Origin of the sequence: Streptosporangium minutum, from assembly GCF_002149035.1 — a bacterium.
Classification (GTDB): domain Bacteria; phylum Actinomycetota; class Actinomycetes; order Streptosporangiales; family Streptosporangiaceae; genus Streptosporangium; species Streptosporangium minutum.
On the sequence record NZ_NGFP01000041.1, the window covers coordinates 1 to 46,326 of the forward strand.

Below are 46,326 nucleotides of genomic sequence, written 5' to 3' on the forward strand. Positions count from 1 at the left end.
GGCGCGGCCCGCCGCCGCCCGCAGCCAGCCGACCAGGTGAGAGATGGTGCCGAGCGGCGGGGCGAGCAGCAGCTCGCCCGGTTCGCGGCCGCGGCCGTTCCAGCGGAGGATCTGCGCGATCTGGTGTGCCAGCCCCGGGTCCCGCCCGAGAGTCATCGGGACGACGACCGCCGGGCGCCGGGTGAGGGCGTGCAGATCCCGCCCGACGGCGGTGACCGTCGCGCCGGGCAGCCCGCCGAGCGCCCGGCCGTACCGGCTCTCGTGCCCGCCGACGAGCACCGTCTCCCGCTCCACCGGTGGCCGTCGCGCCGTCGCCGGCTCCCATCCCCTCCGCGGTGGCCGCGCCCGCTGCAGCGCCGGCATCCTCAGGCGCCGACGGGGTCGTGACAGGAGACGAGCTTGGAGCCGTCCGGGAAGGTCGCCTCGACCTGCATGAGCGGCAGCATCTCCCGGACGCCGTCCATGACGTCGGCCGGTCCGACGACCTTCTTGCCGAGTTCCATGCAGTCGGCGACCGACTTGCCCTCGCGGGCGGCCTCCAGTACGGCCGCGCTGACGAGTGCCACCGTCTCGCTGTAGTTGAGCTTCAGGCCGCGCTCCTTGCGCTTGGCCGCCAGGTCGGCCACGACATAGATCAGTAGCTTGTCCAGTTCTCGCGGTGCGAGATTCATAAGAAATCCCCTTTTTGTGTTATTGGCTTTTCTGCCCGGCCGAGCCGGCCGGCGGATTTCCGTCCGGCGCGCTCACCCGGCGCGCCTGAGCCAGGCGAATGCCGGGACCGCCGCGAGGAAGGCCCAGGCCACCAGGACGAACGGCCACGTCAGGGTGTGGCCGCCGAACGGGGTGAAGAAGGTCGTCAGGGCCGCGGTCAGGCCGGTGGCCGCGATCGCCCCGACGACCGCGTAGACGCCGCCGGCCGGGGACAGCACGACGAAGATCCCGGCGAGCGCCATCCCCACCAGGACGGCGTTGTAGCCGTACAGGCCGGCGGCGATGTCGGCGGCGGGCGCGCCCAGCACCCAGGCGACCGCCATCCCGATCAGGCTGGAGACCACCGCGGCGACGGCGGCGATCCAGCTGCCCACCACCAGCCCGACCAGGAAGATGAGCCCGACGTACCACTTGTTCTGGAAGAAGACCTGGCCGATGCCGTTGAACATGCCCTGCCAGATGTCGCTCCAGGTGAGCGCCGTGCGGCCGGTCGCCGCGGACGGGAGCGCGGGGCCGATCTTGCCCTGTCTGACGCGCTCGAAGGAGGGGGCCGCCAGCAGCATCACGCTGGTGACGATGCAGAACGGCGCGGTGAAGGTCGGCAGGTTGAACGGTTTGAGCAGGGTGACCAGCGCGGAGGTGACCACGCTGCCCGCCACGCACCCCACGACGACCAGGAGCGTGGTCATCCAGCTCATCCCGAAGTAGAGGACGAACGCGACGCCGATGAGGGTGCCGCTGAACCCTTCGAGGCCCATCTCGACCCGGTCGCGCGCGGCGCCGAAGGCGTAGGCGGTGAGCGTGGCCACCGCCGAGCCCAGCACCCCGTAGACGGCGTAGCGCCAGTTGCCGGCGGCCAGGGCGACGATGAAGACGAGCCCGGTCCAGGGGCTGGCCATGAAGTCGACCTGCCCGATCCCGCGGACCACCGAGATGAGCATGGTGAGGGGTTTCAGGTCTCGCGGGTGCGGAGCGGTCGCCGCCGGAGTCGTCGATGTCACGTCGGCCTTCCCGAAACTCTCCTCGTTCGGCGTTCTCCTCTTTCGGCGGTTACCGGCCGAGCGGAGCCATCCCGGCCTGTCATTCCCGGGGCCGGTCCGCAGACCACCGGACAGAAGTGCTTTTAATCGTGCCAGTACCTATTTTTTACCTATCTCCACCTGCACTGTTTTATTAGCGTCAAAATCCCAGAATTCGGTGTTTCACCATGGATACTTCCGATCATTAACCGACAGATCGGAAGCGGCCATAAGCGAGGTTCGACGATGCCTACCGGATTGAATACCGGCGATTCCGCCTGGGTGCTGGTGAGCACCGCCATGGTGCTGCTGATGACGCCGGGGCTCGCCTTCTTCTACGGCGGCATGGTCCGTTCGAAGAACGTCTTCAGCATGCTCTTCATGAGCTTCGTCTCGATCAGCCTGGTGACCGTCCTGTGGTTCGCCTACGGCTACGGGCTCGTCTTCGGCCCGGACGCGGGCGGGATCGGCCTGATCGGCTTCGGCGACTTCCGCTTCGCGAACGTCAGGCCCACCGACCTGACGGGGTCGGTCCCGACCTACGCCTACGCGCTCTTCCAGCTCACCTTCGCCATCATCACCGTCGCGCTGATCAGCGGCTCGGTGGCCGGGCGCATCCGCGTGGGGCCGTGGATGACCTTCTCCGTGTTCTGGGTCACCCTGGTCTACTTCCCGATCGCGCACTGGGTCTTCGACAGCGCCGGCTGGATCCACCGGATGGGCACGCTCGACTTCGCCGGCGGGCTGGTGGTCGAGCTCAACTCGGGCGTGGCGGGCCTGGCCCTGGCCGTGGCCCTGGGCCCCGGCATCCGGTACCGGCGCGGCGAGCCGCCCCAGCCCAGCAACATCCCGTTGGTCATGCTCGGCCTGGCCCTGCTGTGGTTCGGCTGGTTCGGCTTCAACGGCGGATCGGCGCTGAACGACGGCCCGACCGCGGTGACGGCGTTCCTGAGCACCATGATCGCGGGCTGTGTGGGCATGCTGACCTGGATGTTCCTGGAGTGGCTCCGTGCCCGCAGGCTCAGCAAGCTGGGCTCGGCCACCGGGGCCGTCGCCGGGCTGGTCGCCATCACGCCCTCGTGCGCCTACGTGAACGTCGAAGGCGCCCTGGTGATCGGCGTCGTGGCCGCCGCCCTCTGCTCCCTCGCCGTCGAGTGGAAGTTCGTCCTCGGCTACGACGACACCCTGGACGTGGTCGGCGTGCACGGCATGGGCGGCATCGTGGGCACGCTGCTGATCGGGTTCTTCTCGACCGGCGTGGTCGGCACCGCCGGCCTGTTCTACGGCGGGAGCGGCGCGCTGCTCGGCAAGCAGGCACTGTCCATCGTGGTGGTGGCCGTCTACAGCTTCGTGGTCACCTTCGTGATCGGCAAGCTCGTCGACAGGTTCTGCCGCCTGAAGGAGACCGAGGCCGAGCAGCTGGCCGGCTCAGATCTGCAGTTCGGCACGGGCTAGACCGCGGGGATGAGCGTCCCGGCGGACGGATGGCTCAGCCGTACCCTCCGTCCGAAGAAGGTCCCGGTGCCCTGGGCCGCGGCGGTGCGGGCGGGCGCGGTCGTCTCGGCCGGGGTGGCGGTCGGCGTCGCCACGAGGAGACCCGAGACGGGGATGCTCCTGGCCGTCGGCGCGCTCGCCGCCGCGATGCGGGATCGATACCCCTCCTACCGGCTCCGCCTGGTCCACATCACGGTCGCGGTGCTCGGCGGCGCGGTGGGGACGGCGATCGGCGTGGCGTTCCACGACCGGGGCTGGTGGACCGTGGCGGCGCTCGTCGGGGCGGCGCTCGTGTCCGGCGCGATCAGCGCGATCGGCCTGGCTCTGTCGTCCGCCGGGATGAACCTCCTGCTGATGGCGTCGGTGTGGTCGGCGCTCCCGCTGCGCGAGCCCTGGTGGTGGCCGCCACTGCTCTACCTGGCGGGCGGGGCCGCCGTGCTTGTGCTCGCGCTGGCCGCGTGGCCGGTGCGCGCCGGTACGGCGGAGCGCGCCGCCGTCGCCCGGGTGTACCGCGAGATCGCCGCCGTGATGGACGGCGGAGACGCCGGGCGTGCCTGGACGGTCCTGCCCCCGGCCGTGAGCGACGCCTACGACGTGCTGGCCGGACACCGCCTGTCGGCCCCCGGCCGCGATGCCGAGAGCGTCTGGCTGATGGGCGTGCTCAACGCCGCGCAACCGCTGCTGGAGGCGGTCATGACGATGCTCCGGCGCGGTGACGCCTTCCCGCCGGACGCGAGCGGGTCGGTGACGGCCCTGGCCGACGCCGTCGCCTCGGGAGCGCGCGGGATCCCCCCGCCGGACCTGCGGTCGGAGACGGCCGACGAGAAGATCTTCGCCCACGCCCTGGCGTACGCGGTGTCCTGCCTGCGCGGCGACGCGGAGCCGCCGGCCGCCCAGCTCGGGCGGCGCCGGAGGCAGCGCCTCTCCGCCGTACTGACCTCGCCGGACACCCTGAGCTACGCCCTGCGGCTCGCCCTGTGCATGGGCATCGCCACCGTGCTGGTCTCCGTGGTCGCGGTGCCGCACTCCTACTGGGTGCCCATGACCGTGACGCTCGTCCTCAAGCCCGACTTCGGCTCGGTGTTCGGCCGCGCCGTGCTCCGCGCCCTCGGCACGCTGGCCGGCGTGGCCGTGGGCGGCGTCCTGCTCCTGCTCGTCCCGCTGGGCCTGCCGATGCTCCCCGTGGTCTTCGCGCTCGGCATGGGCGCCCGGATCGGCATCGACCGGAGCTACGCCATGATGAGCACCGCCATCACCCCGCTCGTGCTGATCCTGGTCGAGTCGGCCGCGCCGGCCCCGCTGGGCAAGGTGCTGCCGGCACGCCTGTACGACACGCTCATCGGCTGCGCGATCGTGCTGACCGCGGGATACGCGCTCTGGCCGGGGAGCTGGCGGGTGCGGGTGCGCGACAGGCTGGCCGGCACCGTGACGGCCGTCGCCGACTACCTGGAGGCGGCGTTCGGGCCCGGACGGCGGCGGAAACGGCACAAGCTGTACCAGCGCTTCAGCGACCTGCACAAGAGCATGCAGCAGGGACTGAGCGAGCCGCCCCCGGCCGGACCCTGGACCGCGGCCTGGTGGCCGGAGGTCGTGGCCCTGCAGCGGGTCAGCGAGGCGGTCATCGAAGCGGCCGTCCAGGCCCGGTCGGGGGCCGCCGTCCCCTCCTCCGCCGACGTGACGGCCACGGTCGCGGGCCTGCGGAGGCTGGCGGCGGCCATGCAGGAGTGGCCCGCCCCGGCCTCCCCGGGCCCGCTCCCCGGATCGGGGCCGCTGGCCGGTGTGGCGCAGGAGATCCGGACCGCCTGGTCGGCGCTGCCCGCGGGCGACCGGCCACGTGATCCCGGCGCCCGTCCGGCAGGCTGACCGGTGCCCGGCTGAMCGTACGGCAGGCGGACCGGCTGGGGGGCACCGTGTTCCGCCCGGTGCCCGTGCCGCTAGATGGCCCGGCCCAGGGCCGCGCCGATGAACGCCGCCACCAGGCCGAACACGACGTTGAGCCCCATGTTGGCCACCGCGAGGCGGCGTTCGCCCTTCTCCGCCAGGCGCAGGGTGTCGTTGGCCAGGGTGCTGTAGGTGCTGAGCGCGCCGCAGAAGCCGGTGCCGGCCAGGAGCAGCAGCCATTCGGGCAGCCGCCCGGCGACCGTCCCCACCACGATCAGGCCGAGCAGGAACGAGGCCGACACGTTCGCGACGAAGATGGCCCACGGGAAGCGCGAGGGGATCCGGATCCCGAGGAGGTCGCGGAGCGAGGCCCCGACGGCGCCGCCCAGCAGCACCAGGATCGCGGCGATCACATCACCCTCCTCGCGACGGCCGTCCCGACGAATACGGCGATCATCGCCAGCACGGGGGTGAGCACGAGATGGGTGACGGCCACGCCGGTGTCGCCGGAGTGGAACTTGTCCTCCACGTTCACCGCGTAGGAGGAGAAGGTGGTGAACCCGCCGAGGAAGCCGGTCGACAGGAACGGCCCGACGAGCGGATGGCCGGGATGCCGCTCGATCCAGACCGTCAGCAGGCCGATCAGCAGGCAGCCGGTCACACTGACGACCAGGAGCGTCCACTGCAGTGCGTGCGGCGGGTTCGGGAAGGCCGCGTGTATCAGGTGGCGGGCCAGAGCCCCCAGCGCTCCACCGCAGGCCACCGCGGCAAGCGCGGGTCTGGAGATCTTCATTGCGTCAGGCTAACCCCGGCATACGCCTCTGACCTGGACAGACACACGCAACATCAGATCAGGGCCGCGGCGGGCACGGTCCCGGAGCCCCCCCGTCCGATCAGGCCGGCCGGGGCCGGGCGCCGTCGGCGGCGCCTGCCCGTCCGGCCGGGCCCGGCGAGGCCTGGCGCCGTCAGCGGCGCCTGCCGGACTCCTTGGCCGCACGGGCGGCCTCGGCCTTGGCGCTCGCGGCGTATCTGTCGACGTACTCCTGATCGGCGAGCTCCATCAGCGCGTACATGATCTCGTCGGTGACAGCGCGCAGGACGAGGCGGTCGTCCTCCATCCCGTAGTAGCGGGAGAAGTCCAGCGGCTTGCCGAACCTCACCCCTGGGCGGATGCCCAGCTTGGGGAGGGGACGGCCGGGGGGCATCATCTCGAAGGTGTTGACCATCGCCCACGGGACGACCGGCGCGCGCGACTCCAGCGCCAGCCGGGCCACGCCGGTCTTGCCCTTGTAGAGGCGGCCGTCGGGCGAGCGGGTGCCCTCGGGATAGATGGCGAGCACCTGGCCCTCGCCGAGGATGCGCTTGCCTGTGCGGAGCGCCCCCTCGCTGGCCTTGCCACCCGAACGGTCGATCGGGACGGTGCCCACGCCGCTGAAGAAGGCCCGGCTGAGGGCGCCCTTGAGGCCGCGGCCGGTGAAGTAGTCGGACTTGCCGAGAGAGATCACCTTGCGCGGCAGGAAGAGCGCCCCGAAGAAATGGTCGGCGAATGACAGGTGGTTGCCCGCCAGGATTACCGGCCCCTCCTTGGGCACGTTCTCCACCCCCTCCGCCCACGGACGGAAGACGAGATGGAGGAAGGGCCAGAGGATGGCCTTCACCACCCAGTAGAACACGTGAGGCTCCTTCGATTGACAGGCGGGACCTGGAGTTATCTTCGCACCTCCAGTGCCGGCCAACTACACCGCGAAACCACTCAAATCGACCTCTCGCAAAATACGCCCCACTCGTGCGACGATCGGGCGAACCTTACAAGGAGCTGCGATGCCAGTCATGCCCGGCGCAGAGCCGTACCACCATAAAGGTGGTCAGATCGGCGTCTTGCTCTGCCATGGATTCACCGGCTCGCCCCAGTCGCTGCGCCCGTGGGGCGAGCACCTGGCCGCGGCCGGCCTGACCGTGGCGCTGCCCCGGCTGCCCGGCCACGGCACCACCTGGCAGGAGATGAACCGCACCCGCTGGGAGGACTGGTACGCCGAGCTGGACAGGACCCTGGCGGACCTGCGCGGCCAGTGCGCCGAGATCTTCGTGATGGGTCTGTCCATGGGTGGCTGCATGGCACTGCGGCTGGCCCAGGTCCACGGCGCGGGGATCAGGGGGCTGGTGATCGTCAACCCGTCGGTGACCAGCGACGTGCCGCTGCTCCGGCTGGCGCCGCTGCTCGGGCTGGTGGTCCCCTCGGTGCCGGGCGTGGCGGGCGACATCAAGAAGGAGGGGGCGACCGAGCTAGGCTACACACGCACTCCGGTCAGGGCCGCGGCCAGCCTTACCCGGCTGTGGGCACTGACCCAGGCTGAGCTGGGCAAGGTCACCCAGCCGGTGCTGGTCTTCCACAGCTCGCAGGACCATGTGGTGAAACCGGCCAGTGTGCGTATTCTGCGTGAGAGGCTGAGCGGGGGGAATCTTAATGTGGTGGAGCTCAACGACAGCTACCACGTCGCGACGCTCGACAACGACGCTGATCGGATCTTCTCGGGGAGCCTGGAGTTCGTCCACGCGAACACCTCGCTACCCTTGCAGAGAGACTGATCGCGAGTGGGGGATGCGCGGTTTCCGGGAGGAAGTGGCCCGCCGATGAGTAACGAGCCCAGCTAAGTGACACCTCAAAGCGATGAGGACGAGGTCTGGCGTCAGATCGTCGCGTCCTTCAACGACACCGCCGTACGCGACTCGGCCGACCAGCCGTGGCCCGACAGCGAGAACCTGCCCTCCGAACCTCCCCGGCGCGTGGTCAAACAGTCGGACGAGGACGAGCGCCCGCCGGCGGAGGACCTCTCCGACGCCGACACCGATACCGATACCGGCACCGAGCAGGCGGATCCCGACGACGAGGGTCACTACGTGCCCCCGCCGCCGCCTCCGCTGCCCAAGACGGACACCACCACCAAGATCGCTTGGCTGGCCCTCTTCGGCGGCCCGGCCTACCTGCTGCTCAGCGCCGCCCTGAACTGGCAGTTGCAGGGCTGGATGCTGTTCACCGCGGTCGCGGCGTTCATCGGTGGTTTTGTGGCGCTCGTGGTGCGGATGGGCGACGGCCCGCCAAACGACTCAGGCTGGGACGACGGCGCGGTCATCTGACGACTCAGGCCGGGACGGCGGCGCGGTCGTCTGACGGCTACGGCTTGGCGCGCTCCGAGGTGCCCAGCCGCTCGATCACGTCGGTGTAGCGGCCGTCGGCGTCCACCACGTGGCCCACGGTGACCACGGTGCCGGCGCCCGGCAGGTAGGCCACCGACTGGAGCCTGATGGTCCGGGGGGCGACGGCGGCCGCGCCGCGGAGCGGCCTGACCGTGCGGCCGTCGTAGCGGAGCAGGAAGGCCTCGCCGGGCCGCTCCAGGTCCACCCCGGAGATCCAGAAACGGCCCTTGCGGTCACCGGTCACGCCGTACAGGCGCACGTCGCCGCCGGGCGGGGTCAGCCGGGACCACTTCTTGCCGTTCCAGGACAGGATCAGCGGGCCGGCCCTGCCGGAGTCGTCGTAGACGCCGCCGACGGCCAGCGCCCGCTTCGGCCCGTCGAGGTGGATGTCGCGCAGGTAGCCGCCGGGGATGTCCGGGACGTGGAAGGTCTTCCAGCGCCCGCCGGACAGCCTCGTGATCAGCGGCCTGCGGCCGGTGTCACCCACCGCCCACCCGTCGCTCCTGCCGGCCAGGGCCACGCCGTACAGCGTGCCCTTCTCTTCGAGCTGGGTGAGCTTCCACTTGCCGCCCCCGGTCCCGGTGACGACGAGCGGGTGCTTGTCCCGGCGGCCGACCGCGACCATCCGGCTGGGGGCCGCCGCCACCCCCCCCAGCCAGTCGCCGACGCGCAGGCTGTCGACGGTGACCCGGTCGAAGGCCGCCCCGTCTCCCCTCGCCAGGTACGGCAGGCCGTCATGGCCCTCGCCGACGGCCCACAGCTCGGTCGGGGAGGCGGCCGCGACCGAGCGCAGGAGCCCCGCGCCGGTGGGATCGTTGCGGATGCCGACCTCGGTCCAGGTCACGCCGTCCCAGTGGGTGATCGCGCCCCGGCTCTGCCAGATGTCCCAGACGCTCTGCTGGCCCACCGCCCAGACACTGGTGGCCGAGACCCCGGCCACGTCGGACAGCGACCCGTCACTGCTCAGCCGCGCGCTGGTCGGCGCCTGCCAGGCCTCCGCCGCTGGCGGGCTGGCGGGCTCGGCGTGGGCGGCGGGCAGACGCGGAGACAGCAGGAGCAGGCCTCCCGCGCAGAGCGCCAGCGCACGCCGCGGAAGGCGACGGGTCATGCTCAAATGGTAAGGGCCGTGCCCGGCCCGCGTGCCCGCTCCCCCCTGTTGCCCTCCCGCGGGCGCGGGCGGCCCAGCTCGGCCACCACCGGCAGATGGTCGGTGGCGGCCACCAGATCGGCGGGATCGGCCTCGGCCACGCCGCAGGAGAGGACCGGGAGCCCCGCCGCCGCGAAGATCGCGTCGATGCGCCTCCCGGGTCTCCGCGCCGGGAAGGTGAGCCCGTCACCGCGCGGCGAGACCGGGTAGCAGTCGGTCAGGTGTCCGGCCAGGTGCCGCCAGGCCGGCTCGTGGGACTGCTCGTTGATGTCCCCGGCGAGCACCGGCAGCGCGCCGAACCGGCCGGCGGCGGCCCGCAGCAGGGCCAGCGCCTCCGTCGCGTGGCACAGCCGGGCGCCCCTGTGGAGGTCCAGGTGGACGGAGCCGACGGCCACCCGCCGCCCCTCGGCCTCCAGCACCGCGATCGCGACCGCGCGCTGCTCCAGACCGGGGAACCATCTGAGCAGGTGCCCCTCGCCGTGCAGCAGCCGCACGCCCGGGCCGACCAGCACGGCCACCCCGCCCAGGCGGCGGCCCGCCGCCACGGTCAGCCCACCGGAGGCGGCCAGCCGCCCGCGCCTGCGGCGCCAGCGCAGGAAGCGGGGGGCCTCCTGCACGCAGAGCACGTCGGGGCGGATCGCGCTGATCACCCGTCCCAGCGCGGCGGCGTCGTCTTTCATGGAACGCACGTTGTAGCTGGCGACCCTGAGCACCACAGCCACCTCACTCGACGGAGCGTCCTGAAGCATGACGAGATGCGCTGTGAAGGCGGCCCGGCGGGCCCCGGCGTGCCAGGGCCCGCGGGTCAGCGCCTGCGCGCGAGGTCCGCCGCGCCGACCAGACCGGCCGACGCGCCCAGCTCGGCCAGGCGGATGTCGGCCAGGGGACGGTGTCCCCGGCCGGTCAGGTTGCGGGCGAAGGCCTCACGGACCTGGTCGATCCAGAGGTCGGCGGCGCGGGAGACGCCGCCGCCGAGGACGAAGCACCCGGGGTCGAGGACCGCGGCGAGGTCGCACAGGCCCTGGGCGAGCCACTCGGCCATCGCGGAGAACGCCGCCAGGGCGGCCGGGTCTCCCTGCTTGGCCGCCTCGGTGACCTCATGGCCCTCGATGTGCTCGGGGGTGCCGCCGGAGATCTTCAGCAGCACGGCGGCGCGTGCCGGGTCGGCCTCGGCGATCGCCCTGGCCTCGGCGACCAGGGCGTTGCCGCTGGCGTACTGCTCCCAGCAACCGAGGTTGCCGCACCCGCACAGGCGACCCTCCGGCACCACCTGCATGTGGCCGAGCTCGGCGCCCATGCCCCAGCGGCCACGGTAGAGGGCGCCGTCCAGCACGACCCCGCCGCCGATGCCGGTACCGACGGTCACGCAGACCAGATGGCTCTCGCCGCGCCCGGCGCCGAACTTGGCCTCGCCCCACGCCATCGCGTTGGCGTCGTTCTCCACCACGACGGGCAGACCGACGAGGTCGGAGACCTTCTTCTGCAGCGGCTCCTCGCGCCAGGCGAGGTTGGGCGCGAAGCGCACGACGGACCGGGTCTCGTCGACGAACCCGGCGGCGCCGAGGCCGACGGCCTCGATCTCCCGGCCCTTGGAGAGTTCCCGGACCGCCTCGGCGATCGTCTCCGCGACCTGTTCGGGGCTGGTGGCCGGGGTGGGCCGCAGAAGGTGCTCGACGATGCGGCCGTCCTCGTCCACGACGCCCGCCGCGACCTTGGTACCGCCGATGTCAACGCCGATGGTCAGCGCCATTGTCCACCCTTTCCCCCTGGGCTCACCCCAGGTCGATGTGCTCCACGGGGGTCTCTTCTCTGCCGCGCTCCCGTGCCCGCTGCGCGGGCGTGGGCTTGTTGAGCCCGTCGACCGCCGACCTGAACGCGGCGAACAGCTCGCTGCCCGCCTGCATCAGGTGGTCGGCGACCGCTCCGCCGGACTCGCGCTGAGCGGCCATCGCACGGCAGACGGGGCAGGCCCGGCAGATGTACTCGTCATGCTCGGAGACCGCCTCCTCCCACACGTCACGGCTGCCGCCACGGCTTCCGCCGGTGGAGAAAGCACTGCCGAACCCGGTCATCGTGCCCTTGATCAGGTTCTTCCGCAGCTCTCTGGCCGCTCTCTGCTGGAACGTGTCGAAGAGTTTGAACGCCTCCTCGGTCGCGTTTCCCAGCGGATCCCGGTCGTTCTCGGTCCTGCCGGTCTTGTCGGTCTTCTCAGTCATCAGGCCCTCCCGATTGGAACCGTACCCGGAGAAGGCCGTCACGGAGCACCGCCTCCCGCACGGATCTGCGGGCCAGGGCCGCGGGCAGGGCCAGGACCCGGCGGTAGGAGCCCGCGTTGACGATCAGCTCGTCGCCCTTGCGGGCCAGGTCCACCTCGCCCTTCTCGGCGAACGGCAGGGCCAGGAGCAGCTCGCCCTCGGGGGTGATCCGCAGCGGCGGGTCCACGGTGGGCGGGGCGAAGGGGTCGGACTCGCCGTACATGGCCTCGGCGACCCGGATGAGGGCGGCGGGGCCGACGGGCTCGGCGTCCAGGTAGGGCACGGTGTGGACGGGCAGCGGGGCGAAGGACTGCTCGACTTCGGCCAGGTGCCCGGCCTGGGCCTCCACCCACCGCTGCCGCCACGGGTCGGCGCCCTCGGCGGGGAAGACCCGGTTGGCGATCACCGCGTCGACGCGGTAGCCGTACAGGCTGAGGGAGGTGAGCGTGCGGCGGGCCTCGGCCAGGACGACGGCCTCGGGGGTGAGCACCAGCCGGACGCTGGCGTCGGGCCCGGTGAGCAGCTCGCGGACCTCCAGCAGGCCCCGGTGGAGCCGCTCCCCCGCGCCGACCACGTGGTCCTCGGGCACGCTGACCTGCGCCACCCGGCGGATGAGCGGGGAGAGCGTGCGCAGGAGCCGCCTGCCGACCGGCAGCAGCCGGTTGACGTGCCAGTCGAGGGCCTCGGGCAGGGCGAGCAGCCGGAGCGTCTCGGCGGTGGGCGCGCAGTCGATGACGATGACGTCCCAGCGGCCGCTGCGGGCCTGCTCACGCAGCTCCAGCAGGGCGATGACCTCCTCGGCGCCCGGCAGGACGGTGATCTCCTCGGCGGTGACCTCGTCCAGGCCCAGCTCGGCGAAGAAGCCCCTGGCGTAGTCGCGCAGGTCGCCCCACTGGCGCTCCAGCGCCTTCTGGGTGTCCACCTGGTGCAGGTGGAGGCCGGGCGAGACCTCCGTGGGCTCGGCCCCGGCGGTCGCGCCGAGCGTGTCGGCGAGCGAGTGCGCGGTGTCGGTGGAGACCACCAGCGTCTTATGCCCCGACCTGGCCGCGAGGGTGGCGGTGGCGGCCGCCGCGGTCGTCTTGCCGACGCCGCCCTTACCGGTGAACAGCAGGACCCGGCTCACGCGTCCTCCCCGCCCGGCGGCCCGGGGCTCACGCCCGAGGGCCCGGCGCGGCCCGGCTCCCTCATGAGGTCTCGACGCGCTTCTTCAGTCCCTTCAGGGCGGTGTCGATGATGACCTTCTCCGCCTTCCGCTTGATCATGCCGATCATGGGGACCTTGAGGTCCACGGCGAGCTCGTAGGTCACCTCGGTGCCGCCGCCCTCGTCGGCGAGGCGGTAACTCCCGGTGAGTCCGGAGACCATCTTCCCCGCCTCGGCGATGTGCCAGTCGACGGAGTCCTCGCCGTGCCAGGTGTAGGCGAGGGTGTATTCGTCGCTGATCACGCCCGCGTCCAGGGTGAACCGGACCGTGGCCGGACGTCCGTCCTCGCCGGCGGAGAGCACGCGCGCCGACTTCACCTGGCCCGCCCACTCCGGGTATGAGGCGAAGTCGGCGATCACCGTCATGATGGGGGACCGGCCGGCGCCGATCGTGATGCTCGAAGTGGTGCGATCAGCCATGGGGTTACCGTACTCGTTCATCGTTTCCAGGCGAACTCCCGGCTCACCACTCCAGCACGAAGGGCACTCCCCTGCCGCGGAAGTGACCCACGTTGAGGCATTCGGTCCTGCCGATCCGCGTGCGGGCGGCCAGGGGCTGGTGCACGTGGCCGAACAGGGCGTAGCGCGGCTGGGTCCGCCTGATCGCCTCCAGCGTGGCCTCGCTGCCCCGCTCGAAGCGCCGGGCGACCACGTCGTAGAGCAGTTCGGGGACGGCGGGAGGGATGTGGCAGCAGAGCACGTCCACCTCTCCCACGGCCTCCACCTTGCGCGCGAACTCCTCGTCGTCGATCTCGTTCGGCGTCCGGTACGGCGTGCGCAGCCCGCCCCCGACGAAGCCGAAGCGGAGCCCGCCGATCTCCACGCTCTGCCCGTCGAGCACGTGGTGGCCCTCCCGGAGGTATTCGGGCCAGTAACGCGGCAGGTCCACGTTGCCGTGGGTGAGGTAGGCCGGGGTCGGCATGGCGGCGAAGATCTCGCCGTACTGCCGGCGGACCGAGCGCTCGATGTGGTCGCGGGGGTCGCCGTCCAGCGAGGCCCAGAGCGCGGCCGACATCTCCCGCGCCTCGTCGAACCGCTTGGCCGTGCGGAGCGCGATGAACTGCGTGGCCCTCTCCTGCCCGAACAGCTCGGGGAAGATGCCCTGGGAGTGGTCGTCGTAGTCGATGAACAGGATCAGGTCGCCCAGGCAGACGAGCGCGTCGGCGCCCTCGCCCGCGCGCGCCAGGGCGGCGGCGTTGCCGTGCACATCACTGACGACATGAACCCGCATGCCGGACATCCTAACCATCCGCTAAATACGGACATAGGTAACAACTCGGATGCGACCTCGGGGCCGGAAGGTTGGTTCGGAGGTCCCGTGCGACGAGACTGATACCGTGAAATCGCCCCCGGCAACGCCTGGGTAACGGTATCCACCGGCGCGTGACTTATCGCGGTAACTTCCAGGCAGCCCATTGATCCGCGCGTCTTCAGGGAGTGACCCGTGCGCGAGTACAGCGTCCCCGTACTGGTGGATGTCCCCGCCTCCGCCAACCTGACCGACACTGTGTTCCAGCGCGCCGAACGGGAGCCGGGCACCGTCACCCTGCGCCGCAAGGTCGGCGACGACTGGATCGCCGTCACCGCCGGGGAGTTCCGCGACCAGGTCGCCGCGGTGGCGCGAGGACTGATCGCGGCCGGGGTCGGCGCCGGTGACCGGGTGGCCCTGATGTCGCGCACCCGCTACGAGTGGACCGTGATCGACTACGCGATCTGGGCCGCCGGCGCGGTCAGCGTGCCGATCTACGAGACCTCCTCCTCCGACCAGGTCAGATGGATCGTCTCCGACAGCGGCGCGAAGGCCGTGTTCGTGGAGCTGGAGTCGCACGAGGAGGCCGTCCGCGAGGTGCTGGCCGAGCTGCCGGACCTCAAGGACGTCTGGCGCATCGACGGCGGCGCGCTGGAGGAGCTGGCCGCGGGCGGCGCCGAGGTGTCCGACGCGACGCTGGCCGAGCGCAGGACCGGCCGCGGCACCGCCGACCTGGCCACCATCGTCTACACCTCGGGCACCACCGGCAGGCCCAAGGGCTGCGCGCTGACCCACGACAACCTGCTGTTCACCGCCAGGAACGTGGCGGCGGGCCCGCTGGACCCGCTGTTCACCGCCGACGGCCGGGCGGCCCTGCTGTTCCTGCCGCTCGCGCACGTCTTCGCCCGCATGATCCAGCTCGTGCTGATCGAGACGGGCACCGTGCTCGCGCACACCCCGAACATGAAGAACGTCGCCCCCGACCTGCAGGGTTTCAAGCCGACGTTCCTGCTGGGCGTGCCCCGGGTGTTCGAGAAGGTCTACAACGGCGCCGAGCAGAAGGCCGCCGGCGACGGCAAGAGCAAGATCTTCCACGCCGCGGCCGACACCGCCATCGCCTGGAGCCGGGCGCAGTCGGCGGGCGGCGCCGGGCTCGGCCTCAGGCTGAGGCACGCCCTGTTCGACAGGCTGGTGTACGGCAAGCTCCGCGCGGCCACCGGAGGCAGGCTGTCGGCCGCGGTGTCCGGCGGCTCGGCCCTGGGCGAGCGGCTCGCCCACTTCTTCCGGGGCGTGGGCATCGAGGTCTTCGAGGGCTGGGGCCTGACCGAGACCTCCGCGCCGTCGGCGGTCAACATGCCGGGCGCCAACAAGATCGGCACCGTCGGCAAGCCGTTCCCCGGCGTCACGATCGGCATCGGCGAGGACGGCGAGGTGCTGGTCAAGGGCCGTCACGTCTTCGGCGGCTACTGGAACGACGAGAAGGCGACCGGCGAGGTGATCGACGCCGACGGCTGGTTCCACACCGGCGACGTCGGCGAGCTCGACAAGGACGGCTACCTGCGCATCACCGGCCGCAAGAAGGAGATCCTCGTCACCGCCGCGGGCAAGAACGTCGCCCCGGCCCCGATGGAGGACCTCATCCGGGCCCACCCGCTGATCAGCCAGGCGATGGTGGTCGGCGACGACCGGCCGTTCGTCGCGGCGATCATCACCCTCGACCCCGAGGCGCTGGAGCAGTGGAAGGGGGCCAACGGCAAGGCCGGGGCCACCCTCGCCGACCTCAGCACCGACCCGGCGATCCTCGCCGAGGTGCAGAAGGCGGTGGACAGGGCCAACAGGTCGGTCTCCAAGCCCGAGCAGATCAAGAAGTTCGCGGTGCTCGACAGCGACATCAGCGAGGAGAGCGGGCATCTCACCCCGACCCTCAAGGTCAAGCGCAACATCGTGATGCGCGACTTCGCCAAGCACATCGACTCCCTGTACGGCTGACGCCGTCCCGGCCCGGCCGGTCCGGCCGGGCCCGGCGGGCGGTGCACGCGGTGCACGACGGGATCGCCGCACGACCGCCCGGACCGGCGCGTCAGACCCGGCCACGCGGGTAGTCGCGGGTCAGACGCGGGCAGTCGCGGGCAGACGCGGGTCAGGAGGGTCGCGCCGGTTCGAGCAGCCGGGCGAAGCGGGTGGCGACCCGCTCCCAGTCCCACTCCCGCGTGACCCACTCGCGTCCGCGCCGGCCCATCTCCCGGGCCCTGGCCGGATCCGTGAGCAGGTCGATGAGGGCCCCGGCCACCTCGGCCGGGGAGGTCCCGTCCACGACCAGGCCGGTCTCCCCCTGCAGCACCGCGTCGGGGGCCCCGCCCGACGAGCCCGCCACCACGGGCAGCCCGCTGGCGGAGGCCTCCAGGTAGACGATGCCGAGCCCCTCCACGTCGATGCCGCCCAGCCGGGTACGGCACGGCATGGCGAACACGTCGCCGGCGGCGAGGTAGGCGGGCAGCGCCGCCGACGGCACCGGCCCGGCGATCCTGACCGAGCCGCCCATCGGCCGGGCCAGCCGCTCCAGGGTCCTGCGGTACGGCCCGCCGCCGACGAGCAGCAGCACCCCGTCCGGCACGGCCCGCAGCACCTGGGGCCAGGCCCGCAGCAGGACGTCCTGCCCCTTGCGCGGCACCAGCCGGGACAGGCAGACCACGACCGGCCGGTCCCCCAGCCCCAGCGCCGCGCGGACCTGTCCCGCACCGGCCTCCGGCCGGAACAGGCCGGTGTCGACGCCGGGCGCGAGCCGTACCAGCTTGCCGCCGGCGATCACCGGGGCCAGCCGCTGCCTGGTGTACTCCCCCAGGTAGGTGACCACGTCGGCGTGGCGGCCGACCCTGGCCAGCAGGCGGCGGGCGAGCGGGACCTGCGCCCAGGAGGCCTCGTGGCCGTGGGTGATCATGACGATGCGCCCCGCGCCGGCGGCCCGCATCCTGGGCGCGAGCAGACCGAGCGGGGCCGCCGCCCCGAACACCACGGTGTCGCACTTGAACTCGGCGACCAGCTCCGCGGCCCGGCGGGCGACCGCGCGGGTGGGCAGCATCAGCGAGGTGGGGTGCCGCACGACCGGGTACGGCTGCCGGGCGTCGAACGCCTCGCAGCCGGGCCACCGCGGGGCGTAGACGACCACAGAGTCCGGCGGGAGGCAGGCGGCGAGACCGTGCACGAACGACTGGATGCCGCCCACCCGGGGCGGGAAGTCGTTGGTGACGATCAGCGCGCGGTTCACGGCTCCCGCATGCCGTTCAGCAGGGCCCAGGAGCGCGCCATGGCGATGCGCTGCGGGGCTGTGGGGTGGGAGACGTAGAGGACGTATTCGAAGGCGTCCGGCGACAGATCCGAGATGTTGGTGACCGACAGCCGTCTCTGCATGGACACGAACGCGGCCGGATCCCTGGTCAGGTCCAGCGCGTGCGCGTCGGCGCGAGCCTCGATGTGCCTGCTGACCAGGTTCTGCGCCGGCCCGGACAGGACCGTGGCCAGGCTCAGCAGCCCCATGACCAGGCCCACCGCCTTCGGGTCGGCCACCGAGGCGATCCCGGTGCGCCGCCGTACCGGCCGCCAGGACGCCGCGAGGTAGAGCAGGCACGCCCCGCAGGCCGCGCCCAGGGCGCCGACGAGCGTGCCGTACAGCACGTCGTCGGCCTTGGCGTGGCCCAGCTCGTGCGCGACCACCAGCTCGACCTCGTCGGCGGGGGCCCGCAGCAGCGTGTCGTAGACCACGATCCTGCGGGTCGCGCCGAAGCCGGAGACGTAGGCGTTGAGCGCGGTGGTCCGCCGGGAGGCGTCGGCGACCAGGACGTCCTCGACGGGCACGCCGTCGCGGGCCGCCATGCTGAGCAGGTCGTCGCGGAGCTGCCCGGCGGGCATCGGCGTGAAGTCGTTGAAGACCGGCTCGATCAGCACGGGGTAGGCGAAGGAGGCGGCCACGGTCAGCGCGAACGCGCCGGCCGCCGCGGGGATCCACCAGCGCCGGTAGCGGCGCGCCAGCGCGACCACCGCGAGCACCATGATCGCGTTCAGCCCGGTCCTGATGCCGATGTTCTTGACCCGGTCGGCCGTCCAGGCCGGCCAGTTCTGGGTGGAAAGGCCGAACTCGCGCAGGTAGGTCTCCGACCACATGCCCAGCGGCCAGCGGAGGATCTCCACCGCCACCGACAGGACGAGGACCCCGAGCAGCACCCGCAGCCACCACGGCCCCCTCAGCCGGCCGAGCAGCCGCGCGCCCAGCGGGGTGCTCACCAGGACCCCGGCCACCACGAGGGTCAGGCCGAGCGACAGGTAGGCGGGCGCGCTGACCGCCGCGTCGAAGGTCTCGGAGCGGGCGATCTGGTCCGGGGTGAAGTCGCGGGCCGGATCCGGCGGGACAGACGGGGCGGCGGCGGGCAGGGCCCGCCAGGGCGTGGTGAACGCCACGATCGCCAGCGTGGCCGCGCCGAGCGCGGCCAGCGCCCACCCTGCCACCCTGATGCCCGAGGGCGCCTCCACCGTGGTCGTCGTCATCGGATCCCTTCCCGCAGGCGTGTCGCAGCCCCCGGGGAGGCCGCAGGCATGCCCGTCGTGTCCCGCGCCATGGCGATCCCCCCGGAGGCCGCAGGCGTGCCCGCCGTGGTCCGCGTCACGGCGCCCCTTCCGGAGGCAGCAGGCATGCCTGTCATAGTCCGCGCCATGGCGATCCCCCCGGAGGCCGCAGGCGTGCCCGTCGTGGTCCGCGTCAACCCAGTTCCCTCCGGAGGTGGTCACGCCAGGCGGCGGTGAGCTCCGCCGGCGACAGGCCCAGCGCACTGCCGACATCGCTACCGTAGAGCCTCACCAGCGCCTTCTCACCGAAGCGCTCCGCGATGTAGCGGCAGGCGAGCCACGCCTCCTCGTAGGTCTGCGCCAGCCGCGGGGCGCCGGGGGCGAAGTCGGCGGCTCCGGGGAGGCGGGCGGGCAGGGTGCCGGCGCGCACCTCCGCGGCCAGCTCGGCGGCGGCCTCACGGACCCCGATCCCGGCGTCGCGGTATCCCACGTAGTCGGCGAACCCCTCCGACAGCCACATCGGCACCCGGCCACCGCGGGTCGCGCCGGTGGCCACGTGGGTGAGCTCGTGCGTGATCACCACGTCCCGGCCGATCGCGCTGAGCCTCGCGTAACCCGACGGCAGGACGATCACCCTGTCGGCGGTGGCCATCGCGGCCAGCCCTCCCGTGCTCCCGGCGCCCGCGAGCGCCGCCGCCTCCGCGTCGGTGGCGGGAAAGAGGATCACCGGCCGGACCGGCCCCCAGATCCGCCCGACGGTACGGCGGGCACGGTCGGCCCTCGACGCCAGATCGCGGAGATCGGCGAGCGGGACGCGGTGGCCGATCACGACGGAGTGCTCCCCGCGGACCACGGTCGCGGCCCCCGGCCAGAGGCCGCGCGTCTCCTGCGGGAGCGGCCCCGCTCCGGCGGTCAGACCGGCGCTCATCAGCGCCAGCATCCCGGTGAGCACGGCGCGGCGCCCTCTCCGGACGGACATATGAGTTGATGTTACTCGACCGGCATGGAGCGGCCCCGTCCATCCGCGGAGGATGGACGGGGCCGATTCGCCCGGTCAGCCGCCGGGACGGACCGCTCCGGCGAAGGAGGACTTGTAGTACCCCTTCAGCTTCACGATCCGGACCGTCTTGCCACTGCTCGGCGAGTGGACCATCTTGCCCTTGCCGACATACATGCCCACGTGGCCCTTGCCGTAGAAGAACATCAGGTCACCGGGGCGCAGGCTGCTCCACGAGACCTTCTTCCTGACGGCGCGGTACTGGCTGTGCGTGATCCGGGGGAGGGAGACGCCGGCCTTGCGCCACGCGTACTGGACGAGCCCGGAGCAGTCGAACGAGCCGGGGCCGGAGGCTCCCCACCGGTACGGGTCGCCGATCTGCTTCGTGGCCGCCGAGACGGCCTTGTGGGCCTTCACCTTCTGCCGTGCGACCTTGCTCGTCCGGGTCGTCTTGGCCTTCGCCGTGCTCTTGGTCTTCGCCGTGCTCTCGGCCTGGACCGCGACCACGATGTCCGACGTCGCCTGTGCCGCCGTGGATCCCAGCACGACCGCCCCGGACGAGGCGGTCAGGGTGAGCGCGGCGCCGCCGAGGGAAAGGCGGGCAAGGCGTGACAGACAGGGGTTACGCAGGGTGGTAGACAGGATTTCTCCTTGGGGCTTCCACTGATGCCTACCGGGTTAGCTGACGGATTCGGACGGGGAAGTCGCCCTACGGCATGAAATATGCCGATTCACCCCTGGCCACACCTTGAGGGCCCTTGGGTCCCCGGTTCCATGCCTCCTGGCTGCACGGATTCGGCAAGCCACCGCGATGGGGTCCAGCCCCGGAGGGGAGCGGCGGCCGATTGGATTTTCCGCGGAATGCCTGACTTTCGGGCAGGCATTCGTCGCGGCGACATGGCTTGCCACCGCGACGCCAGAAGGTACTCCGATCACCAAATTTCAGCAAAGCAATGCCAGGGGAATGGAGATCGACAAGCGCCCCTCCCGCTTCCGTAATCCCTGCGTGATAGGCGGTTCCGCTATTTCTTTATGACCCTCGTCACACTCTCGTGATCATCACCTGAAGACCGCCATTTATGTAACATTCGTCACACTAATTTCGATCTTCAAATCCTCCGGTCCGCGGACGGCCGGAGTGAGGACGTCGAGCGTCTTCGCGAGTGAGGGAACGAGCCGGAAACGGGCGGTGCGGTACTGGACGGCCACCGATGAAGCACTCGGCAGACCCGGACGAGCACTCGTACCTCAGGGTCGCGGTCGAGGGCCCATGCCGGTGAAGAGGGCGTCGAGGATCCGGTCGACATACTCATGGGTCAGTGGTTCCTGAGTGATCAGGAGCTGGAAGTACAGCGGGCCGGACAGGATCGCCATCGCCAGGTCGAGGTCGAAGCCGGGCGACAGCTGGCCCTGGTCGCGGGCCGCCTTCAGCCGGGCGACGGTCTTGTCCGCCTGCGGGGCGATGAAGCGCTCGTTGAGTGCGGCGGCGATCCGGGAATCGTGCTGGGCCTCGCCGATCAGGGCCTGGAACAAGGGGCCGAAGGACGCTCCGGCCAGCAGGTCGACGGCCGCGTAGATCTGCGCGCGCAGATCGGCGACGACGTCGCCGGTGTCGGGATAGTCCAGGCCCGGCCCGTTCAGCGACAAGAGCGAGTCGAGCAGCAGAGCCCCCTTGGATGACCATCGGCGGTAGATGGTGTGCTTGCCGGCGCCGGCGCGGGCCGCGACCGCTTCGATGCTCAGGTTGGCGTAGCCGATCTCCCGGCCCAGCTCCAGCGTGGTCCGCATGATGGCCTCGGTCCGGTCGGCGCCGCGACGATGGGGTGCGTCCGTCATGCCGCCACCTTATCGGTACGGCACGTGCCGTACTTGACAGTGAGAGCCCGCTTGAGCATCATCGCATCGGTACGGCACGTGCCGATGCGCTAAGGAGAGCGACCGCCAAGGGCGGCGTGTCCCACCTCGACACGCACGGCGCCCAGGCAACGAGACCCGCCGTTCTCCCCCACTTCTCCGGAAAGAAGACGATCATGGCCGGCAGCATCGACGACCCGGAGAAAGCGGCCCCCGCGCAGATGCAGGGGTAAGGCGGCCCACCCCCAGCGAGGGCGACGGACCGCTCAGCAGTCCTGGCACAGGACAACCGGCAGCCCGGCGCGGCCCGGTGGCTTCACCGCCATGCCGCCGAGCTCCCGTGGCGCCCCGCGTGCGGTGTCCCGCACTCCCATCCCGTCATTCGATTCACCTTCCAACACCGGAATCGAGCTGTCAGCATGCCTGTCCCGTCCCACCACACCTCATTCGCCGGCTGGCTTGGCGCCCATGCCGTCCCGCTCACCCACCTCGACCCCGAGGCGCCGCTCGATGACCTGGAGCCGCTGCGCGAGCTCATCGGCAACGCGCGCGTCGTCGCGATCGGTGAGAACTCCCACTTCATCAACGAGTTCGCGCTCATGCGCCGGCGCATCCTGCGGTTCCTGGTCGAACGCTGTGGCTTCACCGTCCTGGCCTTCGAGTACGGCTTCAGCGAAGGCTTTCCCCTTGACGCGTGGGCTCAAGGCGAGGGCACGGACGATGACCTGTCGGCCCACCTCGCCACGGCGATCCCCGTGGGGCTCGATGAGCCACTGCGCTGGATGCGCCGGCGCAACGCCACAGCCGCGGCGCCGGTCCGTTTCGCCGGGATCGACATCCCGGCGGCCGGTGGGTCCGTGCTTCCCGCCCTGGCACCGGTCGCCGACTACCTGCGCCAGGTCGATCCCGAGACCCTCCCCGCGATCCAGAAGGCGATGCGGATCGCCGAATCGTTCGCCGGCGCCTCCGCGGCCGCGGCCGCACCGGCCTGGACCCGCCTGGCCGCCGCCGAGCAGGACGCCCTCAGCGCGACCCTGATGCGTCTGCTCATCCGGTTCCGCGCCGTCGCACCGCTGTACGTCTCCCGTGGTGACCAGCACAGTTATGACATCGCCCTGCGTCGCCTCGAGGCCGCCTGCCACGCCGACTACGGCTTTCGCGCCATGGCCGGCCTGTACGCCGGCAACGGCCTGACCGCCGACACCTCGGCCCGGGACGTCTACATGGCCGGGTCGATCCTGTGGCACCTGGAGCGCCTCCACCCCGGGACCCGGATCGTGCTGGCGGCCCACAACGCCCACATCCAGAAAACGCCGGTCTCCTTCAACGGCCACCTCACCGGGCTCCCCATGGGACAGCACCTGCACAGCTCCCTGGGCGATGACTACGTCGCCCTCGCCCTGACCGGCATCACCGGACACACCGCCGACATGCGCCCCGACGAGAACGCCCGCTTCGGTTTCGCCATCGACGACACCGCGCTGGAGCCGCCCGAGCAGGGAAGCGTCGAAGCCGCCTTCGCCGACGCCGGCCTGGGGCTCAGCATCGCCGACCTCCGCCGGGCGCACCACGAGGTCCCCGGCCCCGACCGCATCCGGATCCAGAGCGCCTACCTGCACACCCCCGTCCTCGACGCGTTCGACGGCGTCCTCAGCACCCCGACCTCCACCGTGGCCGACATCGCAAGCTGAGGGACCTCGACTTGAACGCTGGGACGAGTTGTTCAGCCCCGCCGGTCGTGCCGCACGGTCGCCGGCCGAGGCAAGCATCTTCGGACATGTTGTTGACGATCAGGTCGCGCGATGACGCGACGAAAGCCTGCGAGGAGAGTGACCGGTGACGAACGCCGATGTGATCATTGTGGGGGCCGGGCCGACCGGTCTCATGCTGGCCGTTGAACTGCGTTTGGCCGGGGTGCGGCCGTTGGTGCTGGAACGGCAGCCGAAGCGCCGGGACATCCCCAAGGCCGGGGGCCTGGGCGGGCAGATCCTGGAGCTGCTGCGCTGTCGCGGGTTGCTGGAACGATTCGAAGCCGCCTGCACCGGCCCCGCTCCCGCCCCTCGCTTCCCGTTCGGCGGGGTGCACCTGGACTTCACCCAACTGGCAGACCCGCCGCTGCACGCTCTGCCGCTACCGCAGCAGCAACTCGAGCGGCTGCTCGACGACCGCGCCGCCGAACTCGGTGTCGACATCCGCCGGGGGCACGAGGTGGCCGGGGCTAGCCAGGACGACGCAGCGGTGAGGGTGGACGTGCGCGGCCCCGACGGGCCGTACCAGGTGAGCGCCCGCTACCTCGTGGGCTGCGACGGCGCGCGCAGCCGGGTCCGGGACCTGGCCGGCATCGGCTTCCCCGGCACCACCTATCCGGAGGTCAACCGGCTGGCCCAGGTCAGCTTGCCCGACACGGTGACCGTGCTCGGCAATGGCGATCTCGACGTGCCCGGCTTCGGCACGATCCGCGCGGGTTTCACCCGGACGGACCACGGCCTGTTCGGCCTCGGCTCCTCGCCTGATTCCAAGGTCGTCTCCCTCTACACCACCGAAGACGAGAGCACCGAATACGACGACGACATCCCGATGACCGTCGCCGAACTCCAGGACGGCATCCGCCGCGTGCTCGGCGTGAACCTGCCCGTGGGAGAGGCGATCCGGCTGTCGCGCTTCACCTTCAAGGCCCGGCAGGCCGAACGCTACCGCCAGGGGCGGATCCTGCTCGCCGGCGATGCGGCGCACCTGTTCCCGGCCACCGGCGTGGCACTCAACGCCGGCATGCTGGACGCGGTCAACCTGGCCTGGAAGCTGGCCGCCGACCTGCAGGGCTGGGCGCCGACCGGCCTGCTGGACACCTACCACGACGAACGTCACCTCGCCGGCGCCCGCACCATGCTGCACACCCGCGCCCAGGTGGCCCTGCGGCGCGGACACGACGCGGCCGCCGAAGCACTGCGAGACGTCTTCTCCGAACTGCTCACCGACGAACAACCGCTGCGCCGGATGGGAGCCCTGGTCGCCGGCACCGACATCCGCTACCCGATGCCAGGCATGAGCCACCACCCGCTGACCGGCACCTTCACTCCCGACCTCACCCTGCACACCGACCAGGGCGTCACCGGCGTCGCGCAACTCATGCACCCCGCCCGGCCCATCCTGCTCGACCTCGCCGACCGCCCGGACCTCCGCCGGCACGCCTGGGACTGGCGACATCGCGTCGACGTCCACACCGCCAAAACCGATGACCGACCGGCCGACGCCCTGCTGATCCGCCCGGACGGCCACATCGCCTGGGCCGCGACCCTCGACGAACCTGCCGGCACCACCGCGCCCGCGCTGCGCGAAGCGCTCTCCTCCTGGTTCGGCACACCCTGAAATCCTGGTTCGGCACACCCTGAAACGACGGCGAGATCGCCGCGCTGAGGCAGGCGTGGCCCAGCGGGGGCAACTGGTTGATCATTCACTGCATCGAGCCGGGTCAGGCCGGGTTTGTAGCCGTAGCACTCGGGCGAGGGCCCGGCGTCGGTCGCGGAAGGAGGCGGCGGGCCGGTCGCGGGCGCGGGCCGGTCGCGGGCGCGCAATGCTTCTGCAGGCGAGGTGCAAGGGGTCCGGGGTCAGATGAGTGACCGCGCGGCGGACCGGGTCCGCGCACGCCGCCACTCTCCCCGGGAGGCTCCCTTGGTCACTCAGGCCGTTCTCGTCTTTCTCGCCCTGGTCCTCGTGCTGCTCCTCGTGCTGCTCCTCGTCTCGACCTACAACGGGCTGGTCCGCAAGCGCGGCGCGGTGGACAGCGCCTGGGCCCAGGTCGACGTGCAGCTCAAGCACCGTCACGAGCTCGTCCCGGACCTGGTGGAGACCGTGAGGGGCTACGCCGCCCACGAGTGGCAGGCTCTGGAGGCGGTGCTCGCCACGCGCTCCCGGGCGGCCGGCGCCCAGAGCCGTGCCGAGCGGGCGGTCGCCGAGACCACGCTGTCCGGGGCGCTGCGGAACCTGTTCGAGGTGGCCGAGTCCCACCCCGGCCTGAAGGCCGACCAGAACTTCGCCGAGCTACGGGAGGAACTGGCCACCACCGAGAACCGGATCGCCTCCTCCCGGCAGCACCACGACGACGCCGTCCTCATCTACAACAACGTGATCCAGATGGTCCCGGCCAACATCGTGGCGGGCGTGACCGGCTTCGCGCGGCGCGAGTACTTCCGGGCACCGGATGAGGAAGGCGGCCGGGTCCGGGCGCGGTCCCGGCAATGAGATCCCCGGCCGCCGCGGCGTCGTCCCCCGGGGTGGTCACCGCTCCCGGGCCCGCGACGACCGGGGACCCGGCCACCGCGCGACCGGGACGGCCGGGAACCGGGAGAGGCCGTCAGGACAGCCGGGAGAGGCCGTCAAGACAGCCTGGAGAGACCGTCAGGGGCGGACGAGAGGGCGTCAGGGACAGCCCTCTGGAAGAGACCATCAGGGACGGACCGGAGAGGCCGTCAGGCGGACCGGAGAGGGTGTCAGGGGCGGACGGCCCCGACCAGGCGGCGGCCGTAGGCCGACAGGGGGACGACTTTGACGACGTCTCCGGTCTGCGGGGCGTGGACGATCTTGCCGTTGCCCGCGTAGAGGCTCACATGGCCCAGTCCCTCGCTGAAGATGAGGTCCCCGGCCTGGAGCTCGCTCACTGAGACCTTGCGGCTCGCGCCCCAGCTCCACTGCTCCCAGGTCGTGCGGGGAAGGCTGACGCCGCCGCTGCGCCAGGCGGCCTGGACGAGGCCGGAGCAGTCCCAGCCCCCCGGGCCCGTGCCGCCGTACTGGTAGGGCTTGCCGACCTGGGCGAAGGCGAAGGCCAGGGCGGCCCGGGCGTTGCCCGAGGCCGGGCCGTTGTACTGGATCCCGGTGCTGTTGGGATCGCCGGTCCGGAAGGTGCCGAGCTCGCGCAGCAGCTTGGTCTGGGCCTTCACCATCTTCTCGACCTTGGCCTTCTCCGCGGCCAGCTCGTCACGCGTCTTGTCGGCCTCGGCCAGTGCCTCCTTGGCCGTGTCGCGGCTCACACGCAGCAGCTTGTTCGCCTCGTCGAAGGCCTCCAGGGACAGGGCACGGGAGGCGGCCATCTGGTCGACGGCGGCCAGGCCGCTCAGCAGCGTTCCGGGATCGGGCTTGTTGATCATGCCCTCCCAGCCGCTCACCCCGCCGAGCTGGTAGCTGCTGACCGCCATCGTGACGAGCTCCTGGCGCAGCCCTGCGACCTTGGCGTTCTGGCGCGTGAGGTCGCCGTTCAGCGCCCGGTACTTCTTGCGGGCCTTCTTCAGCTTCTCGCCGGCCTGGTTGTACTTCTCGACGACCTTGTCGGCCTGGTCGTTGAGCTTCTCCAGCTTCTTCTTGGCCTGGGCGACGGTCGGCTTCGGTTCGGCGAAGGCACCGCCGACCGGTAGCAGGAACAGCGCGAGCGCCACCCCCACAGCCATCGGCATCCGCCCGAACCCACCCGGCATACCCGCCACGGCCACGACGCCGCCTCCCCCAGTGCAAAGACCTGGGCGGAATAGTACAGAACCAGTAAGGGTTAGCTCACCTTTTTGGCTGTTTTGCTCTTTACCCGCAGGCGGCGATCCCGCAGATCTTCGCGGTCATCCTGCCGGCGTCCTTCAACTGGTCGGCCCAGTCCCGCTTGACCGGCTTGGCGTACTCCCCGGCCCGAAGGTAGACCAGCACCGCGTTCCCCTTGCGGACCACCACGCTCCGGTCTCCGCCGATGCCGGCCTTCTTGCCGTAGTAGACCTGCCCGGAGACCTTCAGGGCGTCGTCTCCGAGGCCGGCCACGGCGGTGGAGGCGTAGCGGTAGCCGGAGCCGCCGTCGCTCCTCGACCCGCACGCGGACAGCGCCGCGCGGATCTGGGCCATGGCCTGCTCCGCGTCCGCCCTGGAGCCGTACAGAAGCACCTGCTCGACCTTCATGAAGTCCGGCACACCGGTGAACCTCACCGTCCGCGCGGCCACCCGGCCCGCCTTGCCGACGGCGCCCCTGCCGCACGGGTCGACCGCGAACCGCGCCTTCGGCGAGTCGCTGACCTTCCAGTTGGTCTCGGGGTCGCGGTCCTTCACGGCCGCGGCCTTCTCGTACAGCAGGAAGCCCTTGGGGATGCCCGGGGCGGCGGCGGCCGTACCGGCCACGAGGGCGGCGCAGACCAGTACGATGATCTTCTGCATCGAATCAACCTCCAGTGTGATCCGATGCACCATAAGGCCAAAAGGTTCAGCCGCGCCCGAGACGTCGCAGAAGCAGAACCGACGGGACCGGCCGCGCGCCCATCCGGCGGACCGACTCGGCCACCTCACGGTCGGAGGAGACCACCGCGACGGCACGGCCGGCGGGCTCGGCGCGGACCAGCTGACGGATCAGGTCGTCGGCGATCTGGCCGGGAGCGCTGAACATCACCCGGACTCCCCGGGGAGCCGACACCGGGACCGGGCCGTTCAGCTCGGCGCCGTCGAAGACGCAGGTCAGCTCGGTGCGCGTCTGCGCGTACAGCGCGCCGAGCCCGGTGAGCAGGCGGTTGCGCTGGTCGGCGAGGGTGAGCGTGCCGTAGCCGGTCTTGGTCACGTTGTAGCCGTCCACGATCAGGTGGATCTGCGGCAGGGCGAGCAGCTGGTCGAGAAGGACCGGGTCGTCGTCGGCGAGCGCCCTGGCGGGCACCGCCTGGACCCCCTGCCTGCCGGGCGCGACCGAGGCCACCGAGTCGGCGGGCCGGCTGATGCTGGAGGGCAGGGCGAGCTCCCTGCGCAGCCCGGCGGCGGCGTCCTGGAGGGCGTCGAGCAGCATGCGGACCTTGGTGTCCTCCACGCTCCGGCCCTCGCGGGCGGCCCGGCGGGTGGCCTCCAGCTGCCGCTCGGCATCGGCCACGCGCTCACGGAGACGGCGCAGCTCGCTCTCCCCCGCGCTTCCCGCCGACGCGGCGGCGGCCTTGACCTCCTGCGCGGCCTCCTCCACCTCGGCGGCCCGCGCGTCGGCCGCCTTGGCCCGCTCGCGGGCGTCGTGCAGCTTGCGGCGGAGGTCGGAGATCTCCGAACGGGCCGTCTTGAGCTGCTCGCGCAGCCGGTCGGACTCCTCCTTGGCGGCGCTCTTCTGCGCGGCCAGCTGCTCGCGCAGCCGGGTGAGGGTCTGCTCCTGCGCCGAACCCTCCGCCGCGGCGGCCGACTGCTCCAGGTCCGCGCGGGCGGTCTCCACCATCCCCGCCCAGCCCGGCGGCCGGGTCAGATAGGCGGCGGCGGCGACCAGGACGGGCTCGGCGGCCGGCGGCATGACGCCCTCGGCGAGGCTGGCCACCAGCTCCGGCCAGCCCGCGCTCAGCGTCTCGGCGACCAGCTCGCGGAACTTCTTGTCACTCTCCAGCTGGGCGGCGATCGGCGCACTGCCCAGTTTGGCGCGTTTACGAGGGTCGAACCTGGCGATCCCCCTGAGGGGCAGGGGCACGGCCGAGGCGGGCATCGACCCCAGGATCTGGGATGCCAGCTCCACGACGTGTAAGCGAACCTGCTCGGGTAACGGACGAGACAGGCCCTCTCCGGCTGAACTCATCACGGCCCCTACTCGGATTGGTCTTCACGTCAAGGGTACGGCTACCGCACCCTGACCCGGACATGACCGCAAATCCGGCTCCGGCCCGGCGGGCAGGTGAACTTTAGATGGACAAGCCCTTGATCGCAGGTATACGACTGTGCCCATCGACGTGTGACGCACGCCACCCCGGAGGGCGCGATGGACGAGCAGGACGGCCAGACCGGACAGATGCGCACCTCCACCCGCGACCTCGGCGAGCTGCGCGAGCGGGTGCGCTCCTGGCTCACCGGCCGCCTGGGCCGCCCCGTGACGGTGTCGCGGCTGTCGCAGCCCTCGGGCAACGGCATGTCCAGCGAGACCCTGCTCTTCGACGCCTCCTGGGACTCCCCCGAAGGCAGGCGGGAGGTCGGATGCGCCGCCCGGATGGCCCCGGCGAGCGAGGCGGTTCCGGTCTTCCCCGCCTACGACCTCGGCAAGCAGTTCGAGGTCATGCGGATGGTCAGGGAGCGCGCCGGGGTGCCCGCCCCGCGCACCCTCTGGTTCGAACCCGATCCCGGGCCGCTGGGCACGCCGTTCTTCGTGATGGAACGGCTCGCCGGCGACGTGCCGCCGGACGTGATGCCCTACACCTTCGAGGGCTGGCTGCTCGACGCCTCCCGGGCCGACAGGGACCGGCTGCAACGGCAGAGCGTCGAGATCCTGGCCAGACTGCACGACACCCCGTTCACCGCCGAGGAGCTTGAAGCAGTGGAGCCCGGCGGGTCCGGCGGGTCCGCCGCCCTGCGCAGGCACGTCGACGACCAGCGGGCCTACTACGAGTGGGCGCACGGCTCGATGCGGATCCCGGTGCTGGAGCGGGCGTTCGCCTGGCTGGAGGAGCACTGGCCCGCCGCTCCCGGACCCGCCGTGCTGAGCTGGGGCGACGCGCGCATCGGAAACGTGATGTACCGGGACTTCACCCCGGTGGCGGTGCTGGACTGGGAGATGGCCACCGTCGCCCCCCGCGAGCTGGACATCGCCTGGATGATCTTCCTGCACCAGTTCTTCCAGGAGGTCGCCCAGCTCTTCGGGCTGCCCGGCCTGCCGGATTTCATGCGGCGCGAGGACGTCTGCCGGACATACCAGGAAATCACCGGCTACAGCCCTCGCGACATGGAGTTCTACGAGATGTACGCTGCGCTCCGGCACGGCGTCATCATGGCCCGCGTCTGGCACCGGCGCATCCACTTCGGCGAGCAGCCCATGCCCGACGACCCCGACGACCTGGTCATGCACCGGGCCGCGATCGAGCGGATGCTGGACGGGAGCCACGGCTGCTGACCCCGTTCCGGTCCCCGGCGGCCGACACCGGGCCGGGGCCGGAGCTTTAAATGTCGGTCGAGGCTCCTATCGTCTTGAACCGTGGATTACGTCGTGCAGGGAACGCTGGACGAATTGGGCACACCGCTCAGCCAGATCACGTTCGTCGTGTTCGACCTGGAGACCACCGGGGTTTCGGCGGGCGAGCACGCGATCACGGAGATCGGCGCGGTCAAGGTCCGGGGCGGTGAGGTGCTGGGCGAGTTCGGCACCCTCGTCGACCCCGGGTCGCCGATCCCGCCGTTCATCTCGGTTCTGACCGGCATCACCGACACCATGGTCGCGGCGGCACCGAAGATCGAATCAGTGCTGCCCTCGTTCCTGGAGTTCGCCGAGGGCACCACCCTCGTGGCGCACAACGCGGGATTCGACCTGGGCTTCATCAAGGCGGCCTGCGCCGCTCACGGCTACCCCCCGCCCACCCATCCGGTGGTCGACACCGTCGTCCTGGCGCGCAAGCTGCTGACCCGCGACGAGGCGCCCAACTGCAAGCTGTCCACGCTGGCCCGGATCTTCAGCAAGACCGAGCCCCGCCACCGCGCGCTCGCCGACGCCCAGGCCACCGTGGACGTGCTCCACGCCCTGCTGGAGCGGGCTGGCTCGTTCGGGGTGCACACCCTGGAGGAGCTCAGGGGCTTCGTCCGCGCGCCCACCCCGGAGCAGCGCCGCAAGCGGCACCTGGCCGACGGGGTGCCGACCGGCCCCGGCGTCTACGTCTTCGAGGACGAGCGGGGCGACCCGCTCTACGTCGGCAAGAGCACCAACCTCCGCAACCGCGTGCGCAGTTACTTCACCGCGGGCGAGACCCGGCCCCGGATCCGCGAGATGATCGGCATCGTCGAGCGGGTCCGGCCGATCGCCTGCGCGACCGCGCTGGAGGCCGAGGTCAGGGAGCTCAGGCTGATCGGCTCCGCCAAACCGCGCTACAACCGCAGGTCGCGCTTCCCGGAGAAGATGATCTGGCTCAAGCTCACCGACGAGCCGTTCCCCCGTCTGTCGATCGTCCGTGAGGTCAAGGACGACGGCGCCGGCTATCTGGGCCCGTTCACCAGCACCCGCGCGGCCGAGGACGCCCGCACCGCGCTGCACGAGGCGGTCCCGCTCCGGCAGTGCACCGAGAAGATCACCTCCCGCACCAGGCGCTCCGCCTGCGCCCTCGCCGGGCTCGGCAGGTGCGGGGCGCCGTGCGAGGGCCGCCAGAGCGCCGAGGAGTACGGCCTGCACGCCGCGGCCGCACGCCAGGCGATGGAGCTGGACGTCACCCCCGTCTTCTCCGCCGTCCAGGCGCGCATGGAACGCCTGGCCCTCGAACAGCGCTACGAGGAGGCGGCGGCCGACCGCGACAGGCTCGTCTCCTACGTCCGTGCCTCCGCGCGCATGCAGCGGCTGAGCGCGCTGACCTCGATCCCCCAGATGGTCGCCGCCTCCCCCGCGGCGGGCGGCGGCTGGCAGATCCACGTCGTCCGGTACGGCAGGCTGGCCTCGGCCGGGGTGATGCCCAGGGGCGCGCATCCCACCCCGTTCGTGGACGCGCTGGTGGCCACCGCCGAGACCGTCGTGCCGGGACCGGGCCCCGTCCCCGCGGCCAGTGCCGAGGAGACCGAGTGCATCCTGCGCTGGCTGGAGTCCCCCGGGGTGCGGTTGGTGCAGGTGGAGGGCGCCTGGAGTCTGCCCGCCGGCGGCGCGGGACGGCTCAGGGCCCGCCTCGACCGCGCCTATCCTGCCTCCGAGCCGCACCGGCGGCGTGAGGGGCGCCCGATGCGCTGATAACTTCGGAGCTGCAAGCCGTACTCAACGAGGAGGAAGCTCGTGGTCACCGCGATCGTGCACATCAACGCCGAGGTGGACCGGATCCCCGAGGTCGCCCAGACGATCGCCGAGATCGACGGGGTGAGCGAGGTGTACTCCATCACCGGGGAGTACGACCTGATGGCCATGGTCCGGGTCTCCGCCTACGAGGAGATCGCCGAGGTCATCCCCGGCCGGATCAACAAGGTGGACGGGGTGCTGCGCACCGAGACGCACATCGCCTTCCGCACCTACTCCAGGCACGATCTCGACGCCGCCTTCTCGATCGGTCTCGGCGAGTCCGACTGACGCTCACGCGGGCGGGCGAGGGGCCGAACGGATCTCGCCCGCCGTGGGCAGCCGGGCCCGCACCTCGAATCCCCCCTCGGGGAGCGCCTCGGCTTCGAGGGTCCCGCCGAAGAGCGTGGCGCGCTCGCGCATGCCGAGCAGGCCGGTGGTCGCCGTGGTGGTGACCTGGCCGTCGTCGCGGACCAGTACGTCCAGGAAGCCCGGCCGCCAGCGCAGGGTGACGTGGGCCGAGTGCGCCCGGGCGCGCCTGAGGGTGTTGCTGAGCGCCTCCTGGACGATCCGGTAGGCCGACAGTTCCAGGGCGAGACCGATCTCGACGGGCCTGCCGTCCTCGATCACGTCCACCGTCAGGCCCGCGGTGCGGACCTGGCTCAGCAGGTCGGAGAGATCCGACAGCTTGGGTTGGGGTGTCCTGCTCCCCGGGGACCCCTCGGTCCTCAGCAGGCACAGTATGCGCTGGAGCTCCAGAAGCGCCTGGCGGCCCGACTCCTCGGCCAGCCGCAGGGTCTCCCGGGCCCGTCCGGGATCCTTCTCCATGATCATGCGACCGGCGCCGACGCCGAGCGTCATCATGCTGATCCCGTGGGCGACGACGTCGTGCAGTTCGTGGGCGATGCGGGTGCGTTCCTCGGTGACGGCGGCATGTGCCAGCGCGTCCTGCTGGTCGGCGAGCTTGTCCTGCTCGCGGCGGAGCCTCAGGAGCAGGAGCCGGCGTTCACGGACGAGTCCCGCGATGACCAGGGACAGGCCGAACACCACCAGAAGCACCAGGACAGGCAGTATCTGCTCGGCCGGGGGGTCAACGCACCACATGAACGCAATCTAGGACCGCCCTCGGAGAGGCTGCATCCCCTCACGGGTGGATCTTCCGTCCGCCCGTGAGGGGATGATCCGAGGTCAGCGCGGCTTCAGCGCCTGGCTGGTCTCGATCCAGCGGTCGAGGGTGGCCGCGGCGGCACCGGAGTCGAGGGCCTGGACGGCCCGGCCGTAGCCGACGGACATGGCGGCGTCGAGGTCGTCGCCCTTGCCTTCGAGGGCGACCAGCGCGGCGGCGGCGTTGAGCAGCACCGCGTCACGGACCGGGCCGGTCTTGCCGCCGACCAGGTCGCGCACGGCCTGGGCGTTGTACACCACGTCCCCGCCGCGCAGCGCGTCGGGAGCGGCCCTGGGGATGTCCAGCACGGCCGGGTCGAAGACGGCCCGGGTGGCGTTGCCCTCGCGCACCACCCAGACCGTGGAGGTGGTCGCGGTGGTGAGCTCGTCCAGCCCGTCGTCGCCCCGGAAGACCAGCGCCGACACCCCGCGCTCGGCGAACACGCCCGCGACCACGGGGAGCATGCCCGGGTCGAAGATGCCGATGGCCTGGGCCTCGGGCCTGGCCGGGTTGGTCAGCGGGCCCAGGAAGTTGAAGACCGTCGGGATCCCGAGCTCCTTGCGCGACGGGCCGGCGAAGCGCAGGGCCGGGTGGTAGAGCGGCGCGAAGCAGAAGGCGATGCCCGCCTCCAGCGCGACCTTGGCGGTGCCGGACGGGGGCAGGTCGAGCACGACCCCCAGGTGCTCCAGCACGTCGGCGGCACCGCAGGAGGAGGACGCGGAGCGGTTGCCGTGCTTGACCACCCGCGCGCCCGCGGCGGCGGCCACGATCGCGGCCATGGTCGAGACGTTGACCGTGTGCGCGCGGTCGCCGCCGGTGCCGACGACGTCGACGATGGGACCCTCCACCGACAGCGGGGTGGCCCGCTCCAGCATCGTGCGCGCCAGCCCGGTCACCTCCGCGACCGTCTCCCCCTTCGCCCGCAGGGCCACGGCGAAGCCGGCGATCTGTGCGGGCGTGGCCGAACCGGACATGATCTCGTTCATCGCCCAGGCGGTCTCGTCCGCCGTGAGGTGCTCACCGGCGAGCAGGGCCGTCAGCAGCGCGGGCCAGGTGGTGCGCGCGTCCATGGGGGTCTCCAGAAGGTTCTACCGGGCGGTCAGGCGGGTGGAGAGGCGGCGGCGCATCAGGTCGGCGACGGTGTCGGCCAGGACCACCGGGTCGATCGGCTGCGGCACGACGGCCTCGGCTCGGGACCATTCGGCCAGCCAGCGGTCGTCGCGGCGGGCGATCAGCAGGCAGATCGGCGGGCAGTCGTAGACCTCGTCCTTGGCCTGCCGCGCCACGCCCATGCCACCGGCCGGCTGCGCCTCGGCGTCGAGCACGGCGACGTCGATCTCGTCCGAGTCGAGGTGCTGGACGACCTTGGCGTGGGTGGCGCACTCCACGATCTCCACGAGGGGCACGTCGGCGGCGGGACGCCGGCCGATCGCCTGACGCACCTTCTCGCGGGTGCTCGCGTCGTCGCTGTAGACGAGGACCCTCATTTTGTCGTCGGCGCTCACGGTCGCACTCACTATCCCTTGTCGATGTATGGTCACCTGGGATGCTACCGGTCACCCGGCCCGCGGACCCAGGCCGGAGGCATCGGCGAGCGAAATGCCCCGTACGTCCACTTTGAATGGACGTTTGAGCCCCCTATTGGGGGGTCGTGCGGCGACCCGAGCCGGGGAGCCGCAATAATGCTGCCCGTGGCGACAGCATCCGCAATCTCAACGACGACGACAGCACACTCGTCCCGCAGGCCAGATCTGGTCAGCGTCGGGACGATCGTCTGGCTGTCCTCTGAGCTCATGTTCTTCGCGGCGCTGTTCGCGATGTACTTCACCATCCGGTCGGTGAGCCTCGGCCAGGGTCTGCCCTGGCCCGAGGCCCACCTGAACGTTCCGTTCTCGCTGGCCAACACGATCATCCTGGTCCTGTCGAGCGTGACCTGCCAGCTGGGCGTGTGGGCGGCCGAGAAGGGCCAGGTCGCCAAGCTGCGCTTCTGGTACATCGTCAGCTTCCTGATGGGCGCCGTGTTCGTCGGCGGCCAGCTGTACGAGTACAGCCAGCTGGTCCACGAGGGGCACACCCTGTCGCACTCCGCGTACGACTCGGTGTTCTACCTGACCACGGGCTTCCACGGCCTCCACGTGACCGGTGGACTGATCGCGTTCCTGTTCATGCTGGGACGCACGTACGCCGCGAAGCGCTTTACCCGTGAGCAGGCGACCAGCGCGATCGTCGTGTCCTACTACTGGCACTTCGTCGACGTGGTCTGGATTGGCCTTTTCGTGACCATCTACGGCATTCATTAAGGAATCGGGGATCTCAGTGAACAGGATCACCGCTAGGCGGCGGCATCCCCTCGCGAGATACGCCGTCCTGCTTCTGGCCCTCGGGCTGGTCGGAGGGTTCTACACCCTCGTGGCCCCGCCGGGCGAGCGGGCCGACGCGGCCATCGCGGCCGGCAGGGCCGACGACGTGGCGCAGGGCAAGAAACTCTTCGAGCAGAGCTGCGCGAGCTGCCACGGCCTCAACGCCGAAGGCACCGCACAGGGTCCGTCGCTCGTCGGCGTCGGCGCGGCCGCCGTGGACTTCCAGGTCAGCAGCGGCCGTATGCCCCTGGCCAACCCCGGCGCCCAGGCACCGCGCAAGCCCACGGCTCCGTGGGTCAACGACGAGACCATCAAGCAGCTCTCGGCCTACATCCAGTCTCTCGGCGGCGGCCCGACCGTCCCCACGCAGGAGCAGGTCGACCCCGCCAAGGGCGACAAGGCGAAGGGTGGCGAGCTGTTCCGCGCGAACTGCATCCAGTGCCACAACTTCGTCGGCGCGGGCGGCGCCCTGACCCAGGGCAAGTACGCCCCGCCGCTGCACGAGGCCACCCCGACGCAGATCTACGAGGCCATGATCACTGGCCCGCAGGCCATGCCGGTGTTCAACGACAGCATCATCACTCCCGAGCAGAAGCGGGACATGATCGCCTACATCGTGGGCGTGCGTGAGGAGCCCAACCCCGGCGGCGCAGGTCTCGGCCGCATCGGCCCGGTAACCGAGGGCCTGGTGGCCTGGATCGCGGGCATCAGCCTGCTCGTCCTGGCCGCCATCTGGATCACCGCGAAGAAGCGACAGGCCCACTAATGACTGACAGCAATCACGACATCGAGCAACCCGACGGACGCGTGCCCAAGCGCGTCATCGGCACCCCCTCGCCCGCCGCGGACACCGCCCTGCTCGGAACCGGGGAGCAGCACGCCGGGGACCTCGACGTCCCCGGCGTGACCCCGCAGAACGAGGCGACGGCGAAGAAGGGCGAGAAGTTCGCCGCCCTGTGCTTCACCATCGCCCTGATCGCGGGCATCGGCTTCATCGTGTCCTATGTGGCGTTCCAGGTCGGCGACATCGAGAAGACCAAGGTCTCCAACCTGGCCCTGGGCGGCGCGCTCACGGTGGCGCTGCTCGCGCTGGCCGCGGGCATCGTGGTCTGGGTCCGCATGATCATGCCGAAGTACAACCTGGTCCAGGAGCGCCACCCGATGGCCTCCGACGGTCAGGCCCGGGAGTACGTCGCCGAGACCTTCCTGCAGGGCGCGGCCGAGAGCGGCATCACCAAGAGGCCGCTGCTCCGCCGTACGCTGCTGCTGGCCGCGGCCCCGCTGGGCCTGGCCCCGCTGGTCCTGCTGCGCGACCTCGGCCCCTCCTACGCCGACTTCCCGAAGAAGCTGCGGCACACCGTCTGGGGCGAGAAGACCAAGGACGGCAAGCACCGCAAGCTCGTCGTCGAGGGGACCGGCGCGCCGATCCGCGCGGCGGACTTCAACTCCCCGGGCGGCATCCTGTCGGTGGTGCCCGAGGGTTACGAGCACGACCTGAACGCGCTGGCCAAGGCCACGCTGATCCTGATCAAATTCCGGCCGGAAGAGATCAAGTCCGGAACGAACCTGAACTGGACGCACGACGGCATCGTGGCGTACTCGAAGATCTGCACGCACGTCGGCTGCCCCGCGGCCCTGTACGAGCAGACCACGCACCACATCCTGTGCCCGTGCCACCAGTCGACCTTCGACGCCGCCGACGGCGCCAAGGTCATCTTCGGTCCGGCCGCCCGGCCTCTGCCCCAGCTGCCCATCGCCGTGGACAATGAGGGTTACCTCGTCGCCACGGCGGACTTCGCCGTTCCTCCCGGTCCCAGCTTCTGGGAGCGCGGCGACGCCGAGGCCGAGGTCCGTGAGAACGGAGGCCACGCATGAGCGCCGGAAGCGTTCCGAAGCCCATAGCGAGCACAAGCAGTTTCATCGACGACCGCATCGGCGCGGGGAACTTCCTCAAGCGCAACCTGCGGAAGGTCTTCCCCGACCACTGGTCGTTCCTGCTGGGCGAGATCGCGCTCTACTCGTTCATCGTCCTGCTGCTGACCGGCACGTTCCTGACGTTCTTCTTCAAGCCCACCATGGGTCATGTCATCTACGACGGCTCCTACGAGCCGCTCAAGGGCGTCATGATGTCCGAGGCGTACGCCTCGGCTCTGCACATCAGCTTCGACGTCCGCGGTGGTCTGCTGATGCGGCAGATGCACCACTGGGCCGCCCTGCTGTTCGTCGCCGGCATGATGGTGCACGCGCTCCGAGTGTTCTTCACCGGTGCGTACCGCAAGCCGCGTGAGCTCAACTGGCTGATCGGCGTCGGCCTGCTGACGCTCGCCCTGCTTGAGGGTCTGACCGGCTACTCCCTCCCCGACGACCTGCTCTCCGGCGCCGGTCTGCGGATCACCGAGGGCGTGGCGATCTCCCTGCCGCTGGTCGGCACCTGGATCACCTTCTTCCTCTTCGGCGGCGAATACCCCGGCGAGGACGTGGTCTCCCGGTTCTACTCGCTGCACATCCTGCTCATCCCGGGCATCCTGCTGGCGCTGATCACCGCCCACATGATCCTGATGTGGGTGCAGAAGCACACGCAGATGCCGGGCAAGGGCCGCACGAACAACAACGTGGTGGGCGCTCCGTTCTACCCGGCCTTCATGGCCAAGGCCGGCGCGTACTTCATGTTCACGTTCGGTGCGATCGCGCTGCTGGGCACCTTCGCCCAGATCAACCCGATCTGGCTGTTCGGTCCCTACACCCCGGCCGACATCTCGGCGGGTTCGCAGCCCGACTTCTACATGGGATTCCTGGAGGGCTCGCTCCGCCTGATGCCCGCCTGGGAGATCAACGTCCTGGGCTTCACGCTGCCGCTGAGCGTGCTGATCCCCGCGCTGGTCCCGATGGGCATCGTCATGACGGGTCTGGCCCTGTATCCGTTCATCGAGCAGTGGGTCACCGGGGACCGCAGCGAGCACCACATCGCCGAGCGTCCCCGCAACAACCCGCACCGCACCTCGATCGGCATCTCCGCGGTCACCTTCTACGGCATCCTGTGGCTGCTGGGCGCCAACGACGAGATCGCGGCGTTCTTCCACGTCTCGCTGAACTGGACGACCTACGTCGGCCGGGTGCTGATCTTCGTCGGTCCCGCGGTCGCCTACTTCGTCACCTACCGGATGTGCCTGGGCCTGCAGCGCAGCGACGCCGCGGTCATCGGGCACGGCGTGGAGTCCGGCGTCATCAAGCGCCTGCCCTCGGGTGAGTACATCGAGGTCCACGTTCCGCCGAACGAGGCCATCGAGGCGCACATGCGCGGCAAGACGGCGATCCCGGTGATCACCGGCACCTCCGCCGACGGCGACGGCATCCCGCCCAAGGGGATGCGTGGCCCGCTCGGCAAGCTCCGCGCCAAGCTGAGCAAGGCCTACGGCGGGGAGAAGATCCCGCTCGACGGCGAGCACCCTCACGAGGAGCACGCGGCCGTCGGCTCGGGCGAGGACGACAAGTCCCTCACCCGGCACTGACCGCTCCGCCACAGGCAGGGCCCGGACACCTCGGTGTCCGGGCCCTGTCGTCTCTCCGGACCACTCCCACCGGCCGTACGGCACCCGGGGACCCGTACGCGCCCCTCAGGGCTCTGTGGAGATCTTCGGACGCCGGCCTCGGGAGCCGTTACGCATCCCTGGAGCACCGCGAAGACCACCGGGCGCCGACCCCGGGGCCCGTACGCGCCCCTCAGGGCTCTGTGGAGGCATCCGCACGCCGTTCCGGCGGCAAGGGGCGCGACCGGGGTCGGCGGGGCCCTGTGGTGCGCCTGGGGCGCCGTCAGCGGGACTCGGTGGTGAAGTGCTTGACGCTGCTCCACTTGAGCCACTGCTTCCAGTTCTCCTGCCAGTGACCCCAGCCGTTGGTCGGCTCCAGCACCCGGGGCGATCCGGTGATGATGATCGGGTCGCCGATCAGGGTGTTGTCGATGAACCACTTGGCGTTCTCCGGGCTGACGTTGACGCAGCCGTGGCTCACGTTGGAGTTGCCCTGCGAGCCCACCGACCATGGGGCGCTGTGGATGTACTCGCCGCTGTTGGAGATCCGGACGGTGTTGTAGACGGTCATCTGGTAGTAGCCCGGCGACCCGGGCCCGATGCCGGGCGAGGTCATGACGGTGACGGGCTCGCGGGACATGGCCAGGTGGATGCCGCTGGTCGTGTAGTACTTCCAGGCGCCGCCCTGGCCCGCGCTCATGGGCATCTCGCGGATCTTCCTGCCGTCGCGCCTGACGGTCAGGTGGTGGGTGCCGGTGCTCCCCCTGGTGATCTGGGAGCGGCCGATCTTGAAGTCGATGCTCTGGTTCCGCTTGCCGTACAGGCCGGCGCCGCCGCGCACGCCCGCCAGGCGGGCCTCGACCCGGACCTTGGTGTGCGCCGGCCAGAACTCCCGGGGGCGGAAGTGCACCGTCTTGTCGTCGAACCAGTGCCATGCCCCGAAGACCGGCCTGGAGGCGTGGACCATCAGGTTCCGCTCCACCGCGACGCGGTCGGAGATGGGCTGGTCGAAAGTGATCATGACCGGCATGCCGACACCGACGGTGAGGCCCGTCATGTCCCTGTTGGGGGCGAAGGTCTCGATCGCGAAGGTCTTGTCCGCCTTGACGGTGGAGAAGGAGGTGGTCGTCTCGGTGACCTTGCCCGCCGGGTTCACCGCCGTGGCGCTGACCCGGTAGGAGGTCCCCGGGGTCGCCGTGCCCCGGCTGCGCCACTGGGTGCCGTCGGCGCTCAGCACGCCCGCCAGGGAACCGCTGCCGCCCTTGACGGTGACCTTCTTCAGAACCCCGCCCTGGGCCGCCACCAGGACGGTCGTACCCGTCGGCACCTTGCCGGCCCTGTCGACGGGGACCACGCTGACGGCCGCGTCGGCGTAGCTCATGGGGCTCGGCGTGCCCTGCACTCCGGCGCTGTTGCCGGCCGCACATGAGGTCGCCAGCACCAAGGCCAGCAGCCCGGCCCCCTGGCTCGAACCACGGATCGCCTGCCCCACGTGAACTCCCCCGTCCCGGACTCATCTACTGATTCTGTTATTACCCGGAGTAAGCGGAGCACCACGTAAGACATCACTCCTAACCTCCCAACAAACGCCAAAAAGCGGACCACGGAAATTTTCCGTGGTCCGCTTCTGGCGGAGACGTGCCGGGATCAGTGCGAGAAGTTACCCCGGTAGTACTCGAAGACGAATCCGATCATGCTCATGATGACCGCGAAGACGCCGATGAGGAAAAGCCACCAGCCGATGACCAGGCCGACCGCGGTGAGCGAGACGGCCAGGCAGACGAACAGCGGCCACCAGCTGTGCGGGCTGAAGAAGCCGAGCTCTCCGGCGCCGTCGCTGATCTCACCCTGCTTGTTGTCCTCCGGCTGCTCGCCGATGCGGCGAGCGGTGTACATCAGGTAGTAGCCGATCATGAAGGCGAAGCCCACCGAGATGGCCATCGCCGTCGTGCCGACCGGCTCCCTGGACCAGAACCAGTAGACGACGTCCACCGCGGCGAAGAAGATCCCGCAGAGGATGAACAACCAACCCTGGACCTTCATCGGTTCTCCTCCAGCTGCTCACGCGGGACCGAGGCGTAGGGGTGTCTGAGGTCGAACGCCGGGCGCTCGGACCGGATGCGCGGCAGCGAGGTGAAGTTGTGCCGCGGCGGCGGGCAGGATGTCGCCCACTCCAGCGAGTTGCCGAAGCCCCACGGGTCGTCCACGGTGACCTTCGGCGCGGTCTTGTGGGTCTTCCACACGTTGTAGAGGAACGGCAGCGTGGAGGCGCCGAGCAGGAAGGCTCCGATCGAGGAGACCATGTTCAGGTCGGTGAAGCCGTCGATCGGGCTGTAGTCGGCGTAGCGGCGCGGGAAGCCCTGCGCGCCCAGCCAGTGCTGGACCAGGAAGGTGGCGTGGAAGCCGATGAACAGCGTCCAGAAGTGCACCTTGCCCAGGGTGTCGTTGAGCATCTTGCCGGTGAACTTGGGCCACCAGAAGTAGAAGCCCGCGAACATCGCGAACACCACCGTGCCGAAGACGACGTAGTGGAAGTGGGCCACGACGAAGTAGGAGTCGGACACCTGGAAGTCCAGCGGCGGCGAGGCCAGGATGACTCCGGTCAGACCGCCGAACAGGAAGGTGACCAGGAAGCCGATCGAGAACAGCATCGGCGACTCGAAGGACAGATGCCCTCGCCACATCGTGCCGATCCAGTTGAAGAACTTCACCCCGGTCGGTACCGCGATGAGGAACGTCATGAACGAGAAGAACGGCAGCAGCACCTGGCCGGTCGGGAACATGTGGTGCGCCCACACGGTGATCGACAGACCGGCGATGGCGATGGTCGCGCCGACCAGGCCGATGTAGCCGAACAGCGGCTTGCGGCTGAAGACCGGGAGGATCTCGGTCACGATGCCGAAGAACGGCAGCGCGATGATGTAGACCTCGGGATGGCCGAAGAACCAGAACAGGTGCTGCCAGAGCAGCGCGCCACCGGTCTCCGACGCGAAGATCTGGGTGCCGAGCTTGCGGTCGGCCTCCAGGGCCAGCAGGGCCGCGGCGAGCACCGGGAAGGCCATCAGCACCAGGATCGAGGTGAGCAGGATGTTCCAGGTGAACATCGGCATCCGGAACATGGTCATGCCGGGTGCGCGCATGCAGACGATCGTGGTGATGAAGTTCACCGAGCCGAGGATCGTGCCCAGACCGCTGATGGTCAGGCCGACGATCCACAGGTCACCGCCGATGCCCGGCGAGCTGATCGCGTTCGACAGCGGGGTGTAGGCGAACCAGCCGAAGCTGGCCGCGCCGCCCGGGGTAAGGAAACCCGACAGGGCGATGGTGCTGCCGAAGGTGAACAGCCAGTAGCTGACCATGTTCAGACGCGGGAACGCCACGTCGGGCGCGCCGATCTGCAGCGGCATGAGCTCGTTGGCGAAGCCGGCGAACAGCGGCGTCGCGAACATGAGCAGCATGACCGTGCCGTGCATGGTGAACAGCTGGTTGAACTGCTCGGTACTGGTGATCTGCAGGCCCGGTTGCGCCAGCTCCGCTCGCATGATCAGCGCCATGACGCCGCCGATCAGGAAGAACACGAACGAGGTGATCAGGTAGAGATGTCCGATGATCTTGTGATCGGTGGACGACATCCACTTCGCGATGACGGAGCCCTTGCGGGCCCCCACCGGCGCGAGAGCGATGGGTTCGTTAAGTGCGGTCACTGGGCACCCGCCTGGCTAGCGATGTACTGGTCGAACTCGGCCTGCGGGACGAGCTTCACGTTGAAGAGCATCCGGCTGTGGTCCGTACCGCAGAGCTCGGCGCACCGGCCGGCGTAGACGGCGGGCTTGTCCAGCGTGTCGACCTCGAACTTGTTGTCGACACCCGGGATCACGTCGCGCTTGAAGTGGAAGGCCGGCACCCAGAAGGAGTGGATGACGTCCGGGGAGACGAGGTCGAACTCGACCTTCTGGTTCACCGGGAGCATCAGCTGCGGCCCCTGGGTGTAGTCGCTGACGGGCTTGCCGACGACTTCGACCTTCTTGCCGTTGTACTCCGTCGTGAAGCGCCAGCTCCACTGGAATCCCTCGACCTTGACCTTCACGGGCGCCTGGCCGGTCATCGCGTTGACGTAGTTCTGGTCACGCGCGGTGAAGTAGAAGAAGACGCCGACCATGATGATCGGCACCACCGTGTAGAGGATCTCGATGGGGAGGTTGTAGCGCACCTGAGGCGGCAGCTCATCCTTCGAGTTCTTCTTCTTGCGGTGGAAGGCAACGGACCACAGGATCAGGCCCCACACGACCACACCGGTGGCGAGAGCGGCGATCCAGGATCCGTTCCACAGATTCTGAACGGTCTCGGCCTGCTTGGTGATGCCGCCGGGCAAGCCGCCCCGGGACCACTCATCGGCACTACAGGCCGTCGCGGACACCAACAGCAGCGCCAGAGCGGCAGCGCGTGGCACCCGGCGGCGGGCCAACGGACGCCGTGCAGAACGGCGGGTCGGACTCACGGATCGCCTACCCCACAGATGAAGCCCAGGAGTCACTCCTGGGCGGTCGTTTATTCATGTTCACAACTTGTAGTTCACAGCTTTACGCTGGGGGACACACTAGCGCGGACCACCCCCGCCCCCCCGCGCAGCCCCCAAATGCGCCGCACTTGGTGCGACGATTGAGGCGTGGCGTACTTCGACGCGGCCTCCACCGAGCCGCTGCACCCTCAGGCACGCGAGGCGCTGATCGCGGCGCTCGACGTCGGCTGGGCCGACCCGGCGAGACTGTACGGTCCAGCCCGCCGCGCAAGGATGTTACTGGAACAGGCGCGGACGGAAATCGCCGAGGCGCTCGGCGCCCGGCCCGACGAGGTCTCGTTCACCGCCTCCGGGACCCAGGCCGTGCATCTGGGCGTGCTCGGCACCCTGCACGGGCGGCGGCGCGCCGGGCGCCGCCTGGTGACCTCGGCGGTGGAGCACTCCAGCGTGCTGCACGCCGCCGGGATCCACGAACGCGACGGCGGTTCGGTCGAGACGATCGGCGTCGGCCGTACCGGCGTGGTGGACCTGGCCGCGTTCGGCGAGGCGGTCCTCGCCGGCGGTACGGCCCTGGCCTGCCTGCAGAGCGCCAACCACGAGGTCGGCACGGTCCAGCCGGTCGCCGAGGCCGCGGCCCTGTGCGCCGAGGCCGGCGTGCCGCTGCTGGTGGACGCGGCGCAGACCGCCGGCCGGATGCCGCCGCCGGACGGCTGGTCGGTGCTGACGGCGAGCGCGCACAAGTGGGGCGGCCCCGCCGGGGTCGGCGTGCTGGTGGTCCGCAAGGGCACCCGGTGGCGCACCCCGCTGCCCGAGGACGACCGGGAGCGCCGCCGGGTCCCCGGCTTCGAGAACGTGCCGGCGATCGTCGCGGCGGCCGCCGCGCTGCGCGCCATGGCGGCCGAGTCGGCACAGGAGTCGGCCCGGCTCTCGTCGCTCGTGGACCGGATCAGGAGGGAGGTGCCCCGGCTCGTCCCCGATGTCGAGGTCATCGGCGATCCCGTCGCACGAGCCCCGCATATTGTCACCTTTTCGTGTCTTTACGTGGAAGGTGAAGCACTGCTGACAGAACTGGACAAGGCGGGATTCGCCATATCGTCTGGCAGTTCATGTACGGCGAGTACGCTTCGTCCATCGCATGTTTTGGAGGCCATGGGCGTGCTTACACACGGCAACGTCCGGGTATCGCTGCCCCAGGGCGCGTCCGGCACGGATGTCGACCGCTTCCTCGCCGTCCTGCCGGACATGGTGAGGAGGATCCGCGAGGACGCGGGCGTAAGGACGTGATCGACATTCGGGGAGTGAAGGCTTCATGACGTCCAGGCAGACCGCCGCGGAGGGGTCCACCCAGCCTCCGGCGCTGACCATCGACGCGCTGGGCAAGAAGTGCCCGATCCCCATCATCATGCTCGCCGAGCAGATCAACCAGGTCCCGCGCAACGGGATCGTCTCGGTCCTCGCCGACGACCCCGCGGCGTTCACCGACATCCCGGCCTGGTGCCGGCTGAAGTCCCACCACCATGTGGCCAGCCACGAGCTCCCCGGCGGCGGCTGGGCCATCCACGTGCGGCGTAACTACTGATTTATCCGGAAACGGGTAGGACCCCCCGAAAGTCGGCACACGTTTCGGGGGGAACGCATGAGCGGGGAGACTGCCAAGGACCTGATGAGCTCGGGAGCCCGGTGCATCGAGGCGCATGAGACGCTCGACCGGGCCGCGCAGCTGATGCGGGAGCTGGGGGTCGGCGCGCTGCCGATCTGCGGGAGCGACGACCGGCTCAAGGGGATCATCACCGACCGCGACATCGTGGTGAAGTGCGTGGCCGCGGGCAAGGACCCGTCGAAGGTCACCGCCGGGGACATGGCCACCGGTCTGGTCTGGGTGTCCGCCGACGCCACCGCGGGGGACGTCCTGGCCACGATGGAGCAGCACCAGATCAAGCGGCTTCCGGTGATCGAGGACCACCGCATCGTCGGGATGATCAGTGAGGCCGATCTGGCCAAGCATCTCCCGGACGACCAGCTCGCCGACTTCGTGCACCGCGTCTACGCGAAAGCCTGAGCTCCGGGCGCGCCGCGCTCCCCGGCGTCGCCGTGGGGTCGCGGAACGCCGGGCCTCCCCGCCCCCTCGTCACCCGGACCGCCAGGCGTCCTGCCCGCCCGGCGTCACAGCGGGCGGCGTCACGGCGGGCGGCGGTCCGGCGAGGAGCGTGGTGTACGGCGAGCCCGGTGGTCGGCCGGTGGCCTCCAGCGGGCTCGCCGTGGTGAGAACTCAGGCGTGGTGGCACTTCACGTGCTGGGCCACCTCGGCGGCGGCCTCGGCGCCGTAGGCGGCGGCGAAGCGCTCCAGGAAGACCTTCTGGCCCAGTTCGTACTCCTGACCGCCGACGCGCTCCAGCACGTGGGTGGCGGTGAGGTTGCCGACCTGGCCGCACCGCTCCAGGGACAGGCCCCAGGCCAGGGCGGACAGGAAGCCGGACCGGAAGGCGTCGCCCACGCCG

47 protein-coding genes and 1 riboswitch are annotated in these 46,326 nt (G+C 70.7%); of the genes, 18 read left to right on the forward strand and 29 right to left on the reverse strand.

Annotation, left to right across the window (positions count from 1 at the left end; genetic code table 11):
- The 3 genes from CA984_RS11720 to CA984_RS11730 form a co-directional block, all read right to left on the reverse strand.
- Window positions 1-294 (reverse strand): hypothetical protein (locus CA984_RS11720; RefSeq protein WP_207620827.1); only part of this gene is annotated, 294 nt, incomplete at its 3' end.
- Between the two features lie 71 nt (window positions 295-365).
- Window positions 366-671 (reverse strand): urease subunit gamma, encoded by a 306-nt coding sequence (gene ureA / locus CA984_RS11725; protein ID WP_012889422.1) that lies wholly within the window; start codon window positions 669-671, stop codon window positions 366-368.
- A 72-nt stretch (window positions 672-743) separates the two neighbouring features.
- Window positions 744-1,712, reverse strand: coding sequence for an urea transporter (locus CA984_RS11730; protein WP_242675891.1), 969 nt, complete (start codon window positions 1,710-1,712; stop codon window positions 744-746).
- Between the two features lie 264 nt (window positions 1,713-1,976).
- Between CA984_RS11730 and CA984_RS11735 the strand changes: the two genes are divergently transcribed.
- Window positions 1,977-3,185: an ammonium transporter gene (locus CA984_RS11735; RefSeq protein ID WP_086571192.1), complete on the forward strand. Its 1,209-nt coding sequence runs from the start codon at window positions 1,977-1,979 to the stop codon at window positions 3,183-3,185.
- A 9-nt stretch (window positions 3,186-3,194) separates the two neighbouring features.
- Window positions 3,195-5,087 (forward strand): FUSC family protein, encoded by a 1,893-nt coding sequence (locus CA984_RS11740; protein ID WP_133061635.1) that lies wholly within the window; start codon window positions 3,195-3,197, stop codon window positions 5,085-5,087.
- A 71-nt stretch (window positions 5,088-5,158) separates the two neighbouring features.
- Here CA984_RS11740 and CA984_RS11745 read toward each other — a convergent pair whose 3' ends face one another.
- The 3 genes from CA984_RS11745 to CA984_RS11755 form a co-directional block, all read right to left on the reverse strand.
- A complete protein-coding gene (locus tag CA984_RS11745) occupies window positions 5,159-5,518 on the reverse strand; it encodes a fluoride efflux transporter FluC (protein ID WP_242675892.1) in 360 nt (119 codons plus the stop codon).
- Window positions 5,515-5,898, reverse strand: a complete 384-nt coding sequence (locus CA984_RS11750) for a fluoride efflux transporter FluC (RefSeq protein WP_086571196.1) — start codon at window positions 5,896-5,898, stop codon at window positions 5,515-5,517. Before CA984_RS11750 ends, CA984_RS11745 begins: the two co-directional genes overlap by 4 nt.
- Before the next feature lie 172 nt (window positions 5,899-6,070).
- Window positions 6,071-6,778, reverse strand: coding sequence for a lysophospholipid acyltransferase family protein (locus tag CA984_RS11755; protein ID WP_086571198.1), 708 nt, complete (start codon window positions 6,776-6,778; stop codon window positions 6,071-6,073).
- Between the two features lie 148 nt (window positions 6,779-6,926).
- Here CA984_RS11755 and CA984_RS11760 point away from each other — a divergent pair, with 148 nt between their 5' ends.
- A complete protein-coding gene (locus CA984_RS11760) occupies window positions 6,927-7,691 on the forward strand; it encodes an alpha/beta hydrolase (protein WP_086571200.1) in 765 nt (254 codons plus the stop codon).
- A 66-nt stretch (window positions 7,692-7,757) separates the two neighbouring features.
- Window positions 7,758-8,240 (forward strand): hypothetical protein, encoded by a 483-nt coding sequence (locus CA984_RS11765; RefSeq protein WP_086571203.1) that lies wholly within the window; start codon window positions 7,758-7,760, stop codon window positions 8,238-8,240.
- A gap of 37 nt (window positions 8,241-8,277) precedes the next feature.
- Here the strand turns inward: CA984_RS11765 and CA984_RS11770 are convergent, their stop codons facing one another.
- The 7 genes from CA984_RS11770 to CA984_RS11800 all read right to left on the reverse strand — a co-directional run bounded on the left by CA984_RS11770 (window position 8,278) and on the right by CA984_RS11800 (window position 14,135).
- A complete protein-coding gene (locus CA984_RS11770) occupies window positions 8,278-9,408 on the reverse strand; it encodes a beta propeller repeat protein (protein ID WP_086571204.1) in 1,131 nt (376 codons plus the stop codon).
- Between the two features lie 2 nt (window positions 9,409-9,410).
- Window positions 9,411-10,160: an endonuclease/exonuclease/phosphatase family protein gene (locus CA984_RS11775; protein ID WP_341351705.1), complete on the reverse strand. Its 750-nt coding sequence runs from the start codon at window positions 10,158-10,160 to the stop codon at window positions 9,411-9,413.
- Between the two features lie 92 nt (window positions 10,161-10,252).
- The gene (locus CA984_RS11780; RefSeq protein ID WP_086571208.1) at window positions 10,253-11,197 is read right to left on the reverse strand and encodes an ROK family glucokinase; all 945 of its coding nucleotides are present in this window, start codon (window positions 11,195-11,197) and stop codon (window positions 10,253-10,255) included.
- 22 nt (window positions 11,198-11,219) lie between these two features.
- Window positions 11,220-11,663 carry a DUF5304 family protein gene (locus CA984_RS11785; RefSeq protein ID WP_086571210.1) on the reverse strand — a complete coding sequence of 148 codons (444 nt, stop codon included), beginning with the start codon at window positions 11,661-11,663 and terminating at the stop codon, window positions 11,220-11,222.
- Window positions 11,656-12,825, reverse strand: coding sequence for an ArsA family ATPase (locus CA984_RS11790; protein WP_086571212.1), 1,170 nt, complete (start codon window positions 12,823-12,825; stop codon window positions 11,656-11,658). Before CA984_RS11790 ends, CA984_RS11785 begins: the two co-directional genes overlap by 8 nt.
- A 61-nt stretch (window positions 12,826-12,886) precedes the next feature.
- Window positions 12,887-13,324 (reverse strand): SRPBCC family protein, encoded by a 438-nt coding sequence (locus CA984_RS11795; protein WP_086571264.1) that lies wholly within the window; start codon window positions 13,322-13,324, stop codon window positions 12,887-12,889.
- A gap of 43 nt (window positions 13,325-13,367) precedes the next feature.
- Window positions 13,368-14,135 (reverse strand): metallophosphoesterase family protein, encoded by a 768-nt coding sequence (locus CA984_RS11800; RefSeq protein ID WP_086571266.1) that lies wholly within the window; start codon window positions 14,133-14,135, stop codon window positions 13,368-13,370.
- Between the two features lie 213 nt (window positions 14,136-14,348).
- On the opposite strand from CA984_RS11800, the gene CA984_RS11805 reads away from it, so the two are divergent.
- A complete protein-coding gene (locus CA984_RS11805) occupies window positions 14,349-16,142 on the forward strand; it encodes an AMP-dependent synthetase/ligase (RefSeq protein WP_086571214.1) in 1,794 nt (597 codons plus the stop codon).
- 151 nt (window positions 16,143-16,293) lie between these two features.
- Here the strand turns inward: CA984_RS11805 and CA984_RS11810 are convergent, their stop codons facing one another.
- From CA984_RS11810 to CA984_RS11830, 5 genes are all read right to left on the reverse strand, one after another.
- Window positions 16,294-17,418: a glycosyltransferase family 4 protein gene (locus CA984_RS11810; protein ID WP_086571216.1), complete on the reverse strand. Its 1,125-nt coding sequence runs from the start codon at window positions 17,416-17,418 to the stop codon at window positions 16,294-16,296.
- A complete protein-coding gene (locus tag CA984_RS11815) occupies window positions 17,415-18,692 on the reverse strand; it encodes a M48 family metallopeptidase (RefSeq protein ID WP_086571218.1) in 1,278 nt (425 codons plus the stop codon). Before CA984_RS11815 ends, CA984_RS11810 begins: the two co-directional genes overlap by 4 nt.
- A 211-nt stretch (window positions 18,693-18,903) precedes the next feature.
- Entirely contained in the window at window positions 18,904-19,689 is a 786-nt protein-coding gene (locus tag CA984_RS11820; RefSeq protein WP_133061636.1) for a hypothetical protein, read from the reverse strand.
- A gap of 75 nt (window positions 19,690-19,764) precedes the next feature.
- Window positions 19,765-20,253 (reverse strand): C40 family peptidase, encoded by a 489-nt coding sequence (locus CA984_RS11825; RefSeq protein ID WP_086571221.1) that lies wholly within the window; start codon window positions 20,251-20,253, stop codon window positions 19,765-19,767.
- A 106-nt stretch (window positions 20,254-20,359) separates the two neighbouring features.
- Window positions 20,360-20,518, reverse strand: a riboswitch (cyclic di-AMP (ydaO/yuaA leader).
- Between the two features lie 437 nt (window positions 20,519-20,955).
- Window positions 20,956-21,543, reverse strand: coding sequence for a TetR/AcrR family transcriptional regulator (locus tag CA984_RS11830; protein WP_086571224.1), 588 nt, complete (start codon window positions 21,541-21,543; stop codon window positions 20,956-20,958).
- A gap of 437 nt (window positions 21,544-21,980) precedes the next feature.
- Between CA984_RS11830 and CA984_RS11835 the strand changes: the two genes are divergently transcribed.
- The 3 genes from CA984_RS11835 (at window position 21,981) to CA984_RS11845 (ending at window position 25,800) form a co-directional block, all read left to right on the forward strand.
- Entirely contained in the window at window positions 21,981-23,252 is a 1,272-nt protein-coding gene (locus tag CA984_RS11835; protein WP_086571225.1) for an erythromycin esterase family protein, read from the forward strand.
- A gap of 145 nt (window positions 23,253-23,397) precedes the next feature.
- Window positions 23,398-24,927: an FAD-dependent monooxygenase gene (locus CA984_RS11840; protein ID WP_086571227.1), complete on the forward strand. Its 1,530-nt coding sequence runs from the start codon at window positions 23,398-23,400 to the stop codon at window positions 24,925-24,927.
- A gap of 303 nt (window positions 24,928-25,230) precedes the next feature.
- Window positions 25,231-25,800, forward strand: a complete 570-nt coding sequence (locus CA984_RS11845; RefSeq protein WP_086571229.1) for a LemA family protein — start codon at window positions 25,231-25,233, stop codon at window positions 25,798-25,800.
- Between the two features lie 248 nt (window positions 25,801-26,048).
- Here CA984_RS11845 and CA984_RS11850 read toward each other — a convergent pair whose 3' ends face one another.
- The 3 genes from CA984_RS11850 to CA984_RS11860 form a co-directional block, all read right to left on the reverse strand.
- Window positions 26,049-27,005, reverse strand: coding sequence for a C40 family peptidase (locus CA984_RS11850; protein WP_242675893.1), 957 nt, complete (start codon window positions 27,003-27,005; stop codon window positions 26,049-26,051).
- A gap of 121 nt (window positions 27,006-27,126) precedes the next feature.
- A complete protein-coding gene (locus CA984_RS11855; RefSeq protein ID WP_133061637.1) occupies window positions 27,127-27,741 on the reverse strand; it encodes a hypothetical protein in 615 nt (204 codons plus the stop codon).
- A gap of 46 nt (window positions 27,742-27,787) precedes the next feature.
- On the reverse strand, window positions 27,788-29,050 hold the full coding sequence (locus CA984_RS11860) for an NYN domain-containing protein (RefSeq protein WP_242675894.1): 1,263 nt from the start codon (window positions 29,048-29,050) through the stop codon (window positions 27,788-27,790).
- Window positions 29,051-29,263: 213 nt separating this feature from the next.
- Here CA984_RS11860 and CA984_RS11865 point away from each other — a divergent pair, with 213 nt between their 5' ends.
- The 3 genes from CA984_RS11865 to CA984_RS11875 all read left to right on the forward strand — a co-directional run bounded on the left by CA984_RS11865 (window position 29,264) and on the right by CA984_RS11875 (window position 32,548).
- The gene (locus tag CA984_RS11865; RefSeq protein ID WP_242675895.1) at window positions 29,264-30,412 is read left to right on the forward strand and encodes a phosphotransferase family protein; all 1,149 of its coding nucleotides are present in this window, start codon (window positions 29,264-29,266) and stop codon (window positions 30,410-30,412) included.
- Between the two features lie 81 nt (window positions 30,413-30,493).
- A complete protein-coding gene (locus CA984_RS11870) occupies window positions 30,494-32,218 on the forward strand; it encodes a DEDD exonuclease domain-containing protein (protein ID WP_086571237.1) in 1,725 nt (574 codons plus the stop codon).
- A 42-nt stretch (window positions 32,219-32,260) separates the two neighbouring features.
- Window positions 32,261-32,548: an Lrp/AsnC family transcriptional regulator gene (locus tag CA984_RS11875; protein ID WP_031172931.1), complete on the forward strand. Its 288-nt coding sequence runs from the start codon at window positions 32,261-32,263 to the stop codon at window positions 32,546-32,548.
- Between the two features lie 3 nt (window positions 32,549-32,551).
- Here CA984_RS11875 and CA984_RS11880 read toward each other — a convergent pair whose 3' ends face one another.
- The 3 genes from CA984_RS11880 to CA984_RS11890 all read right to left on the reverse strand — a co-directional run bounded on the left by CA984_RS11880 (window position 32,552) and on the right by CA984_RS11890 (window position 34,909).
- Window positions 32,552-33,361 carry a sensor histidine kinase gene (locus CA984_RS11880; protein ID WP_086571239.1) on the reverse strand — a complete coding sequence of 270 codons (810 nt, stop codon included), beginning with the start codon at window positions 33,359-33,361 and terminating at the stop codon, window positions 32,552-32,554.
- 84 nt (window positions 33,362-33,445) lie between these two features.
- The gene (trpD, locus tag CA984_RS11885) at window positions 33,446-34,492 is read right to left on the reverse strand and encodes an anthranilate phosphoribosyltransferase (RefSeq protein ID WP_086571241.1); all 1,047 of its coding nucleotides are present in this window, start codon (window positions 34,490-34,492) and stop codon (window positions 33,446-33,448) included.
- Between the two features lie 18 nt (window positions 34,493-34,510).
- Window positions 34,511-34,909, reverse strand: a complete 399-nt coding sequence (locus tag CA984_RS11890) for a response regulator (protein ID WP_086571270.1) — start codon at window positions 34,907-34,909, stop codon at window positions 34,511-34,513.
- 195 nt (window positions 34,910-35,104) lie between these two features.
- On the opposite strand from CA984_RS11890, the gene ctaE reads away from it, so the two are divergent.
- Genes ctaE through qcrB form a run of 4 tightly spaced genes read left to right on the forward strand, consistent with a single transcriptional unit; the run spans window position 35,105 to window position 39,291 of the window.
- The gene (ctaE, locus tag CA984_RS11895) at window positions 35,105-35,722 is read left to right on the forward strand and encodes an aa3-type cytochrome oxidase subunit III (RefSeq protein WP_012889388.1); all 618 of its coding nucleotides are present in this window, start codon (window positions 35,105-35,107) and stop codon (window positions 35,720-35,722) included.
- A 16-nt stretch (window positions 35,723-35,738) separates the two neighbouring features.
- Complete coding sequence (gene qcrC / locus CA984_RS11900) at window positions 35,739-36,548, forward strand: cytochrome bc1 complex diheme cytochrome c subunit (RefSeq protein ID WP_086571242.1); 810 nt, start codon at window positions 35,739-35,741, stop codon at window positions 36,546-36,548.
- Window positions 36,548-37,657 (forward strand): cytochrome bc1 complex Rieske iron-sulfur subunit, encoded by a 1,110-nt coding sequence (gene qcrA, locus CA984_RS11905; protein WP_086571244.1) that lies wholly within the window; start codon window positions 36,548-36,550, stop codon window positions 37,655-37,657. The genes qcrC and qcrA overlap by 1 nt, the downstream gene beginning before the upstream one ends.
- Window positions 37,654-39,291 (forward strand): cytochrome bc1 complex cytochrome b subunit, encoded by a 1,638-nt coding sequence (qcrB, locus tag CA984_RS11910; RefSeq protein ID WP_086571245.1) that lies wholly within the window; start codon window positions 37,654-37,656, stop codon window positions 39,289-39,291. Before qcrA ends, qcrB begins: the two co-directional genes overlap by 4 nt.
- Before the next feature lie 301 nt (window positions 39,292-39,592).
- On the opposite strand, the gene CA984_RS11915 is transcribed toward qcrB, so the two are convergent.
- The 4 genes from CA984_RS11915 to ctaC form a co-directional block, all read right to left on the reverse strand.
- Window positions 39,593-40,801 carry a L,D-transpeptidase gene (locus tag CA984_RS11915; RefSeq protein WP_086571248.1) on the reverse strand — a complete coding sequence of 403 codons (1,209 nt, stop codon included), beginning with the start codon at window positions 40,799-40,801 and terminating at the stop codon, window positions 39,593-39,595.
- A 155-nt stretch (window positions 40,802-40,956) separates the two neighbouring features.
- Window positions 40,957-41,352 (reverse strand): cytochrome c oxidase subunit 4, encoded by a 396-nt coding sequence (locus CA984_RS11920; RefSeq protein ID WP_086571250.1) that lies wholly within the window; start codon window positions 41,350-41,352, stop codon window positions 40,957-40,959.
- Entirely contained in the window at window positions 41,349-43,013 is a 1,665-nt protein-coding gene (gene ctaD, locus CA984_RS11925; protein ID WP_086571252.1) for an aa3-type cytochrome oxidase subunit I, read from the reverse strand. The genes CA984_RS11920 and ctaD overlap by 4 nt, the downstream gene beginning before the upstream one ends.
- Window positions 43,010-43,843, reverse strand: a complete 834-nt coding sequence (gene ctaC / locus CA984_RS11930) for an aa3-type cytochrome oxidase subunit II (protein WP_479725530.1) — start codon at window positions 43,841-43,843, stop codon at window positions 43,010-43,012. The genes ctaD and ctaC overlap by 4 nt, the downstream gene beginning before the upstream one ends.
- A gap of 132 nt (window positions 43,844-43,975) precedes the next feature.
- On the opposite strand from ctaC, the gene CA984_RS11935 reads away from it, so the two are divergent.
- The 3 genes from CA984_RS11935 to CA984_RS11945 are packed head-to-tail and all read left to right on the forward strand — an operon-like array spanning window position 43,976 to window position 45,887.
- Window positions 43,976-45,112 (forward strand): cysteine desulfurase family protein, encoded by a 1,137-nt coding sequence (locus CA984_RS11935; RefSeq protein ID WP_086571256.1) that lies wholly within the window; start codon window positions 43,976-43,978, stop codon window positions 45,110-45,112.
- 25 nt (window positions 45,113-45,137) lie between these two features.
- Window positions 45,138-45,407 carry a sulfurtransferase TusA family protein gene (locus tag CA984_RS11940; RefSeq protein WP_086571258.1) on the forward strand — a complete coding sequence of 90 codons (270 nt, stop codon included), beginning with the start codon at window positions 45,138-45,140 and terminating at the stop codon, window positions 45,405-45,407.
- A 57-nt stretch (window positions 45,408-45,464) separates the two neighbouring features.
- Window positions 45,465-45,887 (forward strand): CBS domain-containing protein, encoded by a 423-nt coding sequence (locus CA984_RS11945; RefSeq protein WP_086571260.1) that lies wholly within the window; start codon window positions 45,465-45,467, stop codon window positions 45,885-45,887.
- Window positions 45,888-46,097: 210 nt separating this feature from the next.
- Here CA984_RS11945 and CA984_RS11950 read toward each other — a convergent pair.
- Window positions 46,098-46,326: PfkB family carbohydrate kinase (locus tag CA984_RS11950; protein WP_242675897.1), on the reverse strand; the 229-nt coding region annotated here is incomplete at its 5' end.

Bases quoted from the DNA above. Each gene is read 5' to 3' on its own strand.
- ureA (WP_012889422.1), bottom strand. From the start codon at position 671: ATGAATCTCGCACCGCGAGAACTGGACAAGCTACTGATCTATGTCGTG.
- CA984_RS11735 (WP_086571192.1), top strand. From the start codon at position 1,977: ATGCCTACCGGATTGAATACCGGCGATTCCGCCTGGGTGCTGGTGAGC.
- CA984_RS11740 (WP_133061635.1), top strand. From the start codon at position 3,195: ATGAGCGTCCCGGCGGACGGATGGCTCAGCCGTACCCTCCGTCCGAAG.
- CA984_RS11750 (WP_086571196.1), bottom strand. From the start codon at position 5,898: ATGAAGATCTCCAGACCCGCGCTTGCCGCGGTGGCCTGCGGTGGAGCG.
- CA984_RS11760 (WP_086571200.1), top strand. From the start codon at position 6,927: ATGCCAGTCATGCCCGGCGCAGAGCCGTACCACCATAAAGGTGGTCAG.
- CA984_RS11770 (WP_086571204.1), bottom strand. From the start codon at position 9,408: ATGACCCGTCGCCTTCCGCGGCGTGCGCTGGCGCTCTGCGCGGGAGGC.
- CA984_RS11780 (WP_086571208.1), bottom strand. From the start codon at position 11,197: ATGGCGCTGACCATCGGCGTTGACATCGGCGGTACCAAGGTCGCGGCG.
- CA984_RS11785 (WP_086571210.1), bottom strand. From the start codon at position 11,663: ATGACTGAGAAGACCGACAAGACCGGCAGGACCGAGAACGACCGGGAT.
- CA984_RS11795 (WP_086571264.1), bottom strand. From the start codon at position 13,324: ATGGCTGATCGCACCACTTCGAGCATCACGATCGGCGCCGGCCGGTCC.
- CA984_RS11800 (WP_086571266.1), bottom strand. From the start codon at position 14,135: ATGCGGGTTCATGTCGTCAGTGATGTGCACGGCAACGCCGCCGCCCTG.
- CA984_RS11815 (WP_086571218.1), bottom strand. From the start codon at position 18,692: ATGACGACGACCACGGTGGAGGCGCCCTCGGGCATCAGGGTGGCAGGG.
- CA984_RS11820 (WP_133061636.1), bottom strand. From the start codon at position 19,689: ATGTCCGTCCGGAGAGGGCGCCGCGCCGTGCTCACCGGGATGCTGGCG.
- CA984_RS11830 (WP_086571224.1), bottom strand. From the start codon at position 21,543: ATGACGGACGCACCCCATCGTCGCGGCGCCGACCGGACCGAGGCCATC.
- CA984_RS11835 (WP_086571225.1), top strand. From the start codon at position 21,981: ATGCCTGTCCCGTCCCACCACACCTCATTCGCCGGCTGGCTTGGCGCC.
- CA984_RS11850 (WP_242675893.1), bottom strand. From the start codon at position 27,005: ATGCCGATGGCTGTGGGGGTGGCGCTCGCGCTGTTCCTGCTACCGGTC.
- CA984_RS11855 (WP_133061637.1), bottom strand. From the start codon at position 27,741: ATGCAGAAGATCATCGTACTGGTCTGCGCCGCCCTCGTGGCCGGTACG.
- CA984_RS11880 (WP_086571239.1), bottom strand. From the start codon at position 33,361: ATGTGGTGCGTTGACCCCCCGGCCGAGCAGATACTGCCTGTCCTGGTG.
- trpD (WP_086571241.1), bottom strand. From the start codon at position 34,492: ATGGACGCGCGCACCACCTGGCCCGCGCTGCTGACGGCCCTGCTCGCC.
- CA984_RS11890 (WP_086571270.1), bottom strand. From the start codon at position 34,909: ATGAGGGTCCTCGTCTACAGCGACGACGCGAGCACCCGCGAGAAGGTG.
- ctaE (WP_012889388.1), top strand. From the start codon at position 35,105: ATGCTGCCCGTGGCGACAGCATCCGCAATCTCAACGACGACGACAGCA.
- qcrA (WP_086571244.1), top strand. From the start codon at position 36,548: ATGACTGACAGCAATCACGACATCGAGCAACCCGACGGACGCGTGCCC.
- qcrB (WP_086571245.1), top strand. From the start codon at position 37,654: ATGAGCGCCGGAAGCGTTCCGAAGCCCATAGCGAGCACAAGCAGTTTC.
- CA984_RS11920 (WP_086571250.1), bottom strand. From the start codon at position 41,352: ATGAAGGTCCAGGGTTGGTTGTTCATCCTCTGCGGGATCTTCTTCGCC.
- CA984_RS11940 (WP_086571258.1), top strand. From the start codon at position 45,138: ATGACGTCCAGGCAGACCGCCGCGGAGGGGTCCACCCAGCCTCCGGCG.
- CA984_RS11945 (WP_086571260.1), top strand. From the start codon at position 45,465: ATGAGCGGGGAGACTGCCAAGGACCTGATGAGCTCGGGAGCCCGGTGC.